Here is a 56,409-nt window from a genome sequence, read left to right on the forward strand (position 1 = left end):
TCATTACGCCAGCAGCTTATGACCGGGCTGCCCTCGGGCTATACTCCCGCTTATATTAACCAGCTCATGCTGCTTTACGCTGCGCGCGATATGAAACCGATGTGGGAAAATCGCGAGGCGGTACGTGCCTTCCAGCAGCAGCTGGCTGAAGTGGCGATTGCAGGTTTTCAGCCACAGTTCACGACCTGGGTTGAACTCCTGACCGACCCTGCCGTTACCGGACAGGCGCGTGACGTGGTGCTGTCTGATGCCATGATGGGCTACTTGCAGTTTGTGGCGGGGATTTCGGTGAACGGCAACCGCTGGTTATACAGCAGTAAACCGTACAAGCTGGCGACGCCCGCGCTGTCCGTCATTAATCAGTGGCAGCTGTCGCTGGACAACGGTGAACTGCCGCGCTTTATCGCAAGCCTTGCGCCCGCCCACCCGCAGTATGCCACGATGCATCAGTCGCTTCTTGAGCTGGTCGCGGATTCCCGCCCGTGGCCTCAGTTGCGTGGAACAGCAACGCTGCGTCCGGGACAATGGAGCAGCGATGTGCCTGCGATTCGCGAAATTATGAAACGGTCCGGCATGCTTGACAGCGGCCCTAAAATTGCGCTGCCCGGCGACGAGACGCAAAACGCAGTCGTCAGCCCGTCGGCGCCGGTAAAAGAGAAAACCGCCGTTGCGCTGAGCAATAAGCCCGCCGCTTACGATCGCGAGCTGGTCGCGGCAGTGAAGCAGTTCCAGGCCGCGCAGGGGCTGGGCGCCGACGGCGTGATTGGTCCATCGACTCGCGACTGGCTGAACGTCTCTCCGGCCCAGCGGGCAGGGGTGCTGGCGTTGAATATCCAGCGCTTGCGCTTGCTGCCGGGCACGTTATCCACCGGCATTATGGTCAACATTCCGGCGTACTCCCTGGTCTACTATCAGGACGGTAGCGAAGTGCTGGCGTCCCGCGTGATTGTGGGTCGACCTGACCGCAAAACGCCGATGATGAGCAGCGCGCTGAATAACGTGGTGGTTAACCCGCCGTGGAACGTGCCGCCGACGCTGGCGCGCAAAGATATCCTGCCTAAGGTCTGGAATGACCCGGGATATCTGGAGCGACATAACTATACGGTGATGCGTGGCTGGAACAGCAAAGAAGCGATTGACCCCTGGATGGTCGACTGGTCAACGATTACGCCTTCGAACCTGCCGTTCCGTTTCCAGCAGGCACCGGGTGCGCATAACTCGCTCGGACGTTACAAATTCAATATGCCAAGTTCGGACGCAATCTATCTGCATGATACCCCGAACCATAATCTGTTCCAGAAAGACGCACGCGCGCTCAGTTCTGGCTGCGTTCGCGTGAATAAGGCCTCCGAACTGGCGAATATGCTGTTGCAGGATGCAGGCTGGAACGATACGCGGATATCAGATGCCCTGAAGCAGGGGGATACGCGTTACGTCAATATCCGCCACAATATTCCGGTCAATCTTTACTATCTGACGGCGTTTGTGGGCGCGGACGGACGTACCCAGTATCGTACAGATATTTACAATTATGATCTGACAGCGCGATCCGGCGCACAAATCTTGCCAAAAGCGGAACAATTAATCAGGTAAATGAAGTAGTTCGGTAAAAATGATTGTCGTAAGTTATGGTGAACATGAGGCGATCTGGCTGCAAGCCGCGTATTCACTGGGATTGGGCGCCTTGACGTAGCAGGCTTTGCCAGTTATGGTGCCCTTCGTGCGCTAAGCATATTGACAATTTCTTTTACCTGTAGACCTGATTATCATGGACAAATTTGACGCTAATCGCCGCAAATTGCTGGCGTTAGGTGGCGTTGCGCTGGGCGCAGCAGCCATCCTTCCGACGCCAGCATTTGCCACCCTCTCGACACCTCGTCCGCGTATTTTAACGCTCAACAATCTGCATACTGGTGAGACGCTTAAAGCGGAATTTTTCGATGGCAGAGGCTATATTCAGGATGAATTAGCACGACTCAACCATTTTTTCCGTGATTTCCGCGCGAACAAAATCAAAGCCATCGACCCTGGATTATTCGATCAGCTTTACCGCTTGCAGGGACTGCTGGGGACCAAAAGGCCGGTGCAACTCATTTCTGGCTATCGCTCTCTGGATACCAACAATGAACTGCGCGCCCACAGCCGTGGGGTAGCGAAAAAAAGCTATCACACCAAAGGGCAGGCGATGGATTTCCATATTGAAGGCGTTTCGTTAGCCAATATTCGCAAAGCGGCGTTATCTATGCGCGCAGGTGGTGTAGGATACTACCCACGTAGCAACTTTGTGCATATTGATACCGGGCCGGTTCGGCACTGGTAATAACGAAACACAGGAGCAGTATGAACTATCGTATTATTCCGGTTACCGCGTTCTCACAGAACTGTTCATTGATCTGGTGTGAACAAACTAAACTGGCCGCGCTTGTTGATCCCGGTGGCGACGCTGAGACAATCAAGCAGGAAGTCGCTGCCAGCGGTGTAACGCTGATGCAGATTTTACTGACTCATGGCCATCTTGACCATGTGGGTGCAGCGGCTGAACTGGCTGAACACTACGGTGTGCCGATTATCGGCCCGGAAAAAGAAGATGAGTTCTGGCTTCAGGGGCTGCCTGCCCAAAGCCGCATGTTTGGTCTGGATGACTGTCAGCCACTGACACCGGACCGCTGGCTGAACGAAGGCGATCGCGTTAACGTAGGGAATGTAACTTTACAGGTGTTGCATTGCCCCGGGCATACGCCCGGCCATATTGTCTTCTTTGATGACGTGTCACGCCTGCTGATTTCCGGTGACGTGATTTTCAAAGGGGGCGTAGGACGCAGCGATTTCCCACGCGGCGATCACGGTCAGCTGATTCAGTCGATTAAGCAGAAGTTATTACCGTTAGGTGATGATGTGACGTTTATCCCTGGACACGGACCAATGTCAACGCTGGGCGATGAGCGGTTGCATAACCCGTTCCTTCAGGATGAAATGCCTGTCTGGTAAACCCTTTCAATAAAAAAGCCTGCGCGATGCAGGCTTTTTTTTATGGGTGCAGGTTACAGCACCGCGACAATGGCTTCGCACAGCGGCGCCATGTTGTCAGGCGTCATACCTGCAACGTTCACGCGGCCAGAGGCAACGGCATAGACGCCAAACTCTTCACGCAGGCGCAGCACCTGCTCTTTGGTCAGACCGCTGAAGGAGAACATGCCGTTCTGCTTGATGATGAAGCTGAAGTCACGGTCGGCGCCTTTCTCAGCCAGCGTGTTCACAAACAGCAGACGCATGCGTTGAATGCGCTGACGCATATCGTTCAGCTCTTGTTCCCAGATTGCGCGCAGCGCATCGTTGCTCAGGATCGTCGCAACTACAGACGCACCGTGTGCCGGTGGGTTGGAGTAGTTAGCGCGGATCACAGACTTCATCTGGCTGAATGCGCGATCGACAGTTTGATCGTCAGCGGCCACCAGCGTACAGGCGCCGACACGCTCGTTATACAGACCAAAGTTCTTGGAATAGGAGCTTGCGACAATCAGCTCCTGATGGACGGCGGCGAATGCGCGCAGACCTTCAGCATCTTCTTCCAGACCACGGGCAAAGCCCTGGTAAGCGAAGTCGAACAGCGGCAGCCAGCCTTTTTCAACGGACAGCTTAGCCAGCTGTTCCCACTGTTCAAGCGTAGGATCGATACCAGTTGGGTTATGGCAGCAGCCATGGAACAGCACCACATCGCCCGCCTGTGCTTCGCTCAGGCTGGCCAGCAAACCATCAAAGTCCAGCGCATGGTTTGCCGCGTCATAGTAGGCGTATTCACGGACTTCCAGACCCGCAGAATTAAACACGCTCTTGTGGTTCGGCCAGCTTGGATTGCTTACCCAGACACGCTTCACAGAGGTGTTTTTCGCCAGGAAATCTGCCGCCACGCGCAGTGCGCCGGTACCGCCTGGGGTCTGCGCCGTGCGGGCGCGTTTTTCGCTCACAATGGTGCTGCCTTTGCCGAACAGCAGCTCCTGGGTGCAGCGACCAAATTCAGGGATACCATCAATACCGAGGTAGTTTTTGGTGGTTTCGTTTTCCAGCAGATACTGCTCAGCTTTTTTGACGCTGGTCAGTACCGGAGTTTTGCCGGTTTCATCTTTATATACACCAATACCCAGGTTGATTTTGCCAGGGCGGTCGTCGGCACGAAACAGATCGGCCAGGCCCAGAATTGGGTCGGCAGGAGCGGCAGTAATGTTCTCAAACATGACGAAGTTCCATTGTGATTACAGAAGTGAAATCCGCTATCAGGTTAACGGTAGATTTACAAAATGCCAACCGTTTGCGACGAAAAGCGTGCGGCTTTTCAAAAGTCGCTATTATTTTCTCTCGGGAATAAAAAAACAGGGCCGAAGCCCTGTTCATTAAGCATATAGCAACGAGGTGTGCTGATTAGAACTGGTAAACCAGACCCAGAGCCACGATGTCGTCGTTGTTGATGCCCAGCTTGTTGTCGTCTTTCAGCTGGTTGATCTGATAGTCAACATAGGTAGACATGTTTTTGTTGAAGTAGTAGGTCGCACCGATATCAACGTAGTTGATGTAGTCTTCGTCACCGATACCTTCTACGTCTTTCGCTTTAGATTTGTAGTAAGCGATGGATGGACGCAGGCCGAAATCGAACTGGTACTGAGCGACAACAGAGAAGTCCTGAGACTTGTTAGCGAAACCACGGCTGCCCAGGCGCGCTGCGTTACGCATTTCGCCATAAATGGCTGCCAGGTAGATGTTGTTCGCGTCGTATTTCAGGCCGGTTGCCCACTGTTCAGCTTTGTCGCCTTCACCCCATTCCAGAGTCTGCTGGTTGTTGGTACGGTCAGCGGCGCCATAAGCACCGACAATGCCGAAGCCTTCGTAGTCATAGCTCAGAGAGGTCGCCCAGCCGTCGCCGTTGGAACGTAACGCGTCATCACGTTCATTTTTGCCCAGGTACTGAACACCAAAGTTCAGACCGTCAACCAGGCCGAAGAAGTTGCTGTTACGGTAAGTCGCCAGACCACCCGTACGGCCTGCGAAGAAGTTATCGCTCGCGCCGGTGTCGCCGCCGAACTCAGGCAGCATATCGGTGATGCCGATTGCGTCATAGACCAGACCGTAGTTACGACCGTAGTCGAAGGAGCCTGCGTCACCAAATTTCAGACCTGCGAATGCCAGACGGGTTTTGTTGCCGTTCTGCGCATCGCCGCCTTCAGAGTTGTTACCCTGGAAATTGTATTCCCACTGACCGTAGCCAGTCAGCTGATCGTTGATCTGAGTTTCACCTTTGAAGCCCAGACGCGCGTAAGTGTTGTCGCCATCGTTGCCCGCATAATCAGAGAAGTAATGCAGGCCAACTGCTTTCCCGTAAAGATCTAATTTGTTGCCGTCTTTGTTATAGATTTCAGCAGCGTTTGCTGCACCGGCTACCAGCAGGGCAGGGACTACCACTGCCAGGATATTGCGCTTCATCATTATTTATTACCCTCATTGGTTTTTTTATGACACTCGCCACTGCCGTCAATAAATTCTGTCAATAAATATTTCCGGAACTATTGATGAGAGTTAGGTGTCTTTATGTGTCTGACAGGCATCTTTCCATTCATAGAACCGTTTCGCTACACTGAAAGTGCTACAATCTTCAAGATTAAGTTACCAAAAGAAAATATGTGTAACTAAATATGTATTTTTGGGAACTTTGTGAAGCACCTCAAACTTCAGCGCGTTCTGGTGAATTAAACCTCCACTTTATTCTTATATATATGATTTCCTTATGTTTAATTTAGCTAAAGGCCTTTCGTATAAACAGAAGTTAAACGGCTCATTTTTTCTTATAATCGACAAAAGCCATCCAGATGGCTGTGAAAGTGGTTGTTTTTTGTGCTATTGCGTAAGGATTGTATTAAGCGCAATAAGAATAGGGTTATTTTTTTGTCTAAGGATATTTCGTGGAAACAAAACGTAACAGGTAGAGGGAATTGCGGGGTTGTGGTTTATAGACGCTTACTTTTGACTGACGAAAACTGACATTGCAGGATAAAATAATGGCCAGCATTTGCTGGCCATTAATGATTTGGTCGGTTAGAAACTTGCGTTACGCGGTGTACGTGGGAACGGAATCACATCACGTACGTTCTGAACACCTGTTACGTAAGCAATCAGACGTTCGAAGCCCAGGCCAAAGCCAGAGTGCGGAACGGTGCCGTAGCGACGGAGATCGCGATACCAGCTGTAGTCCGCCGGGTTCAGGCCCATCTCCTGCATACGCGCGTCCAGCACATCCAGGCGCTCTTCACGCTGGGAGCCACCGATGATCTCACCGATGCCCGGCGCCAGAACATCCATCGCGGCAACGGTTTTACCATCTTCGTTAAGGCGCATATAGAACGCCTTAATGTCTTTCGGATAGTTTTTCACCACAACCGGTGCTTTGAAGTGCTTCTCTGCCAGATAACGTTCATGCTCGGAGGAGAGATCCACGCCCCAGTAAACCGGGTTTTCGAATTTCTCACCGCATTTTTCCAGGATAGCGACCGCGTCGGTGTAATCCACCTGCGCGAAGTCTGCGGAGACGAAGCGTTCAAGACGGGCGATGGCGTCGTTATCGACACGCTCAGCGAAGAATTTCATGTCGTCTGCGCGCTCTTCGAGAACCGCTTTGAACACGTATTTCAGCATCGCTTCTGCCAGGCCTGCCACGTCATTCAGATCGGCAAAGGCGACTTCCGGCTCCAGCATCCAGAATTCCGCCAGGTGACGGCTGGTGTTAGAGTTTTCCGCACGGAAGGTTGGGCCGAAGGTGTAGATCTTAGACAGCGCACAGGCGTAGGTTTCGCCGTTGAGCTGGCCGGAAACCGTCAGGAAGGCTTCTTTACCAAAGAAGTCTTTGTCGTAATCGACTTTTCCTTCCGGCGTACGTGGCAGGTTTTCCATATCCAGCGTTGAAACGCGGAACATTTCACCTGCGCCTTCGGTATCGGATGCCGTGATCAGCGGAGTAGACACCCAGAAGTAACCCTGCTCGTCAAAGAAGCGATGCAGCGCCTGCGCCAGCGTATGACGCACGCGCGCCACTGCACCAATCAGGTTGGTGCGCGGACGCAGGTGCGCAACTTCACGCAGATATTCGATGCTGTGACGCTTTGCAGCCATCGGATAGGTGTCTGGATCTTCAACCCAGCCGGTCACTTCCACCGAGGTCGCCTGAATTTCGTAGCTCTGACCCTGGCCCGGAGAGGCCACCACAACACCGGTGACGATCACGGAACAGCCGGTTGTCAGGTGCAGAACGTCATCATTGTAATTGGGCAGAGAATTATTAATGACGGCCTGTACAGGATCAAAGCAGGAACCGTCATAGACGGCGAGGAAGGAGATGCCAGCTTTAGAATCTCGGCGAGTACGCACCCATCCGCGCACGGTGACCTCCTGGTCAACGGCGACACGGCCCTGGAGTACGTCGGCTACAGGCACAACGCTCATAATATTCTCTCTGTTAATAGTCGGAAAAAATAAACACTTGTCCGCCCTGATAGGGGGGATATCTATGTTACCTGCCATCCGCTATCAGACAAGTAAATTTCACCGTCTTAAGAGAAGAAATAAGAAATTAATAAGAGAAGGGGAGCCATGAAGGCTCCCCCGAAGCCGTTAGCTGGCTTTTTTAACCTGAGGCAGATCGAAGGCTTTACGTAATGCGCGGACAAACGCTTTGTCATGGCAGATGGTTTTGCCAGGGCTGTCGGAGAGCTTCGCGACCGGCTTACCGTTACATTCCACTAGCTTTATGACGATGTTCAGCGGTTTCACCTGGGGGATATCACAGGTTAAGCGCGTACCAATCCCGAAACTCAGGTTCACCCGCGATGAGAAGTGGCGATAAAGGTCGACGGCTTTCGCCAGGTCAAGGTTATCGGAGAAGACCAGCACCTTACTCATGGGATCGATACCCAGTTTTTCGTAATGGGCGATGGCTTTCTCACCCCATTCAACCGGGTCCCCGGAATCATGGCGCAAACCCTGGTAGCGTTCGGCAAACTCAGGGCCAAAGTCGCGCAGGAACGCGTCCATGGTAATGCAGTCGGTAAGGGCAATACCCAGCCGATCCGGGTATTCCTCAAGCCACGCGGCGAGGGCGGCTCGCTGGCTGTTGGCAAGGTCAGGGCTGATCTGCTGGTGCGCCTGGAACCATTCGTGCGCCTGGGTACCCATCGGCGTTAAATCAAGGCGACGCGCCAGATCGTAGTTACTGGTGCCAACGAACCACGTCTCCTGTTGCAGACGTCTGACAATGGCTTCCTGAACCTCGCGAGAGAAGCGGCGGCGCGTGCCAAAGTCCATCAGACGGAAGCGGGACATATCCAGCCCTTCTGTCAGTCTGGAAAACTCAACGAGTTTATTCTCCAGAGCGGCAACCGCCTGCGTTACACCGGTTTCAGGGGAGCGATAACGGTGGGCCAGCTCGCTGATCACGGCCAGAAGCGGCACTTCCCACATGATCACTTCGCGCCACGGGCCGGTCAGACGAATGTCCAGCTTGCCGTTATCATTGGTGACGGTGACCTGTTCCGGCTTATAGCGGAACTCACGCAGCCAGTTCAGATAGTCCGCTTTAAAGAAAGGCAGGCCTGAAAGCCACTGATATTCGTCATCGGTGAGCGCCAGATGCTGCATGGCATCGACCTGTTCACGAATGGAATCTGCGTAGATACCCAGCAAGTCGTCACCCCGGCAGCGAAATTCCGCCGCAACATGAACATCATGATAGTGGTGAAACACGGCTTGCTGCATATGCAGCTTGTACGCGTCGGTATCCAGCAACGTATGCAGAACCGGAGAAGCGAATTGAGTCATAGGTGCGCTGTAGCATCCTCTCACGGGAGCGTTTAGTACAATAAACAACTCCGGAGTATACCCTGTTTAGTGATTTATTGAACCCCGATCACAACATAAGCACACTTTATGGTCGAGCGCATTTCGTGCCCCGTGTTATAAAAATGTAGCAAAAACGGCGTTGTGCCTGAAAAGATGAACATTCTGCATAGCGCGTTTTACACAACCGGAATATATTGAATCGTTACTCGACAAACGATGCATAAGGTTTTCTATGACACAACAGCCACAAGCTAAATACCGCCACGACTACCGTGCGCCGGATTACCTGATAAGCGATATCGATCTGACCTTCGACCTGGATGCCACAAAAACCGTCGTGACGGCGGTAAGCCAGGTGACGCGCCAGAGCGCGACAGCCGTGCCGCTGCGTCTGGATGGTGAAGACCTGACGCTGGTTTCCCTGCATATTAATGATGAAGCCTGGTCAGACTATAAAGAAGAAGGCAACCAGCTGGTCATCGACAACCTGCCGGAACGCTTTACCCTGCGCATCGTGAATGAAATCAGCCCTGCCGCCAATACCGCGCTGGAAGGGCTTTACCAGTCAGGCGTAGCCCTGTGCACCCAATGTGAAGCCGAAGGGTTCCGCCACATTACCTGGTATCTGGATCGCCCGGACGTCCTGGCGCGCTTTACCACCAAAATTATTGCCGACAAAACGCTGTACCCGTACCTGCTTTCCAACGGCAACCGGATTGGTGAAGGGGAACTGGAGAATGGCCGTCACTGGGTACAGTGGCAGGATCCGTTCCCTAAACCCTGCTACCTGTTTGCGCTGGTGGCGGGCGATTTCGATGTTCTGCGCGACACCTTTAAAACGCGCTCTGGCCGTGAAGTCGCGCTGGAGCTGTTCGTGGACCGTGGCAACCTTGACCGCGCCCCGTGGGCAATGACCTCCCTCATCAACTCCATGAAGTGGGATGAAACGCGCTTTGGCCTCGAATATGACCTCGACATCTATATGATCGTTGCTGTCGATTTCTTCAATATGGGCGCGATGGAGAATAAAGGTCTTAACATCTTCAACTCCAAATACGTGCTGGCGCGTACCGATACCGCAACGGATAAAGATTACCTCGATATCGAACGCGTTATCGGCCACGAATATTTCCATAACTGGACCGGGAACCGCGTCACCTGCCGCGACTGGTTCCAGCTGAGCCTGAAAGAGGGCTTAACCGTCTTCCGCGATCAGGAGTTCAGCTCCGATCTGGGATCGCGGGCAGTGAACCGCATCAACAACGTGCGCACCATGCGTGGTCTGCAATTTGCAGAAGATGCCAGCCCAATGGCCCATCCGATCCGCCCGGATAAAGTCATTGAGATGAATAACTTCTACACCCTGACGGTGTACGAAAAAGGCGCTGAAATTATCCGCATGATCCACACCCTGCTGGGCGAAACGAATTTCCAGAAAGGGATGCAGCTTTACTTCGAGCGTCATGACGGCAGTGCGGCCACCTGCGACGATTTCGTCCAGGCGATGGAAGACGCCTCTAACGTGGATCTGTCTCATTTCCGCCGCTGGTACAGCCAGGCCGGTACGCCGATTGTGACGGTCAAAGACGACTACAACCCGGAAACTGAGCAGTACACGCTGACCATCAGCCAGCGCACACCGCCAACGGCGGAGCAGGAAGAGAAACATCCGCTGCACATTCCGTTCAGCGTTGAGCTGTACGACAACGAAGGCAACGTGATCCCGTTACAGAAGGGCGGTCACCCGGTGCATAACGTGCTGAATGTGACCCAGGCAGAGCAGACCTTTATTTTCGATAACGTCTATTTCCAGCCTGTTCCTGCCCTGCTGTGCGAGTTCTCCGCGCCGGTGAAACTCGAATACAAGTGGAGCGATCAGCAGCTGACGTTCCTGATGCGTCACGCGCGCAACGATTTCTCGCGCTGGGATGCGGCACAAAGCCTGCTGGCGACCTACATCAAGCTGAACGTCAACCGTTACCAGCAGGGCCAGCCGCTGACGCTGCCGGTTCATGTGGCAGACGCGTTCCGTGCCATCCTGCTGGATGAGAATATTGACCCGGCGCTGGCGGCTGAAATTTTGACGCTGCCGTCCGCGACTGAAATCGCCGAGCTGTTTGACATCATCGACCCCATTGCGATCGTCGCCGTGCGTGAAGCGCTGACCCGCACGCTGGCGACCGAGCTGGCGGACGAGTTCCTGGCGATTTACAACGCCAACAAGCTGGACGCGTATCGGGTGGAACATGCGGATATCGGTAAACGTTCCCTGCGCAATACCTGCCTGCGCTATCTGGCGTTTGGTGAGGCAGAGCTGGCGAACACGCTGGTCAGCAAGCAGTACCACGAAGCCGATAACATGACGGATGCGCTGGCTGCGCTGGCCGCAAGCGTTGCCGCCGAGCTGCCGTGCCGCGATGCGCTGATGCAGGAGTACGACGACAGGTGGCATCAGGATGGTCTGGTGATGGACAAGTGGTTCATTCTTCAGGCCACCAGCCCGGCAGCCGATGCGCTCAGCAACGTACGCAGCCTGCTGAAGCACCGTTCGTTCACCATGAGCAACCCGAACCGCGTCCGCTCCCTGATTGGCGCGTTTGCCAGCAGCAACCCGGCCGCGTTCCATGCTGAAGACGGCAGCGGTTATCAGTTCATGGTTGAAATGCTGACCGAGCTGAACAGCCGTAACCCGCAGGTGGCGTCTCGTCTGATTGAGCCGCTGATCCGCCTGAAACGCTACGATGCGCAGCGTCAGGCGAAAATGCGTGCCGCAATTGAGCAGCTGAAAGGGCTGGAAAATTTGTCTGGCGATCTGTACGAGAAGATTACAAAGGCGCTGGCCTGATGTAAAAAAGCCCGGTGGCGCTTCGCTTACCGGGCCTACGATTTGCCCTTGCGCCGTGCTCCCTGTTGAAGAGGGCCGGGGTGAGGGCATCAGGCATTAGCCTTTATCCGCTGAATCTCCGCTTCTCCACGTTTCATCACTCTATCCAGCACTTCCGCCTCCAGCTCCGCCAGTCTGGCCGATCCCACCCGGCGAGGACGTGGAATATCCACCGTCAGATCCAGACCAATTTTACCCTCTTCTATTAACAGCACCCTGTCTGCCATTGCCACAGCTTCGCTTACGTCATGCGTCACCAGCAGCACCGTAAAGCCGTGCGTCTGCCAGAGGGTTTCAATCAGATCCTGCATCTCGATCCGCGTCAGGGCATCAAGCGCGCCGAGCGGTTCATCAAGCAGCAGCAGGCCGGGACGATGAATCAGCGCGCGTGCCAGGGCCACGCGCTGCTTTTGTCCACCCGACAGGGCCGCAGGCCACTCTCCCGCACGATTCTCCAGCCCGACGGCGGCGAGTGCCTGCCGGGCGTCCTCCCGCCAGCTGCCCTTCAGGCCCAGCCCGACGTTATCCATCACCGTTTTCCACGGCAGCAGACGCGCGTCCTGAAACATCATGCGCGTATCATCCTGAATCGTGGACAGCGGCGTGGTGCCTGCCAGAATGTCACCACTGTTTGGCGCCTCCAGCCCGGCTAAAAGACGCAGCAGGGTACTCTTGCCGCCACCGCTGCGGCCAACAACGGCCACAAACTGTCCGGCAGGAATATGCAGATCCAGTGCATTCAGAATGGTGTTATCACCGTAGCGTTTGGTCACGCCGTTCAGCAGTAACGGTGTTCCCTGGTTCAGTCGTGCAGTATTCATGCTTTCGCCTCCTGAGCGGTGTAGGCCGGGTTCCAGCGCAGCCAGCTACGTTCCAGCCACTGGGCGCTGACGTCCGCAAGTTTGCCAAGCAGGGCATAAAGGATAATGGCAACCACCACCACGTCCGTTTGCAGGAACTCGCGGGCGTTCATCGCCAGATAACCAATGCCGGAGTTGGCCGAAATGGTTTCCGCCACGATCAGGGTTAGCCACATCAGGCCGAGCGCAAAACGCACCCCAACCATAATGGAGGGCAGGGCGCCCGGCAGGATCACATGGGTAAACAGGGCAAAACCTGACAGGCCATAGCTGCGGGCCATCTCAACCAGACCGCGATCGATATTGCGGATCCCATGCCAGGTATTGATATAAATCGGGAATAATGTTCCCAGCGCCACGAGGAAAATTTTGGCGCTCTCATCAATGCCGAACCACAGGATAACCAGCGGAATAAGCGCCAGATGCGGCACGTTACGCAGCATTTGAACGGAGGTATCCAGCAGCCGCTCACCCCAGCGGGACAGGCCGCTGATCAGCCCCAGCGTCAGGCCGATGCTCCCGCCAATCGAAAAGCCGATTACCGCGCGCCAGGAGCTGATGGCAAGATGTTGCCACAGCTCACCGCTGGCGCTTAGCGACCAGAACGCTTCCACAACGCCCTCCGGAGAGGGCAAAATACGGCTCGACAGCCAGCCAGTTGAAGACGCCAGTTGCCAGACGAGGACAATGCCGACGGACAGAAACCACGGTGCGGCGCGCAGCAGCCATTTTTGTGCGGTTGAAGACATGGTGGCTCCTTAACTTTGCGCGACTTTTCTCGGGATAAACGCATTCGCCACGGCTTCGCCCTGCAACTGAAGCTGACGTGGCTGCGGAATCTCCGGGATAGCGACATCCAGGTGCGGGAAGAGCAGTTCTCCCACCTTGTAGGCCTCCTCCAGATGCGGGTAGCCAGACAGGATAAAGCTGTCGATCCCCAGCGCCGCGTATTCATTAATGCGTGCCGCTACGGTTGGACCATCGCCGACCAGCGCCGTACCGGCGCCGCCGCGCACCAGACCCACCCCGGCCCACAGGTTCGGGCTGATCTCAAGATTTTCACGCTTGCCGTTGTGCAGGGAGGCCATTCGGTGTTGGCCCACGGAGTCGGTTTTGGCAAACGCCGCCTGTGCTTTGGCGATAGTGTCGTCGTCCAGATGAGCGATCAGACGGTCGGCGGCTTGCCAGGCCTCGTCGTTGGTTTCGCGTACGATCACGTGCAGGCGAATGCCGAAGCGCACCGTACGGCCATGTTCTGCGGCTTTGGCGCGTACCTGAGCAACTTTCTCTTTAACCAGCTCCGGTGGCTCGCCCCAGGTCAGATAGAGATCGACCTGCTCAGCCGCCAGCTCCTGCGCCACGTCCGACGATCCGCCGAAATAAAGGGGAGGGCGCGGCTGCTGTACCGGCGGGAAGTAGAGTTGCGCATCGCGAACGTGGATATGTTTTCCTTCGAAGGTGACGGTTTCCCCTTCCAGCAGACGTCGCCAGACGCGGGTGAACTCTGCGGAGGCTTCATAGCGCTCGGTATGATCGAGAAAAACGCCATCGCCCGCCAGCTCCTGCGGATCGCTGCCCGTCACCAGATTGAACAGCGCGCGGCCGTTGGAGAGCCTGTCCAGCGTTGCCGCCTGGCGTGCCGCGACGGTGGGCGACACCACGCTTGGGCGCAAGGCTACCAGGAATTTCAGGCGCTGGGTGACGGGGATCATCGACGCGGCAACCAGCCACGCGTCCTCACATGAACGGCCCGTCGGGATCAGCACCCCGGTAAAACCGATGCGGTCTGCCGCCTGGGCGATCTGCTGTAGATAGCCGTGATCGACCGGGCGGGCGCCTTCTTCTGTGCCAAGATAGTGTCCATCACCGTGGGTGGGTAAAAACCAGAAAAGATTCAGACTCATGATTTTTTTCCTTCAATGCCAGCGGGTTGCCAGATGCGTTCGCGAATATTCACCTGCTTTGGAACCAGGCGGTTTTGATAAAAGAGGTCTGCCGTTTGCTGCTGGAGGGCGGCAACGTGGGCGTCAACCGGCGCTATGGTGGTGGGAGGACGGTGGTCAAGATAGGTGGCGATCACCGGTTCAGGCAGGCCCATGGTTTTTGCCAGTAGCGTGATGCTCTGCTGACGCTGGCTTTGGGTCAGCGCATCGGCCTGAGAGAAGGTATCCAGCACCTGCTGAATAAATGCGCCATTTTTTTCAGCGTAAGGACGTGCCGCCAGGTAGAACGAACCGGTTTGTTTCAGGGTGGTGCCGTCTTTCAGCACCCGCACACCGCCCTGCAACAGTGCGGCGGAGTAGTACGGATCCCAGATAGCCCAGGCATCAACATTTTTTTGCTGAAACGCCGCGCGCGCATCGGCAGGCGTCAGGTAAACGGGCTGGATATCGGTGAATTTAAGGCCGGCCTCCTGCAACGCGCGCAGCAGCAGGTTATGCGAGCTGGAACCTTTCTGGAAAGCAACCTTATGACCTTTGAGATCGGCGACGCTTTTGATCTCGCTGTTTTCCGGCACCAAAATAACCTCTGCCTTCGGCTTGGCGGGTTCAACGCCAACGTAAACCAGATCCGCCCCGGCCGCCTGGGCAAAGATCGGCGGGATATCGCCGGTGCTGCCTAAATCAATACTCCCGACGTTCAGCGCCTCCAGCATCTGCGGTCCGGCAGGGAACTCGACCCATGAGAATTTGGTCTGCGGGAAACGTTTCTCCAGCAACGCATGGCTTTTCGCCAGCACCATGCTGACGCTGCCTTTCTGATAACCGATACGCAGGCTCTCCGGCGTTTTCTCCGCCGCCTGAGCCAGCGATGCCACTGCCAGCAGACCTGCCAGCCCGATACGGGTAACTGTTTTAAACATGCGCCACTCCTTGTGATTGATGAAATGCCGCCGCGTGGCGATCCCGACGATTAAGGGCGTGCCAGAAGGTTTCAAGCGCGCTGTCGAGGCGGGTTTGCAGATTCGGCGTGAAATGCGGTTTATGCTGGTAGTCGATTACCTGTGAGTCATCAGCGAAGACGCCATGCAGGATCTCCTGCGCTTTCAGCGCGTTCAGAACTGGCTTGAGGGCATAATCCACAGCCAGTAAATGGGCTACCGTACCGCCTGTGGCCAGCGGCAGGACGACCTTACCGTCCAGCGCGCGTTCGGGCAGCAGATCGAGCAGCGTTTTCAGTGCACCGGAAAAAGAGGCTTTATAAATTGGTGTCGCGACGACCAGCCCGTCAGCACGCTTAAGTTGTTCGATCAGGGTTTTCAGCGCCGGGCTGTCGAAACGTGCGTAGAGCAGATCTTCAGGCGCGAAATTGTGCAAATTCCAGTGACACACTTCGACATCCAGAGCATTAAGCTTTTCGCGAGCGTATTCCAGCAGTGCGCTGGATCGAGAGGGGAAGCGGGGGCTTCCGGCCAGGGTAATGACGCGCATGGTTGCTCCTTATAACTAATTGTTTGCTTTTATCTAACATTCATAACAATTTTCAGGAGTGTGACATTGCGTGGTTATTCCACTAAATGATTTATCCTCAGGATGAATGCAGAAAAAAGCATAAGAAGCGAACCGATAAGTAAACGATTGCGTTTTACATGGCTTTTTTTGCCACAGGTCAATTCCCTTTCCGGGCAGGATCGCACATAATCCCCTCCCGGTTTGCACACCGGGAATCCAGGAGAGTTCATGTACTACCCCTTCGTTCGTAAAGCCCTTTTCCAGCTCGATCCTGAGCGCGCTCATGAATTTACATTTCAGCAGTTACGTCGTATTACAGGAACGCCTCTGGCCGCGCTGGTGCGTCAAAACGTGCCGGAAAAACCTGTCCAATGCATGGGCCTGACGTTCAAAAATCCACTGGGCCTTGCGGCCGGTCTGGACAAAAATGGCGAATGCATTGATGCACTCGGTGCGATGGGCTTTGGCTCGATCGAAATCGGGACGGTGACGCCGCGTCCGCAGCCGGGAAATGACAAGCCACGTCTGTTCCGCCTGGTTGAAGCCGAGGGGCTGATCAACCGCATGGGCTTTAATAACCTTGGCGTCGATCATCTGGTTGAGAACGTTAAGAAAGCCCATTTTGATGGTGTGCTGGGTATTAATATTGGCAAAAATAAAGACACGCCAGTCGAGCAGGGTAAAGATGACTATCTGATTTGTATGGAAAAAGTCTATGCCTATGCCGGTTATATCGCGGTGAATATATCCTCGCCTAACACCCCAGGGCTGCGTTCATTACAATATGGCGAAGCGCTCGACGATCTTCTTGGCGCCATTAAAAATAAACAAACGGCACTACAGGCGATCCACCATAAATATGTTCCGGTCGCGGTTAAGATCGCCCCGGATCTTTCGGCAGAAGAATTGATCCAGGTTGCCGACAGTTTAGTTCGCCATAATATTGATGGTGTGATTGCGACCAATACAACGCTCGATCGCTCCCTCGTCCAGGGAATGAAAAACTGTGACGAAGCGGGTGGATTAAGTGGCCGTCCGGTACAATTAAAAAGCACCGAAATTATTCGCGCACTCTCCGCGGAATTAAAAGGCCAGCTGCCGATTATTGGCGTGGGTGGCATTGACTCCGTCATCGCTGCACGTGAGAAGATGGCGGCAGGGGCTTCACTGGTGCAAATTTATTCCGGCTTTATTTTTAAAGGGCCGCCATTGATTAAAGAAATTGTCACGCATATCTAATCTTTTCTCTTAATCAGACAACCAGGGCTTTATTTCCAGCCCTGGTTGTTTTATATTCCGTCATTGTTGCTTATTTAGACATTATAGTCTTTTATTACTAGTGTTATAAGCGAAGCGGCAAACAGGACATTTTTAGTACAGGACGTTTTGGGGACGGGAGAGAAACATGCGAATTAAACCTGACGATAACTGGCGCTGGTATTTTTGTGACGAGCATGACCGTATGATGCTCGACTTAGCCAATGGCATGTTGTTTCGCTCTCGTTTTGCGCGCCGAATGTTAACGCCAGACGCGTTTGCTCCCTCAGGCTTTTGCGTTGACGACGCTGCACTCTATTTCTCTTTTGAAGAAAAATGCCGCGACTTCAATCTCTCCAAAGAACAGCGCGCTGAACTGGTACTAAATGCGCTGGTGGCGATCCGTTTCCTGAAACCACAAATGCCGAAAAGCTGGCATTTCCTCGCGCACGGTATGAGCTGGACCCCGGCTATCGGCGATGCGGCCAGCGTCAATCTGAGCGATACCGAAGAAGAGGTGAATTTGCTGGTGGTTGAACCCGGTGAAAACGCTGCGCTCTGTTTGCTGGCCCAACCCGGCGTGACCATTGCCGGGCGAGTCATGCAGTTAGGTGATGCCATCAAAGTGATGAATGACAGGCTGAAGCCTCAGCTGCGCGTCGATTCCTTCAGCCTCGAACAGGCGGTTTAAGCTTCCAGCTGTACGGATGTTTTCGGTACACAGCTACAGCACAGGATCGTGCCGTCACTGCCAATCGCAGATTTCTTCAGGGCACTCACTTCACCATCGACCAGTTTAATGCGACAGCATCCGCAAATCCCCGCGCGACAGGAATAAGGTACGCGGATACCCGCCTGCTCCAGCTGTTCCAGTAGCACCTGCTGATTGTTACCACGAATAACTTTGCCTTCCCAGTGAATATCCACCGCGGAAGCGACGTTGGTGACAACGTCAACCATTTCTTCTTCCTGGCCTGCGCCGTACACTCTTGCAGGCCCGCGGGTAAGAATTTCGACCTCGTCGCCCACGCGGATTACGCCGCTGGAGCGGGGGATCAGGTTCTGGCCGAAGTCGACATCACCGTTATCCTGCGCGGTACGAAATGACTGCAAGGTTTTCAGCGGTTCGCCGGAAGGGTGTTTCTGGCCTTTCTCCGGGCTGACGGTGGTAAAAATACAGCGGCTGCACGGCTTCACGACATCAAAGATAACGCTGCCGATGCGGATCACTTTCCAGGTATCTTCATCCCAGGCATCCGCTCCGGTCACCACCAGATTCGGGCGAAACTGCTCCATCTGCACGCTGGCTTTGCAACGGGTTTGTAAATCACGCAGCGAGGCCTCGCTGGTCAGCAGGAAGGGAAAACCATCCGCAAAGGAGAGGGGAACCGCGTCGTGGCGTTTCACGCGACGAGTCAGCGCAGGCCCAACCCAGCGCAGCTGAACGTCACGTGAGAAAAAGCCGCTCAGCCACTGGTTAATGTTATCCGGCGCGATACGCGCGGTAAAATGATTGCCCCACACTTCCGTTGGCGCATCAACCGGCGCAAAATCAGCAAAGCGGATCACGACGCTTGAACCGTCTGGCGCGGTCAAATGCAATCCGTCATGAAGCGGGGAAGGCGTAAAGCGAACCATCTGCGGGAACTGACGTGCGGTGATGAACGTACCGTCAGGCTCGGTGATCATAAAAATACGATCGAAGGCGAATCCGCTCATATCGGCCAGCGCGTGCGTCACGCCGATACCGCGCATGGATTTCACCGGATGAATAAAAAGCCTGGATAACGTCGCCACTGCACACTCCCGCTAAATAAAATAAGCCTTCAACTTTATGACATACACGCCATATTAGCTATAATGCGCGACAATTTTCTATGAGTAAAAGTGACGATATGAATTCTCTGTTTGCCAGTACGGCCCGTGGGCTGGAAGAGCTGTTAAAAACTGAACTGGAAACCCTGGGCGCGAAAGAGTGCCAGGTGGTTCAGGGTGGTGTCCATTTTGAGGGCGACACGCGGCTTATTTACCAGAGCCTGATGTGGAGCCGTCTGGCGTCGCGCATCATGCTGCCGATGAAAGAGTGCAAGGTCTACAGCGATCTTGATCTCTACACCGGTGTACAGATGATCGACTGGACAGAGATCTTCACCCCGGACGCCACCTTTGCGGTGCATTTCAACGGCGTCAACGATGAGATCCGCAACAGCCAGTACGGTGCCCTGCGCGTCAAAGACGCCATTGTGGACTGCTTCACGCGTCGTAATAAAGAACGTCCGAACGTTGATCGTGAAAACCCGGATCTGCGTATCAACGTCTGGCTGAACGGCGATACTGCCAGTATTTCCCTGGATCTGAGCGGCGCAGGCCTGCATCTGCGCGGCTATCGCGATCGCACCGGCATGGCCCCAATCAAAGAGACACTGGCCGCCGCTATCGTGATGCGCTCCGGCTGGCAGCCGGGTACGCCGCTGCTCGATCCAATGTGCGGTTCCGGTACGCTGCTGATTGAAGCCGCGATGCTGGCCACCGACCGCGCGCCAGGGCTGCATCGTGGACAGTGGGGCTTCAAAGGCTGGGCGCAGCACGATGAAGCCCTCTGGAAAGAGGTCAAAGACGACGCGCAGACCCGTGCCCGTAAAGGGCTGGCGGAGTACACCTCTCACTTTTACGGTTCGGACAACGACCCACGGGTGATTGAACGCGCGCGCAGCAACGCCCGTCGTGCCGGTATCGGTGAGCTGGTGACCTTCGACGTCAAAGATGTGGCGAACCTGACCAATCCGCTGCCAAAAGGCCCGTACGGTACGGTGATCAGCAACCCGCCGTATGGTGAGCGTCTTGGCAGCGAGCCAGCGCTGATTGCGCTACACAGCCTGCTGGGCCGCAACATGAAAGCGCATTTCGGCGGCTGGAACCTCTCCCTGTTTAGCGCCTCGCCGGAGCTGCTGAGCTGCCTGCAATTACGTGCCGATCGCCAGTTCAAGGCGAAAAACGGCCCGCTGGACTGCGTGCAGAAAAACTACCATCTGGCAGAGATAGCAGCGGACAGCAAACCGTCTGGCCTGGCGGAAGATTATGCCAACCGTCTGCGCAAAAACCTGAAGAAATTTGAGAAGTGGGCGAAGCAGGAAGGCATCGAATGTTATCGCCTTTACGACGCTGACCTGCCGGAATACAACGTGGCGGTTGACCGCTATGCAGACTGGGTGGTGGTTCAGGAATACGCCCCGCCGAAAACCATTGATGCGCAAAAAGCGCGTCAGCGTATGCTGGATGTGATTGCGGCCACCATCGCCGTACTCGGCATTTCGCCAAACAAGCTGGTGCTGAAAACCCGTGAGCGTCAGAAAGGCAAAAACCAGTATCAGAAGATGGGCGAGAAGGGCGACTTCATCGAAGTGGGCGAATATAACGCGCGCCTGTGGGTTAACCTGACCGATTACCTTGATACCGGTTTGTTCCTCGATCACCGCATCGCCCGCCGCATGCTGGGACAGATGAGTAAGGGCAAAGACTTCCTGAACCTGTTCTCCTATACCGGCAGCGCCAGCGTTCATGCAGGGCTTGGCGGGGCGCGTAGCACCACCACGGTCGATATGTCCCGTACTTATCTGGAGTGGGCAGAGCGCAACCTGCGTCTTAACGGCTTAACCGGTCGTCAGCATCGCCTGTTACAGGCCGACGTGCTGGGCTGGCTGCGCGATACCGACGAGCAGTTTGATCTGATCTTTATCGATCCGCCGACCTTCTCTAACTCCAAGCGTATGGAGGATAGCTTTGACGTTCAACGCGATCACCTGCGCCTGATGACCGACCTGAAGCGTCTGCTGCGTAAAGGCGGCACCATTATGTTCTCGAATAACAAGCGCGGATTCCGCATGGATCACGACGGCCTGGCCGAACTGGGACTTAAAGCACAAGAAATCAGCCAAAAAACGCTGTCTCAGGACTTTGCCCGTAACCGTCAAATCCACAACTGCTGGCTGATCTCCGCGGTCTGAAAGGAAAAATAAATGTCTTTAATTAGTATGCACGGCGCGTGGCTCTCTTTCAGCGACTCACCGCTTCTCGATAATGCAGAGCTGCATATCGAAGATAACGAGCGCGTCTGTCTGGTCGGCCGTAACGGCGCAGGTAAATCGACGCTGATGAAAATCCTCAACCGTGAGCAGGGGCTGGACGACGGCCGTATTGTTTACGAGCAGGATCTGGTCGTCTCTCGTCTGCAACAGGATCCGCCGCGTAACGTTACCGGCAGCGTGTACGATTTTGTGGCCGAAGGGATTTCAGAGCAGGCGGAATACCTCAAGCGCTACCACGAGATTTCGCATCTGGTCATGACCGACCCGAGCGACAAAAATCTCAACGAACTGGCAAAAGTGCAGGAGATGCTCGATCACCACGGCCTGTGGCAGCTGGAAAACCGCATTAACGAAGTGCTGGCTCAGCTTGGCCTGGAAGCGGATATGGAGCTGTCGGCGCTCTCCGGCGGCTGGCTGCGTAAAGCCGCGCTGGGCCGTGCCCTGGTGAGCGGGCCCAGGGTACTGCTGCTGGACGAACCAACGAACCACCTGGATATCGAAGCGATTGACTGGCTGGAAGGGTTCCTGAAAACTTTCAATGGCACCATTATCTTCATCTCCCACGACCGTTCGTTCATCCGCAACATGGCCACGCGCATTGTCGACCTCGACCGCGGCAAGCTGGTGACCTATCCGGGCGATTACGATACCTATCTGCTGGAGAAAGAAGAGAACCTGCGCGTGGAAGAGCTGCAAAACGCCGAGTTCGACCGCAAGCTGGCGCAGGAAGAGGTATGGATCCGTCAGGGCATCAAGGCGCGTCGTACCCGTAATGAAGGCCGCGTTCGCGCCCTGAAGGCGATGCGCCGCGAACGTAGCGAACGCCGCGAAGTCTTGGGTAGCGCCAAAATGCAGGTGGAAGAGGCGTCCCGCTCGGGCAAAATTGTCTTCGAAATGGAGAACGTGAGTTATTCGGTTGACGGCAAAGTGCTGGTGAACGATTTCTCCGCACAGGTTCAGCGCGGCGACAAAATTGCGCTTATTGGTCCAAACGGCTGCGGCAAAACCACGCTGTTGAAACTGATGCTGGGCCAGTTGCAGGCCGACAGCGGTCGTATTCACTGTGGTACCAAGCTGGAAGTAGCGTACTTTGACCAGCATCGCGCAGAGCTGGATCCGGACCGTACGGTGATGGACAACCTCGCTGAGGGCAAACAGGAGGTAATGGTTAACGGCAAGCCGCGTCACGTGCTGGGCTACCTTCAGGACTTCCTGTTCCACCCAAAACGCGCCCTGACGCCTGTGCGCGCGCTGTCCGGCGGTGAGCGTAACCGTCTTTTACTGGCGCGCCTGTTCCTGAAACCCAGTAACTTACTGATTCTCGATGAACCGACGAACGATCTGGATGTCGAAACGCTGGAACTGCTGGAAGAGTTGATTGATGGCTATCAGGGAACCGTGATGCTGGTCAGCCACGATCGTCAATTTGTCGATAACACCGTGACCGAGTGCTGGATCTTCGAAGGCGAAGGACGCATCGGTCAATATGTGGGCGGCTATCATGACGCGCGTGGACAGCAATCGCAGTCGCTGGCGCAAAAACAGGCGAAGACCAAAAATGTCGCTGAACCTGTTGTTGTGAAAGCAGAAACTGTCAAAAAGTCTCCTGCTAAAATGAGCTATAACTTGCAGCGCGAGCTGGAAGGGCTGCCGCAGCGTCTGGAAGAGCTGGAAGCGGCACTGGAAGCACTGCAAATTCAGGTCGCTGATGCGTCATTCTTTACGCAGCCTCACGACTATACTCAGAAAGTATTGGCTGAACTCTCCCAGGCCGAGCAGGCGCTGGAAGAGGCATTTGAGCGCTGGGAGTACCTTGAGTCTCTGAAAAACGGCGCATAAACAGGGATAATCTATGTGTGACCAGCACCATGCCGATCGGCATATTTTATGCTCGCAATGCGATATGCTCGTGGCGTTGCCAGAGCTTGGTCACGGACATAAGGCTGCCTGCCCGCGCTGCGGAGCTACGCTGACGACCGAGTGGGACGCGCCAAGGCAGCGTCCTACGGCTTACGCACTGGCAGCCCTGTTCATGTTACTACTCTCCAATCTCTTCCCTTTCATCTCTATGAAAGTGGGCGGGATGGTAAGCCAGGTGGAGTTACTGGAAATTCCAGGCGTGATGTTCTCGGAAGATTACGCCAGCCTTGGCACCTTCTTTCTTCTGTTCGTGCAGATAGTCCCGGCTTTTTGCCTGGTCGTCATTCTGCTACTGGTCAATCGCGTCAGGATGCCCACCGCCCTTAAAATCAAACTCGCGCGGATCCTGTTCCAGCTGAAAAGCTGGGGGATGGCGGAAATTTTTCTGGCGGGTATCCTGGTCAGCTTCGTGAAGCTGATGGCCTACGGCGATGTGGGGATTGGCAGCAGCTTTATTCCGTGGTGTCTGTATTGCGTGCTGCAACTGCGCGCTTTCCAGTGCGTGGACCGACGCTGGACCTGGGACGATATTGCCCCGGCACCGACGCTCTCGCAGACGGTAAAGGTGGGCGTACCGGGTATCCGTCAGGGGCTTCGCTCCTGCTCCTGCTGCACCGCCGTGCTGCCCGCGGATGTCGAGGTGTGTCCGCGCTGTGAAACAAAAGGTCACGTCCGGCGCAAAAATAGCCTGCAATGGACCATGGCGCTGCTGGTGACCTCTGTCATGCTCTATCTGCCCGCCAATATCTTGCCGATCATGATCACCGATTTGCTCGGCGACAGAATGCCCTCGACCATACTGGCCGGGGTGATTTTGCTGTGGAGCGAGGGATCTTACCCTGTAGCAGGCGTCATATTCCTCGCCAGTATTATGGTTCCGACCTTAAAGATGATTGCCATTGCCTGGCTTTGCTGGGATGCAAAAGGGCACGGTAAGCGTGACAGTGAGCGCATGCATCTGATTTATGAGGTCGTGGAATTTGTTGGCCGCTGGTCGATGATTGACGTGTTCGTGATTGCGGTTCTCTCAGCGCTGGTGCGTATGGGTGGGCTGATGAGTATTTATCCCGCTATGGGAGCGCTGATGTTTGCTTTGGTCGTCATTATGACCATGTTTGCGGCCATGACCTTCGACCCTCGTTTATCGTGGGATCGTGAGCCCGATTCAAGCCATGAGGAAGAGTAAGAGCATGGAAAATAAGAGTGGAGAGGCTAAAGTGCAGAAGGTCAGAAACTGGTCGCCGGTGTGGATTTTCCCCATCGTGACCGCGCTGATCGGTGCATGGATCCTGTTTTATCATTACAGCCATCAGGGACCGGAAGTCACGCTAATTACCACCAATGCAGAGGGAATTGAGGGCGGAAAAACCACCATCAAGAGCCGCAGCGTGGATGTGGGTGTCGTGGAAAGCGCGACCCTGACGGATGATTTAACCCATGTTGAAATTAAGGCCCGCCTGAATGCTGGCATGGAAAAACTGCTCCATGAAGATTCCGTTTTTTGGGTGGTGAAACCGCAGGTCGGAAGAGAAGGGATCAGCGGCTTAGGGACGCTATTGTCAGGGGCTTACATTGAACTCCAGCCCGGCAATAAAGGCGCCCAGCCAGCAAACTATCAGTTGCTGGATTCACCGCCGCTTGCGCCACCGGATGCAAAAGGGATCCGCGTCATTCTGGACAGCAAAAAAGCGGGCCAGCTCTCGCCGGGCGATCCGGTGCTGTTCCGTGGGTATCGTGTCGGTTCGGTTGAAACGAGCACCTTCGATCCGCAAAAACGGACCATCAGCTATCAGCTATTTATCAATGCGCCTAATGACCGACTGGTGACCAGTAACGTTCGTTTCTGGAAAGACAGTGGGATCGCTGTGGATCTCACCTCTGCGGGGATGCGCGTTGAGATGGGTTCACTCACCACGCTGTTTGGTGGGGGCGTCAGTTTTGACGTGCCGGAAGGTATAGATCTGGGACAACCGGTGGCGGAAAAAACCGCCTTCAGACTGTTTGACGATCAAAAAAGCATTCAGGATGCGCTCTATACCGATCACATCGATTATCTGATGTTCTTTAAGGACTCTGTACGCGGCTTGCAGCCAGGAGCGCCAGTTGAGTTCCGCGGTATCCGTCTGGGTACAGTGGGGCAAGTGCCTTACTTTGTTCCGGGACTCAAGCAAATGCTTGATGATGATTATCGTATTCCGGTGCTGATACGCATTGAGCCTGAGCGTTTAATTAACCAGATTGGTGAGGATCAGGATATTGGGGAGCATATCAGCGACCTGATGAATCGCGGTCTGCGTGGCTCGCTGAAAACCGGCAACCTGGTGACAGGGGCGTTGTATGTCGATATGGACTTCTATCCAAAAGCGCCACCTATGACGGGAGTCCGTGAATTTGGCGGCTACAAAATCATTCCTACGGTCAGCAGTGGCCTGGCGCAGATCCAACAGCGTCTGATGGAAACGCTGGATAAGATCAACAATCTGCCGCTGAATCCAATGCTTGAGGCTGCGACGGGATCACTGCATCAGAGCCAGGCGACGATGCAACGTCTACAAACTACCCTGGATAATATCAACAAGATCACGGCCAACCAGTCCATGCAGCAACTGCCGCAGGATATGCAGAAAACGTTGCGTGAACTGAATCGCAGTATGCAGGGCTTCCAGCCGGGCTCAGCGGCCTACAACAAGATGGTGGCGGATATGCAACGTCTTGATCAGGTTTTACGCGAGCTACAGCCCGTTCTGAAAACGCTCAATGAAAAGAGCAACGCGCTGGTGTTTGAAGCGAAAGATAAAAAGGATCCTGAGCCTAAGAGGGCGAAACAATGAAAAAATGGCTAATCATCGCAGGCGCACTGGTATTAACGGCCTGTAGCTCTGGAAGCGATAACAAAAGCTACTACCAGCTGCCGTTAAGCGCGCAGTCGGGGGCGCAGAGCAGTGCCTCGCAGGGCAGCCGTCTGCTGTGGGTTGAGCAGGTTGCCGTGCCAGATTACCTGGCGGGCAACGGGGTGGTCTACCAGACCAGCGATGTGCAGTACGTAATCGCCAACAATAACCTGTGGGCCAGCCCGCTGGATCAGCAGCTACGCAATACGCTGGTGGCGAATCTGAGCAGCCAGCTCCCCGGTTGGGTCGTTGCCTCGCAGCCTCTGGGAAGCGATCAGGACACTCTGAATGTTAACGTGACGGGATTCCATGGCCGCTATGATGGTGCCGTTGTTATCAGCGGGGAGTGGCTGCTGAATCACCAGGGTCAGCTGATTAAGCGTCCTTTCCATCTTGAACTCAAGCAGCAGAAAGATGGCTATGACGAAATGGTGAAAGTACTTGCGCAGGGATGGGCACAGGAGTCGGCTACTATAGCAAGAGAGATTTCCCGCCTGCCATAAGTAAAATTCATCGACGAAAGCCGCACTCAGCTTCTTGCTGATTGCGGCTTTTTTTTCGTTTTACGTTCAGGTTGTTACTTGTCCCGCATCACACTTTTTGTACAAACGATCTTCCATGTAGCTCACAAATATGACACCCGTATGAATTTTGAACGTTGACGCTGACGCAGATTCGGGGTATTCGTTAACTGTGCTTGCACATATTGCAACCACTGTTTTCTTTCCACCAGACAAAAGAATGAGGGAAACGAGGCATGAAGAGACAGAAACGAGATCGCCTGGAAAGGGCTCATCAACGTGGTTATCAGGCTGGCATCGCCGGACGTTCTAAAGAAATGTGTCCCTATCAGGCCCTGAATCAAAGGTCCCAATGGCTAGGGGGCTGGCGAGAAGCCATCGGAGACAGGGCAGTACTTGCTTGATACCGTCTCTTTAAAAAGAAACCTCCGCAATGCGGAGGTTTCGCCTTTCTGGAAGGGGCTAAAAGCCGTTATCAGAAAGCGGAGGTATCCTGGAACAGACCCACTTTCAGGTCGTTCGCGGTATAGATCAGACGACCATCAACCAGCACTTCACCGTCCGCCAGGCCCATAATCAGACGGCGGTTAACGATGCGTTTGAAATGGATACGGTAGGTGACTTTCTTCGCGGTAGGCAGAACCTGACCGGTGAATTTCACTTCGCCTACGCCCAGCGCACGGCCTTTGCCTTCACCGCCAAGCCAGCCCAGATAGAAGCCAACCAGCTGCCACATAGCATCGAGGCCCAGGCAGCCAGGCATTACCGGATCGCCAATAAAGTGGCAACCGAAGAACCACAGGTCCGGGTTGATATCGAGTTCTGCTTCTACGTAACCCTTATCAAAGTTGCCGCCGGTTTCGGTCATTTTCACGACACGGTCCATCATCAGCATATTTGGGGCTGGTAACTGCGGGCCTTTCGCGCCAAACAGTTCACCGCGACCAGAGGCAAGAAGGTCTTCTTTAGTATAGGATTCGCGTTTATCTACCATGTTCTCAGTAAGCCTTATTTTAGTGAAGGACGCAGGATAGCTAACACGTGTACGCTGAACAAGTCCGATCAGTTCGCACTAAACCAACTTAACCAGCGTAACGGCCATGGATAACGATGACGAGCATCCTGCTGTGTCGCCTGAGCTATACGTTCCTGAATGGTCTGCATCAGGGTTGTCTGGCCTTCGCCGTCCCAGACCAGGTTTGTCAGTAAGGGTAGTGCATCCTCAACCCCTTCGATGGCCCAGACGGTGAATTGTTCCTGCTCTACCGCATCCAGAATCACCTGGCTCAGGCTCAAATGGCGAGCATTAGGTGCCGGAATTATCACGCCCTGTTTGCCGTTTAAACCGCGCTGCTGGCAGATTGCGAAGAAGCCTTCGATTTTCTCATTCAGTCCGCCCACCGGTTGGGCACGGCCAAACTGATCCACGGACCCGGTAATGGCAATATTCTGGTTAATCGGCACGTCTGCAAGCGCGCTGATCACGGCGCACAGCTCTGCCATTGAGGCGCTGTCGCCGTCGACTTCACTGTAGGACTGCTCAAAGGTCAACGAGGCAGAGAAGGGGATCTGCTGCTCGAGCTGAAGTTCAGACATCAGGAATGCCTGCATGATCATCATGCCTTTGGCATGAATGTTTCCGCCCAGTTCGGCCTTGCGTTCGATATCGGTAAATTCGCCGTCACCAATGTGTACGACACAGCTGATACGGGAAGGCTCACCAAAGGCGCGCGGGTGCCCGGGGAACTCGATGACGGACAAGGCATTGATTTGCCCGATACGTTCGCCTTCGGTCTCCACCAGAATCTGTTCAAGCAGAATTTCATCCTGCATACGGTCAGCAAGATAGCCTTCGCGCCATTCACGCTGGGCCAGCATCTGGCTCAGTTGCTCACCGTTGAACGTACCGTTGCCGCTGATAACGCCCACTTCACGCAGCTGTTTGCCGATCCAGAGCGGACAGAGCGGCAGGGTTTCCTGATCGCCGGTGTAGCGTACGGCCTCTCGGATTAAGCCCGGCCACGCATCCTCGGCAGGTGAGGGCAGCGCGAAACGTTCCGCCACGGCCATAACCCACTGACACCACTGCGCCATGTCATCGGCATCTGCAATCTGAATATTGTCTTCAAATTCGCTGTAAACCGCCTGCTCCGCGAGTTCTGGCTCCATTTCCTGGAAGTCAGCCAGGGATTCACGGTCACCCGTCAGCACGACGGTCAGCGACAGCGGCATAGACGGAATGGAAACAGGCAGAGGACGTGACTCGTCGAAGCCTACCCAGTCAAAACGTTGCTGCGTCACCACCGTTTTCAGGCGCATCCACAGCAGCGGCTGCGCAAGCAGTGTGCGAAGGGAGATGAGCAATACGCCGCCATTCGCGCGGTGTACCAGCCCGGGTTGCAGTGAAACATCGCCATTGAACTGACGAAGGCAGCCGAACAACTGTTCTGCTTCCACCCAGTTGGCGGTGATCACCTCGCCTTTTGCAGCGAACAGTCCATCTGCCTGCGTGGCAGGTTCGAATGTCACGTCGCGACCGGCAATATGATACTGACCACCAAAAACGGTATTCGTTTTTGGCTGCAACTGGCGCATGGCATCACCGAGAAGCGTCAGATACTCGGCTTCTTCCGGGGCTTTGAGCAGCATGAAAGGAGATGTAGCCCATGGGGATGACATCTGCTCCAGCGCGTAATGCAAACGCGGTTGTGTCTCGCTAAGTATGAATTTGTGTTCTTTTGTGAGGTCTGGCTGTGCAAACAGCTCCTGATAGCTCTCGGTATCCGGAACCAGGTCACGCCATGCAAGTTTCGTAATGGTCAAAGTTGATGTTTTTTAGTCAGAAGTAAAACCGTGGAGTATACCGTAAGCGGCGCACTCTGCCCAATCAGGATTCGGGTTTTCATCATGCGGATCGCCTGCGACGTTTCACAGGATATGATTTCTTTTCAGCAGATTGCCAAAAAACTGATATTCTGAACAGAGTTACACGGTAACACTGAGATCGCAATGAAATATCAACAACTGGAAAACCTCGAAAGCGGCTGGAAATGGAAGTACCTGGTCAAAAAGCACCGTGAAGGGGAGCTGATCACCTGCTACATCGAAGCCAGCGCGGCACAAGAAGCTGTGGATATGTTGCTGACCCTCGAAAACGAACCGGTACAGGTCAACGGCTGGATCGAGAAACACATTAATCCGGCCTTGTTAAACCGGATGAAGCAAACTATCCGAGCTCGTCGTAAACGGCATTTCAATGCCGAGCATCAGCACACCCGTAAGAAATCCATCGACCTGGAGTTCATGGTCTGGCAGCGTCTGGCCGGGCTTGCGCAACGGCGCGGGAAAACCCTGTCGGAAACGGTGGTGCAGCTGATTGAAGATGCCGAGCACAAAGAGAAGTATGCCAGCCAGATGTCGACGTTGAAAAACGATCTACAGGCACTGTTAGGTAAAAAATAAGCTTTTTACTTTTCTTCAGATAATAAAAAACCCCGCATGGCGGGGTTTTTTTATAAGACGATAACTTATGCCGCAGGCTGAGTTACAACGTCTTTGATACCTTTAACTTCGATCTCTACGCGACGATCTGGTGCCAGGCAGTCGATCAGTGCAGCGCGTGGTTTCACGTTGTCACAGGTAGAACCGGTAACTGGGTTAGATTCGCCCATACCACGTGGGGAGATCTTGTTAGCTGGGATACCTTTAGATACCAGGTAATCAACTACAGACTGAGCACGTTTCTCAGACAGACCCTGGTTGTAAGCGTCAGAACCGATACGGTCGGTGAAGCCCAGAACCACTACAGAACCGTCTTTAGGATCCAGGTTGCTCAGCTGGGTGTACAGCTGATCCAGTGCCTGCTGACCTTCTGGTTTCAGGGTAGCTTTGTTGAAGTTGAACAGAACGTCAGACTTCAGAGTGAAGTGCTTGGTCTGTACTTCTGGCGCTGGAGCCGGAGCTGGAGCTACGACTGGCGCATCTTCCTGCTGACCGAAACGGTAAGAAACACCAACGCTCAGCATGCCGTTGTCTGGACGAACACCAACGGTAGCACCGTCACCGATGTTGTTAACCCACTGGTATTCCAGACGGGTAGCGATGTCACGGGTCATTGCCCACTCAACGCCACCAGCGAATACTGGGGAAACACCAGTGTCGTGGTCGTCACCAGCGATGCTGTTGCTGGAGTCTGCACGCCATACCATGCCGCCCAGACGGGTGTACACGTCCAGATCGTCAGTTACTGGGTAACCCAGTTTAGCGGTCAGCTGTACGCCTTGAGCTTTGAAAGCGCCATTTACGTTGTCGCCTTTGTAAGGCATACGACCTAACCAGTCGTAACCCATTTCAAAGCCAACATACGGGTTAACCTGATAGCCACCGAACGCACCTGCACCCAGCTGGCTCTCGTGAGTAGGGCCATCGTTGTTCAGGCTGCTGTTGTACCAACCGGTGTCATGGAACTGAGACCAGCCCAGTTTACCACCTGCATACCAGGTATTATCTTTCGGAGCGGCCTGCGCTACGGTAGCGAAGCCAGCCAGTGCCACTGCAATCGCGATAGCTGTCTTTTTCATTTTTTGCGCCTCGTTATCATCCAAAATTTGCCATGAATATCTCCATCGGAGGAATCACGGTTAAATCCTTCACCGGGGGGCGTGGTCAAATATAAACCTACCGATATCTTCGGCTTAGGCCGAGCACCCCTGGCGATGTAAAGTCTACAACGTAGCTGAAAACTTACAAGTGTGAAGTCCGTCAGGCATATGAAAAAAAAAGTTCCGTATACCTAATATTTAACAATTTTTGAACGAATTTTGTGCAGTAAAATTAACGAGAACCGCGTCAGACAAGCCTTGCCGCAGTTTTGGCGCGTTGAACTTTTTTTGCATACTGCGGTCGAAAAAAATTCCAGGAAAACTCTTAAAATGACTCAATGGTACACATTTGAGTGAATTTTTAGCCCGGGATGTTGTCCTCTGCGATAGGAATCTCCACGAACTGGCCGCATGATGAAACCCATCGCGTTACCTTCTTCAGCCGCTTCAGTCAGACGCAAATGTTCCTCTTGCGACAGATCCTCAGGCAACCACCCAATCACGACGCTATAGTTCCCGGTACGTAATGCCCGGACCATCGACTCGACCGTATCGCAAGGGGAGAGTTGATTAATCTGCATCACCTTCGCTAACGGCAGGCCAGCCGACTGAACCCATTCGCGACTTAATTTTTGCTGTGGCGTCAGCCAGAGCTGCCAGCGAGACTGTTGCCCGAGCTGCTGCAAAAGCGGCAGGAGTAAGAGTTGTGTCAACAGCGGCTGGTCTTCACGGTAAACCACTTCACTGATAAGCCCTGTCGATTCACGCCCGATAGAATTCTGCGCAGCATTGCCTGCGGCAGAAGTAGAAGGTGTTAAGTGATTTGCATAGCCTGAAGTGTACATATTCATTCCAGCCCTGTAGTTACTGTATGGATATACAGTAACCCCTGTATGCATAAAGATCAACCTCATTTTCGGAAAGCGACTCGCAAATTTCATCCATTCCTGGTGAACCTGAAAAAATCATCTTGCCCAACGGCAATAAGTTGCCTATTTTCCTGCTAACGGATCCGTTAGTAAGAAATATCGTGGTTACTGTATGATTTTTAATGGAATTATCATGAAAAAGATATCTTATGATCGGATTTATCAATCTCAAGAATACCTCTCTCCGCTGGGCGAAATTCATCATCGCGCCCTGTTTGGCGGTTATACCCTGGCCGTGGATGAAGCGGTGTTCGCGATGGTGTCTGACGGTGAGCTTTACCTTCGCGCCTGTGAGCAAAGTGCAAAATACTGTGTAAAAAACGCCTCTTCTTTTCTGACCCTGATGAAACGAGGACGTCCTGTGCTGCTTAATTACTACCGTGTGGATGAAGGTCTGTGGCAAAACAGGGAAAAACTGCTTCAGCTCTCCTCGTTTGCGCTCGATGCCGCCAGGAAAGAGCGCTACCAGCGCCATCAGCGTAACCGGCTTAAAGATCTGCCGAACCTGACCTTTCAGATTGAGGTCCTGCTTATGGAGGCGGGCATTACTAATGAAGAGACGCTACGACAGTTGGGGGCGAAGACGAGCTGGCTGAAAATGCGCTCTAAGAATAAAGCGCTGAGTATCCGGGTATTGTTCGCGCTTGAAGGCGCGATTGAAGGGTTACATGAAGCGGCACTCCCGGCGGATATTCGCCGGGAGCTTACGGAGTGGTTTAATGCGCTGCCTGAGTCGCAGGGCCATCATTCCGCCAGGTAGCGATCTGCTGTCGCAGCCGACAAATTTCCGGCAGCAAAGCGATAAGCAGGCCAATTTGCTGAAGGACCAGCGGAGCTTTGTTGTCGGTGCCTGGATCAAGGTGTGCGATACGTTGCACCAGTTCATCCAGTGCCTGGTGAACCCGTGGCTCATCCGCAGGTTGATGATGAAGCGCATCATCAACGTAGCAAACGGCATCGTCCAGCAGTGCCAGGATGCCCGGATTCGTCAGTTTCTCTCGGTGGGCGCCAAGGGTAGAGATATAGCTGGTGAACGTGTGGTTCAGACACAGCAGGCGGAAGGCTGTCTCCCGGATTTCTGCCGTGGCGCGCGGCTCAGTTGACATATTCGAGACAACGGAAGCCAGCTCTGCGTCAGTGTTATGCGCATCGCGACGGGCAATCCGATAGGCCAGACGGTTATCGCGACCTTGATGGTACTGCTCAAGAATAGCGTCCAGATAGCGGCAGTTGGCGTTCATTGCTCTGTCGGACACGCGCGGTAAATTTCGGAAACGCCAGTCCGGCCAGATAAAGCTCACCGCCGCCCAGGCGATGGCGCAGCCGATAAGCGTGTCGATCACACGGGGGAGGGCCACTTCAAAGCCTTCACCCAGCAGATTGAAGCAGAGCAGAACCAGCAGCGTGATGAACATCGTGGCGTGGGCATACTGCACATTGCGGAAGGCGAAGAACAGTACCCCGGTAATCACAATTAGGATCAGTTGCCCTTCTACTGAAGGCACAAAATAGAGCACCGGCAGCCCGATGGCGACCCCGACTAACGTCCCGACAATACGCAGCGCGAGTCGATGGCGGGTAGCGTTATAGTTCGGCTGGCAGACGAACAGGCTGGTCAGCAGGATCCAGTAGCCGTGGTGCAATCCTGTTATCTGGATAAACGCGTAGCCAACGCACAGTACCAACGACATCCTTACCGCATGGCGAAAGAGGGCGGATTCCGGCGTAAAATGCCGGCTCAGGCGCAGCCATATATCGCTGAAACCGTTGAGACTGTCGTCGGCAAGCTGGTTGTCAGCGTCATTGCCCGGCATCGCCATCGCCTGTTCAGACTCAATGGTGGCGAGCTGAGCATCGATGGCTCTCAGGTTGTTGAGCAGGAATCCCAGGGCTTTGAACTGTTCCGGCGAAGTTCCACTGGCCTGAACGCGATCGAGCGCCGCATCCAGGTGGCTGAATGCGCGTTCAAAGCGAGGATCGTGCTGATAGGGCGTGCGCAGCAGTATTGAGCGCGCAAGTTGCTGGCAGGCTTGAGACTGCATCGACAGCAGACGCTGGAAACGGAACATCACGTCGCTGTAGCGGAATTTCTCGCGCAGGTCAGCGTATTGCACATGCGAGGAGCTGGCGCGCTCGTGAATATCCTGGGCAACAAAGTAGTAGTGCAGGGTGCGCCGGGTACCGCGCTGACCGCGATCGCCGCGCAGACGGGTGAGCAGAGACGCTTTGGTCTGATTCAGCGTGGCGACCAGTTGGCCATTTGCCAGCGCCAGATCGTACAGGGGCGCCTGGCTGTCCTCTTCGATATCCGGATCAAACAGCCGGGATTTCAGCTCCAGATAGTGGGCCAGCTGTTCGTAACTGCGGGCAATGTTGTCCTGTAAGGCACGAACCGGAAAAATAAGATGCCCGGTTAAGGTCAGCAGGTTATACCAGATAGCGCCCAATAGCAGCAGGACCGGTTGCTGATACCACTGATCGTAAAGAGAGACGCCCAGCATGGTGTAAATGGCAATCAGCAGGGCGCCAAACGCGATAGTGGCGTAGCGTTGCCCGAGGCCGCCGAGCAAAATGAAGCCGCTGGTGGACACCGTCAGCCCTAAGGCAAACAGCCAGGGCCACGGGAAAAGCAGCTCAACGGAGGCGGAAGCAATAAAGAAGCAGACCAGCGTGATGACCAGATTACGCAAACGACCGGCCAGGCGGTCGTCGAGATCCGCCAGCGCGCCGGCCACCACCCCAAGCGTGAGGGGGATGGTGAGCTTCACATCATTCAGCCACCACGGCAGAGCGACGGTGCCGCAGAGGGCGATAAATATCCTGACGTTATACAGCCAGTTACTGTTCCATGTATAGCGACGAAGCAGGGGGCTTAGCATGAGAGCGGCCAGTCCTTATTACTGAAAACGACGACGGGCATTGGCTTCACGCGCGGCTTGCGCCACTTCGACCGGAACAACTCGGCGTCCTACCGGCCACAGGGCGATGGTGGCAATTTTGAAATTAGCGAGGCCAACCGGAATGCCAATAATCGTAATGCACTGGGCGATACCGGCGAAGATATGCATCAGACACAGCCACCAGCCAAAGAAGATTAGCCATAAAATATTCAGCAGCGTGCCGCCGGTATTCATCAGGGCATTTTTTCTTTCCGGCTCCAGTTCATCCACGTGTATCGCTTCATTTCCATAAGGAACGAGGGACAGTTTGGTGATTTCCCAGCAGGAGCGCGTCAGCGGAAGGGTGAAGATAAGCACGATGCTCACCAGGGTGGCAAAAAGCCAGGAAAGGGTGGTGGCAAAACCGCCAAGGACAAAATTCAACACATTCAGAACGGTACGCATAAACCCTCATTTCCTTCGATATGATTAACGCCCGGTGATTGTAACGTTTTTTTGGGCTGGAGCACCTTAAAACTGGCAGTTAAACTGTCTGACAAATTATGACCTCGTGGATCCGGCAGGATATGGAACTGAAAGCAACTTCAATGGGCAAACGCCTGGCGCAGCACCCTTACGACAAGGTTGTGCTTCTTAATGCGGGAGTGAAAGTCTCCGGTGAACGCCACGAATACCTTATTCCGTTTAATCAGCTACTGGCCATTCACTGTAAACGAGGGCTGGTATGGGGGGAGCTGGAGTTCGTTCTGCCGGCAGAGAAAGTGGTGCGACTCCACGGGACCGAGTGGGCGGAAACCCAACGCTTCTACCATCATCTGAACATGCGCTGGCACCAGTGGAGCCAGGAGATGAGCGTGATTGCCGCACAGGTGCTGCATCAGGTGCTGGACGATATCGCGCTAAGCAATACGCAGCAGAAGTGGCTGACGCGCCAGCAAACCGCCGGGCTTCAGCAAAAAATCACCCAGGCGCTGACGGCATTGCCTTTACCGGTGGCGCGGCTTGAGGAATTTGATAACTGTCGCGATGCGTGGCGGAAGTGTCAGGCCTGGCTTAGCGATATCGAGAAAAGCCGTCTGGCGCATAACCAGGCCTGGACTGAGGCGATGCTTACGCAATATGCCGATTTCTTCAGTACGGTGGAATCATCGCCCCTCAATCTTGCCCAGGCGCGTGCAGTGGTGAATGGCGAGCACTCTTTACTGGTGCTGGCAGGCGCAGGGAGCGGCAAAACGTCGGTGCTGGTGGCGCGCGCGGGCTGGCTTCTGACAACGGGCGAGGCAGTTGCCGACCAGATTTTGCTGCTGGCTTTTGGTCGCAAGGCGGCGCAGGAGATGGATGAGCGCATTCAGGCGCGTTTGCATACCCAGGATATCTCGGCGCGCACGTTCCACTCCCTCGCTTTACACATTATTCAACAGGGCAGCAAAAAAGTCCCTGTTGTCAGCAAGCTGGAGAATGATGCTCAGGCTCGCCAGGCGCTGTTTATCAAGGTATGGCGTCAGCAGTGCAGTGAAAAAAAGGCGCAGGCGAAAGGTTGGCGTCAGTGGCTTGAAGAGGAACTCAACTGGGAGGTGCCGGAGGGCAGTTTCTGGCAGGATGAAAAGCTGGCGCGGCGGCTGGGCTCTCGTCTCGACCGGTGGGTAAGCCTGATGCGCATGCACGGCGGCTCTCAGGCGGAGATGATAGAAAGCGCACCGGAGTCGATCCGCGCCGTGTTTTCTAAGCGGGTTAAACTGATGGCGCCGATGCTGAAAGCGTGGAAAACCGCGCTGAAAGACGAAAACGCGGTCGATTTTTCCGGGCTAATCCATCAGGCCATTATCATTCTGGAGAAAGGGCGCTTCGTCAGCCCGTGGAAACACATTCTGGTGGATGAGTTTCAGGATATTTCGCCGCAGCGCGCTGCGCTGCTTTCGGCGCTGCGGGCGCAGAATAAACACACGTCGCTGTTTGCCGTGGGCGATGACTGGCAGGCTATCTACCGCTTCAGCGGGGCGCAACTTTCCCTCACGACGGCCTTCCATCACTATTTTGGGGAAGGCGATCGCAGCGATCTGGACACCACCTACCGCTTCAACTCGCGGATTGGTGAAATTGCCAACCGTTTTATTCAGCAGAACCCGCATCAGCTGTCGAAGCCGCTTAACAGCCTGACTTCGGGGGATAAAAAGGCCGTCACGCTGCTGGCGGACGATCAGCTGGAACCGCTGCTGGATAAACTGAGCGGCTATGCGAAACCGGATGAACGGATTCTGGTCCTGGCGCGTTATCACCACCTCAAGCCGACGGCGCTGGAAAAAGCGGCGACGCGCTGGCCAAAACTACAGCTCGATTTTATGACCATTCACGCCAGTAAAGGGCAGCAGGCCGACTACGTAATTGTGGTGGGGCTGAAAGAGGGGAGTGACGGATTCCCGGCACCGGCGCGGGAATCCGTGATGGAAGAGGCGTTATTACCTGTTCCGGAAGATTTCCCGGATGCAGAGGAGCGGCGCTTACTGTACGTGGCGATAACCCGCGCGCGCCATCGCGTGTGGCTCTTGTTCAACAAAGAGGAGCCGTCGGTGTTTGTCGATATTTTGAAAAGTATTGACGTGCCGGTGGCGAGAAAGCCGTAACGCGCCGGGCAAATTCTGTAGGCCCGGTAAGCGCAGCGCCACCGGGCAAAAAACTACTTCAGTCTCTCCGCAAGATAACGCTGATAATCCGGGATCAAAATCTCCACTGGATCGTTAAACTGCGGCGATTCAATGATGAAATCTGCCGTTGAAAGATTGGTGGCTACCGGAATGTTCCATACCGTCGCCAGACGCAGCAGCGCTTTAACGTCCGGATCATGCGGAACCGCGTTCAGCGGATCCCAGAAGAATATCAGAACGTCAATTTTACCTTCCGAAATCTGAGCGCCGACCTGCTGGTCACCCCCCATCGGGCCGCTCAGCATGGCATTCACTTCCAGACCGGTTTCGCGGTGGATCAGGTTGCCGGTTGTTCCCGTGGCAGAAAGGGCATGATGCTGTAAAAGAGGCTGATGGCGACGAACCCAGTTAAGCAGCATTTGTTTACAGTGATCGTGCGCAACCAGAGCAATGTGCTTGCGCGCCGGAAGTGTGCGTGTTGTCAGTTCCATAATCTTATCCGTGAGGTTACCTCGCTACACGATGACGGGAACTGACTGATGCTGCAAGAGAAAGGACGAAAAAATGTGGCTTACGACGAAGGTTGTCGTTTCGCCCATTGCAGAAAACGGGCGCGCGTGTCCGGATCGGCATTCTGGAACCAGAATTTGAGGCGTTGCTCAGTAAGGGTCTGCGACTGAGGAGGGAGTACATCCAGCTCCGATACGCCCGAAAGCAGGGTACTGTCATCCGCCATCATGGTGGCGAACTGGGGCAGGGAGGCGCGCCTGCTGGCTCTGTTATAGATCTCCGTGTCCGCTTCGTAATCTGTTCCTTTTGGCCTTTTTGTCAGCGCCAGGATATCCAGCTTTACCGGGATGGGCATAGAATCCCCGTCCACCAGCTCAATGCGCGGTGAGGCATCAAATGCCAGTGACTCTTTTTCTGTCTCAAGGTGCGGGAGACGAAAATTGACCTGGCTGATGCGTTGGGTATTAAAGCTGACCACCAGCGGAGGCGAAATGTACACCTGCTGTTCGTTGTCGGCGAGGCGAATCGTCTTTTCAACCCGAAAAACCACCTGATGCGGGCCATTATCCAGCTCGATGCTGTCTGCGCCCCGCAGCAGGGAGCTGGAGACTTTTTTTCCGTCCAGCACCAGCAGGTCAATGTCGGTTGAGAGTCTGAGGGTGGTTGCGAAAACACAAACCGGCATGATTAATGCAACCACAGCCCAGGCAATGCCGGTTTTCATAGCAGACTCCTGTAGACAAACTACCTGGTAAGAATGTATCAAAATTTTTCGATAAACACGTTTACTAACATATAGACATATTTTGCCGTTTTGCCCTCATACTTCTGTATGGGATGCGTGGTTGAGATGTCCGCTTTGACGTACACTTTGAGAAAAACCAGGAGGAACAGCATGAAAGAGAACGACATTGTCGAGATTCTGACGTCCACGCGCACTATCGCGCTGGTCGGCGCCAGCGATAAACCGGATCGCCCAAGCTATCGGGTCATGAAATACCTTCTGGACCAGGGATATCACGTGATCCCGGTCTCGCCGAAGGTGGCGGGGAAAACGCTGCTGGGTCAGCAGGGCTATGCGACGCTCGCGGACGTGCCGGAAAAGGTGGATATGGTGGACGTTTTCCGTAATTCAGAGGCGGCCTGGGGCGTGGCGCAGGAAGCGATCGCCATTGGCGCGAAAACGCTGTGGATGCAGCTGGGCGTGATTAATGAGCAGGCGGCCGTGCTGGCACGCGATGCCGGGCTGAAGGTGGTGATGGATCGCTGTCCGGCAATCGACATCCCCCGTCTGGGGCTGGCAAAATAAAAAAAGCCCGCTTGACGGGCTTTTTTACACCTTTAGTTACGCAGTCTTGGCGCCTGTAACTGTTTGCGGATGGTCTGAGCAAGCTCGTCCATAGTGGGTTGTTCCGGATGCTCATCCTGTAGTTCACCACTCAGCTGCGCTTCGGCAAGATAGGTATGGACAGGCTGACCATCGTCGCCCTCCATAACCACATGATACCAGGGCGCGGCGCGAAGCTCTGCGTCAACGGCCAGATCGTCTGCTGACGGTTCATCAAGGGAATACTCCGGGTCGATATCCACGACCACACCCAAATATCCAAGCAAGGTGTGGCGGACCTGCTGGCCGATACCGAATTTGCTGGCAATCATAGTCACCTCCCGGGAAACATTACATACACACTATGTGCGGGCAATATTTCTCTTTTCAAGTTACATGACGCGACAGGCAAACCCTTTCAGATACAGCCCTTCCGGGTAGGTAGCGATCACCGGGTGATCGGCGGCCTGACGGAACTGCTCTATAAATTGTACATCACGACCCGCATCTATTGCGGCATCGGCGATGATTTTTTGGAATAAATCTGTCGTCATCAGGCCAGAGCAGGAGAACGTCAGCAGCACGCCACCCGGGTTCAGCAGCTGGATCGCCAGCATGTTGATGTCTTTATAGCCACGGCAGGCGCCCATCAGCTGGCTTTTATTTTCTACGAACTTCGGCGGGTCCATCACGATAACGTCAAATTTCTCGCCCTGGTCGCGGTATTTACGCAGCAGTTTGAACACGTCGTCGCGCACAAACTCCGCTTTGCTCAGATCCAGCTTGTTCAGCTCAACGTTCTGTTTCGCCACATCCAGCGCTTCCTGTGAGGTGTCGACGCTCACAACCTGGGCACAGCCGCCCATCAGGGCAGAGACCGCAAAGCCGCCGGTATAGGAGAAGCAGTTCAGCACGCGCTTATCGGCAACGTACTGGCGCGTTGCCAGACGGCTGTCACGCTGGTCGAGGTAATAACCGGTCTTATGGCCGCCCTGGATATCCACCAGCAACTTCATGCCGTGCTCCTCGATAGGCAGCAGGGCAGGCGGCAGTTCGCCGGTGACCGGGCCCTGGGTCAGCTCCATGCCCTCTTTTTTACGTACCGCCACGTCGCTGCGGTCGTAAATGGCACATTCCGGGAACAGGGTTTGCAGGGCGCTAATTAGCGCAGCACGCTGGTATTCCGCCCCGGCGCTCAGCAGCTGCAACACCAGGAAATTGCCGAAGCGGTCAATGGTCACGCCCGGCAGCCCGTCGGATTCACCGGCAATCAGACGATAGCTGTCCAGCCCGTCACGCTTTGCCAGCCACTCGCGCCACTGCTGCGCCTGTTGCAGACGACGGACAAAGAAGTCGATATCGATGGCTTCTTCTTTATCGAACGTCCAGACGCGCGCGCGGATCTGAGATGCAGGCGAGTATGCGCCGCGTGCTAACCATTTCCCCTGATGGTCAACAATATCGATGGTTTCACCGAGGCTGGCTTTACCTTCCATGCGGGCAACCGCGCCGGAAAAGACCCAGGGATGGCGGCGCAGTAATGACTTCTCGCGCCCTTTGGCTAACACTAAACGTACACTCATAATTTGCTATTCTGTCGATTCCAATGAAATGGCCGCCATTTTCCCGACTTCAGCGAGGAAATGCAACGCGCCAGTCGGATAAGGAGAAGGATGATGTCAAATGTATGCACCATTGCCTGGGTCCATGGCCTTGTACAGGGCGTCGGATTCCGCTACAGCACCCAGCGCGAAGCCCTTCAGCTCGGACTGACGGGGTATGCGCGTAACATGGATGATGGCAGCGTGGAGGTTGTGGCCTGCGGTGAGGCGGATCGGGTAGAGAAGCTGGTGGCGTGGCTGAAAGCGGGCGGACCGCGCAGCGCGCGGGTTGATAAGGTGCTAACGGAACCGCATCAACCCGGCCGGGAATACGCTGACTTCAGTATTCGCTATTAAATGCATTTTACCGGCTTTGGCAGGCCGGCAATTTTTGTCGCCTGTTTAGCCGGGCCTTTCGGAAACAGGCGATACAGATAACGGCTGTTGCCTTTCTCTTCGCCAAATTTATTCGCCATGGCTTTGACCAGCATGCGGATAGCCGGAGAGGTGTTGAATTCGAGGTAGAATTCGCGCACAAAGCGCACCACTTCCCAGTGTTCCGGGGAGAGGGTAATTCCTTCGTTTTCCGCAATTTTCTCCGCCAGCGCTTCGCTCCACTGGCTGCTCTCTTTCAGATAACCGTCGTTATCGGTTTCGATCTCTTTGCCTTCAAAACTCAACATATTCATTCACGCGTTTGTCAAAAACCGCCTCAGTCTACCAAAAAAACAAAGCCCCGCATAAGCGGGGCTTTGTTCACAGCACGGTGAGTTAATCGCGGCTGGCGAAGCCCAGGATACTCAGCAGGCTGACAAAAATATTGTACAGCGACACATACAGGCTCACGGTGGCGCGGATATAGTTCGTCTCACCGCCGTGAATGATGTTGCTGGTTTCATACAGGATTGCGCCGGATGAAATCAGGATAAACACCGCGCTGATTGCCAGATGCAGAGCAGGCAATTGCAGGAAGATGTTCGCCAGCATACCGACCAGCACAATCACGATACCCGCCATCAGCATACCGCCGAGGAAGGACATGTCCTTACGGGTGGTCAGCACGTAGGCCGAGCAGCAGAAGAACACCAGCGCGGTACCGCCCAGCGCCATACCAATCACGTCGCCCATTCCGGCAGACAGATAGGCGTTCAGGATTGGCCCCAGGATGTAGCCCAGGAAGCCGGTGAAGGCGAAAGCGGAGAGAATACCCACCGGTTTATCCGCGGTTTTATAGGTCAGGAACATCAGACCATACATACCCACCAGCGTCAGGATCAGGCCCGGAGAAGGCAGCATCAGTACGGTGCTGGCCGTCGCGGTGATCGCCGAAAACGCCAGCGTCAGGCTGAGCATGAAATAGGTATTGCGAAGCACCTTATGGGTGCTGAGTAGCGATGTGCGGTCGCGTGAAGAAGTAATTATACGATCCATGAGTCACTCTCTTATGACAGATGTAATTAGCGCAAAGAATAGGAAACGGCGCGGCAGACGCAAAGTGGTTTTACCCATCTTTACTCAGCCCCTTAGGGATTATGCTGGTTTTTTATTCTGGTAAAGCCTTTGTACTCAGAATGAAGTGCGGTATGCAAGGCGTATTCAGATCAACCTCTTATAGGTCACTGAAAAATATTGCGTTATTTCCCTAAGGCCGCTAAGAGTTATTTCCGGATCGTCATAAAAACAGACAATAAGGCGAAGGAAATGAAACCACAAACACGCATGCACTTTACGCTCTCTTTGTTAACCGCAGGGGTCCTGTGCGCCAGCACGGCAACCTGGGCGGCTAACGTGCCGGCAGGAACCCAGCTGGCAGATAAGCAGGAACTGGTAAGGAACAACGGCAGTGAACCCGCCTCGCTCGACCCGCATAAAGTCGAAAGCGATGTCGAATTCAATATTATCAGCGATTTATTCGACGGGCTGGTCAGCGTCTCTCCGGCAGGTGAAATCCAGCCGCGCCTGGCGGAGAAATGGGAAAATAAAGATAACACCGTCTGGACTTTCCATCTGCGCCCGGGCATAACCTGGAGCGATGGCACCCCCATCACCGCGGAAGATATTGTCTGGAGCTGGCAGCGACTGGTCGACCCGAAAACCGTCTCTCCGTATGCCAGCTATCCCGGCAGTATGCGTATCGTCAACGGCACTGATATCGCAGAAGGCAAAAAAGCACCCGAGTCGCTGGGCGTGAAAGCCATCAATGACACCACGCTGGAAGTGACGCTCACCCAGCCAAATGCTGCTTTCCTGGCGATGCTGGCTCACCCGTCTCTGGTGCCGATAGATAAAGTCCTGGTAGGTCGTTTCGGTGATAAGTGGACCAAACCGGAGCACTTCGTCAGCAGCGGGGCCTATAAACTGTCACAGTGGGTGGTGAACGAACGCATTGTGGCGGTGCGAAACCCGAAATACTGGGATAACGCACATACCGTCATCAACAAGGTGACCTATCTGCCCATTTCCTCCGAAGCCGCTGACGTCAACCGCTACAAAGCGGGCGAAATCGACATCGCCTACACGGTGCCGATCAACCAGTTTGCTCAGCTGAAGAAAACGCTGGGGAACGAGCTGGACGTATCGCCGCAGCTTGCCACCTATTATTACGAATTCAACACCACCCGGCCGCCGTTCAGCGACGCCCGCGTGCGTAAGGCGCTGAATCTGGCGCTGGATAAAGATATTATCGCCGGGAAAGTTTTAGGGCAGGGGCAACGCCCGGCATGGCTCATCAGCCAGCCGGATATTGGCGGCGTCAAGTTACAGAACCCTGATTACGCTAGCTGGCCGATGGATAAACGCATTGCCGAGGCGAAAAAACTGCTGGCCGAAGCCGGATTTAACGACAGCCATCCGCTCAGCTTTAATCTCCTCTATAACACCTCGGAATCGCACCAGCGTATTGCGATTGCCGCCAGCTCGATGTGGAAGAAGAACCTCGGCGTAGAGGCGAAGCTGCAAAACCAGGAGTGGAAAACCATGCTTGATACCATGCACACCCATAACTTTGACGCGGTGCGCTACGCCTGGATTGCTGATTACGATGACGCCGCAACCTTCCTGAATAACTTCCGTACCGGTGACAGCCAAAACACCACTCAGTACAGCAATCCGGAATACGATCTGGCTCTGGTGAATGCGGCGAAGGCGAAAACGGCGGAGGAGCGCGGTAAGTTCTACCAGCAGGCAGAAGATCTGCTGGGGCGCGATGTGCCGGCGATCCCTGTCTATCACTACGTGCGCACGCACCTGGTGAAACCGTGGGTAGGGGGCTTCACGCCGGATAAGCTTGGCTACTACTACACCAAAGATATGTACATCAAAAAGCACTAACGATCCGCGGTGGATATTATGCTGGTAAAACGGCCAATCTGTTGTCTATTCAACCGATTAAACGCATTTTGGCTATTTTTAAAGCGAACGAATGCGCGCACCCTTTACAGCGCGCGGTGAGGTGTTTATAGTTCGCCTCACTTAGGAAGCGTGGCCGAGCGGTTGAAGGCACCGGTCTTGAAAACCGGCGACCCGAAAGGGTTCTAGAGTTCGAATCTCTACGCTTCCGCCAAATTCGAAACCCCTGCGATAGCAATATCGCAGGGGTTTTTGCTTTTGTTCTGGCTCTCCGCCATGTTACCCATGTTATAGCTTATCGTGATCCCGGCGTCGGCCTTACAGACCTGAGCTTTTACGCACCAGGTATCCGCGATGTTCGAGGGCGTCAGCACCGCTTCGGGCGCACCCGTGGCTGCGATCTGCCCGGCCTTCAGGAGGATCAGACGCTGGCAATAATTGGCCGCAAGATTGAGATCGTGCAGTGCAACCACCACCGTAAGCGGCAGCTGTGAAACGAGCCGCATCAGCTCCAGCTGGTGCTGAATGTCCAGGTGGTTTGTCGGTTCATCGAGCAACAGCACCTGCGGCTGCTGGGCCAGTGCGCGGGCTATCTGACTTCGCTGTCGTTCTCCGCCTGACAAAGAGTGCCATCGCCGCTGGCGTAAGCTGCATAACTGCATCAGGCCAATCGCCTGTTCAACCGCAGCCTCATCGTCGCGCGTGGTTCTCTGGAATGTTTTCCGGTAGGGCGTACGCCCCAGCCTGACAATATCCTCAACGGTCAGTTCCCCGTCGACCTCAGCATGTTGCGGGACAAACGCCATGTGCTGCGCCCGTATTTTCAGCGGCATCAAGCCAAGCGTTGTGCCATTAAGCGCAACACATTCGCTGTGTCTTGGAAACAGCCCGGCGAGGCAGCGCAGCAGCGTCGACTTGCCTGAGCCGTTTGGCCCTAACAGGCCGACAATCTGCCCGGATGGCAGGTCGAGATCGATATCCTTAAGCACCGTCTGCGCCTGTCGGGTTACGGTTAACCCGGCCACTGTTATATTCATGGATGCTCCTTTCGGTTTTGATAAAGCAACGCCACAAAGACGGGGGCGCCCACCAGCGCAGTCACCACCCCGATGGGCAGAACCTGGTGCACGATCAGTGTGCGTGAGACGATATCGGCAAGGATCATAAAGTGGGCGCCGATGAGAAACGTCAGCGGGATCGAGCGGCGATGGCCCGGCCCGCATAGCATGCGCGTCACATGGGGAATGACCAGCCCGACAAACCCCACTGCGCCTGTAGCGCTCACCAACGTGGCGGTGACAACGGCACAGGTCAGCAATAAAACAATACGCACGGCGGTAACCGGGATCCCCAGCGTGGTGGAGACCTCATCCCCGAAGGTGAAGGTGTCCAGCGCCCGGGAAAAGAGCAATACCACCAGTAAACCCGCAAGCGTAACGGCCAGCGCCAGCAGCACGTCAGGCCAGCGCACGCCGCTCAGACTCCCCATCAGCCAGAACATGACGCTACGAGACTGCTCGGCATTGGCGGACGTGCTGACGACGTACGCGGTCATGGCGTTGAAGAGCTGGGTGCCCGCAATACCGGCCAGCAAAATGCGCGAGGGGCTTTCACTCATCCCGTTTGTAATCACCATGATGAGCGCAAAGGCGGCGCAGGAGCCGACAAACGCACCGCTGCTCACGCCAATCACGCTTCCCCCCATGCCGAGAAGCATCACGCAGACGGCCCCCAGCGAGGCGCCCGCGGAAATCCCCAACAGATAAGGCTCAGCCAGAGGGTTACGCAGGATCGACTGTAACACCAGCCCGCACAGCGCCAGGCCACCGCCGCTGCACGCGGCCATCACTGCCCGGCTCATGCGATATTGCCAGACGATACCCTCCTCCGTTTGTGGCAACGCATAAGAGGTCAAACCCAGTCCGTTGAGGATCGCTTTCCCGGTACTGGCATACGACACCGGCATATCACCGATACTGGCGGCAAAAACCAGCATTAGCGGCAGCGCCATGACGCCTGCTGCCAGTAAACCTTGCTGGCGGCGGTCAAAAGCGAAATGACTCATTGTTCATCCCGGAAAGAAGCCAGCCGCTCGCTGATAAGCTCAACCGCATCGACGTTACGTAATGAAGGGTTTAACGACATCGCCGGCACCACAATAATGTGGTTGTTCCTGACCGCAGGCATGTTCTTCGTCACCGGGTCATTACGCAAGAATGCTTTTTTTACCTCAACGTCATCGGCAGGGTAGAGCCTGCGGGACATCCCGGCGATAACAATCACGTCCGGCTGCGACTGGGCAATATGTTCCCAGGTTACAGCCGGCCATTCGTCATGAGAGTCAATAATGTTCTTCAACCCCAGCGTGCGGCTGATCCAGCCAGGCGCGCCGTAATTCCCCGCCACCCAGGGATCGCCATTCAGACGGCTACTTGAGAACCAGAATACGACGCGAAGCGGTTTCGCTGAGACGCGCGCCTGGGCCTTTTTGATACGTTCCGTCAGCGTATGATTAAGCTGCTCACCTCGCGCGGAAACATCAAATATCGTCGCCAGATCTGTCACTTCCCGTGTGATTTCGGCCAGCGAAAACGGCGCGCTGCGTGCTCCGTCTGCGTTTGACTTTTCCGTCACCGCTTTATCCGTGCAGTCGGCAGGAGAGATCCACGTATTAATCCCCAGCGAGGCAAACTGCTCACGGGTGCCCACTTCTCCCTGCGGACCAATGTGCCAGTGATACTGCGCGAGAACGAGCTCAGGTTTCTGTCCCACCACGGCTTCAAATGAGGGGGAATTATCTGCAAGCCGAGGGATATTTTTCCCGGCATCTGCCAGCGGATCCGGGAGCTTGCCGAACCAGACCGACGTTGCGGCGATCTTTTTCTCCAGCCCCAGTGCGAGCAGTAATTCTGTTTCATGCTGTCCCACGGTCACGACGCGCTGAGGAGCCTGCGCAAAGGTCTGCTTTACGCCGCAATTTTCAATCGTGAGGGGCCATGAGGTTGCTGAGAAAGCGGCAGGCGCCGTGGAGAGCAATAAAGCCAGAAATAACCCTTTTTTAAGTAACATAGAACACAATCCCAAATTGTTATGTTATAACATAATACATATATTGTGATTGAGAGCAACACGCTCACCGTCGCTTGTTGCAGAAACGAAAGGCTGGACTATTCTCAACATACCCACCTGGCATTCGCGGGTTGCCTGAAAAACAACAAGATTTCTGATTTGGGGTAGTGAGGATGAAAAAGATCCTGCTCGCGTTTGCGTTCTGTTTTGCTTCCCTGAGCGCCTTCTCATCGTATGCCGCCGAGCCCCGCCAGGCGCCTTCTGAGCAGGAGCGCGCCCGGACGGTCTATATCTTTCATCAGCCGATCGTCATGCTTCAGGCGAAATTTGGCCTGACCACGCCGGAGGAGCGCGTTTTACGCATCCGCAACACCCTGCGCAATTTTACCGAGGCGGACGTGCGTGAGCCGCTCACTATCGTCCCCGTGACCCGCTATAACCAGCAGGGGCGGCTGATCGTGATGAACGGTAAGCCCGTGATGCTGCTGACGGAAGGGGATTTGGACGAAGGGGACGATCTCACCCTCGATCAGGCCGCGCAGCGCGTGCTGGCGCGCATGGAAGCGCAGAGAATGGCCCTGCGCGATCAATACGATACCGGTTGGCTGGCGCTGTCGACGGTAAAAGCTGCCGCTGGCCTGCTGGCGCTTTTGCTGCTCTGCTATGGCGCCTGGCGATCCTGGCGCTGGTTTCGACGCGTCTACCGTCTGCGTATTGTGGAGAATCGCAGCCGGGTGCCGCAAAGCTGGCGGCGGTACATTGGCGCCATTGAGATTCGGCTTTACGCCTTGCTGATGTTCCTGCTGGGTTTAATCGGCTTTTACGTCTGGCTGAGCTGGGCATTCAGTCTGTTTCCGTGGACGCGGGTGTGGGGCACGTCGCTGGGAGACTGGTCGCTTCGCGTGGTGCAGCAAATTGCCCTGGCGATTGTCTCGGCTTTGCCGGGGCTGACTATTGTTCTGATCATTTTCCTCATTACCGCTTTTATTCTGAAGCTTCTGAGGATGGTGCTGAATCAGGTGGAGGCTGGTCGTCTGCAACTTCCCGGCGTACATCCGGAAACCGTGGGGGCTACCCGTAAGCTCATTTCCGTCGCCGTCTGGCTATTTGCTCTCTCCGCTGCCTGGCCGTTTCTGCCCGGCGCAAACTCACTGGCGTTTAAAGGTATTAGCGTCTTCTTCGGCCTGATGTTAACGCTGGGTTCGGCAGGGGTGATGAACCATGCCATGAGCGGTCTGGTCCTGATTTACTCCCGCGCACTGCGTAAAGGCGATGTCATTCGGGTGGCGGATAACGAAGGTAAGGTCAGTGAAATAGGCATGCTGGCGACCAAAATTATTACCCGGGAAAATTATGTCGTTACCGTGCCCAATGCGGTGGTGGTGAGCGGTAAGATCACCAACCTTAGCGCGCTACAGCCCGATGGCAGCCTCAATCTGACGGTCAGCGTCACTATTGGTTATGACACCCCATGGCGTCAGGTGCATGCCATGCTGGAGCTGGCCGCGAAACGGGCAAAAGGGATTGATCTTTCTGAGCCGCCGCTGGTGCGCCAGTTAGGGTTAATGGACTGGTATATCGCCTACGAGTTGCAGGTTCGTCTGCTGCCCGACCAGTCCCTCGCGGTTGCCCGCAATGAACTGCATAGCCAGATACAGGATGTGTTTAACGAATTTAACGTGCAGATCATGTCTCCGAATTTTGTTATGCAGCCAGAGGGCAGCGTAATGGTTGCCAAAGAGAACTGGTATACCGCGCCCGCCAAACCCCCTCAGGGCGAAACCTGAGGCCCCGGTTTTCCCAAGGTAAGCCAAAAGATCACAGTTTCTGATCGACAATCGCCGATTTTATACGGGTCATCGCCAGAATGTTTTTTGAACGCATATTCAATTTCTCGAGGATCCTCACGCGGTAGGTGCTGGTCGTTTTTTGTGACAGTTGCAGCTTTTTCGCGATTTCATGATTTTCCATATGGAAAAGCTTTAGCACGTCATATTCGCGTCGGGTAAAGGAGTGTGTCCTGAGCGCCCGATAAAAACGCATCAGCTGCTGAAAAGGGTGAGCAGTAAAATGCATCGACGAATAGATAATATTATCAATTCTCACCGCGCTGTTGGCTTCTATCTCATGCATCAGGACAATGTAATCACGCTTGACTTTTTTGACCTGCTGAATGGTTTTATTGCGTAACTTATCCTGTTCAATCGCAATGATAAAATCCAGCTCGGGATCGACCTCATAAAGATGGTGAATATCCTCCTCATCGCGAATCAAATGGGTAGATGTCAGTGAGCTTGAGACACCGTGGCAAAGGTAATAGTTATCGCTGATAAAAATAAAATTCATAATTAATGGGCAGGGTATTAGATAAAATTCATTAAAAATCTAAGAGGCTTAATCTGTAGTATTTTCTGCCAGACAGCGGCGAGGTCGACGACCCCTGCCATCGACAGCAGAACCAGAATAATCAGCAGCGTAGATAGCGTTATCGCAAACATAAAACGCGTAATTTTTTTCTGCATTTTTTGCTGATGCGTTACCCGCTGGTCCTCTTTTTCATACTCGACCATGGTGGTAATAGCCTGGCCCTGCACGTAGTACACCTTACCCTCTTCGCTGAGATCGCCCGTGATCACGAGCGACTCAAGTAAGAGCGCGATTTTTCTGCTAAACGACTCATTTTTGATATGTTTATACCAAAGTGTGCCGTAAAGCATGGCGATCACTTCCCGCTGGGTAAAACCAGACGAAACGCGCGAAGGGCGCTGGTTGACGTAGTCGGTCACCAGCAGCCTGAGCAAGTTGTAACGGTCCCGGCTGATGGTTTCTGAATCAGATTTCAGGCCAGAAATACAGCGCCCTTTCAGACGAGCAAGGGCCGTTTTTAAGGTGATGATTTTCGTATAATGGTCAAAGGCAAACGGGATAATGCCTTTGTAAGCCTGAAACCCATTGCGCTTATAGTGAATCATTTCAGCCTGCATTTCGCTGATATCTTCCACGCTCATACTGACATCTTCGCTTTTATGCATCGGGCAGAGCACAACGTTGCTGCTTTCGTGCTTCTTCAGAATATAACGCGTATTGTCGACATCTTTTAAGTACACCAGAAAATAGTCATGCGGGTTGTTTTTTTGCGCACCGTTCTGGATCAGCCACGGCAGAAATTTACGCCAGAGAATAAGTCTGTAGTTATCGGTATCGAATAATTTCATGGAAAATCTCTTATCGCAGTGACCTGCGTGAATAGGGTCTTACAAGGGCATATTGAGGTGGCAATGTTGCACGGATAAGCTGCGGTGTATGAAAAAGAGTCTAGATCACAAACTTTCATTCTAATAAGTTTATGTGATGTAAAAATAAATGTTTACATTTTAGCCAGCCGATGACGAATAAGTGATCGGAGCGGAAGGGAATGAGGCAAGAAGCTCAACGTAATGCAATTTCCTGCTTTACATCATGCTCAGAGATGTTTATAGTGCGCCTCACTTTGGAAGCGTGGCCGAGCGGTTGAAGGCACCGGTCTTGAAAACCGGCGACCCGAAAGGGTTCTAGAGTTCGAATCTCTACGCTTCCGCCAAATTCGAAAACCCTGCGATAGCAATATCGCAGGGTTTTTTCGTTATTCCAGCCCCAGCGTATACTGTGCGATTTTGAAGTAGATAATGAGCCCGGTACCGTCGATCAGCGTGGCGATAAACGGCGCGGAAACGACCGCCGGGTCGATTTTGCAGCGTTTCAATACCATCGGGATCACCGATGAGACAATGGCGCTCCACAGCGTAATGCAGACCAGCGTCAGGCTGACGATAAGCGTGATTTCCATCCCAATGCCCATCATCCAGGCACGAACGCAGCCCGCCAGGCCCAGCGTGGCGGCAATCATTAACGAGGTGCTCATCTCTTTGCGCAGCACGCGACCCACGTCGCGAAGGTGGACTTCACCCAGCGCCATGGCGCGCACCAGCGTCGAGGTAATCTGCGTCCCGCTGTTTCCGCCGGTGCCAATCAGCAGCGGAATAAAGAACGCCAGCGCAATGGCGGATTCCAGCGCCTCTTCAAAATGCTGGATCACCGAGCTGGTATACGCTTCCGCGACAAACAGCAGCAGCAGCCAGACGGAGCGTTTCTTCCACAGGCTAAAGGCGCTGGTTTCCAGATAGGGCTTCTCCAGCGGCAGCGTTGCCCCCTGAAGCTGGGCATCTTCAGTAACGTCATCTTCCAGCAGATGGGCGATTTCACGCTCGGTAAGGCAGCCCACCAGCTTGCCGTGGGTCACCACCGGTACGACATCCGCACCTGCGTGCGCCAGCAACCCGGCGACATCAGCCCGCTCATCTTCCGGTTTAAGCTGGATAAAATCCGATATCATCAGCCCCTTAACGGGCTGTACGGTATCCGTGGCCTGCAATAATTTACGTACGGCCATCAAACCCGCGAGGCGACCGTTGTCTTCGATAAAAATATGTGACGGAATATCATCATCTTTTAATTTTTCAAAGAACTGCTCGCGTGCCAGAGCCACGCATAATGAAATATCAATAACGATAAAATCGGTATTCATATATTGCGCGATGGCGCTGTCGTTAAAAGCCAGATTTTGGTTGTGAATAGCGTAAGACATTGTAACTTCCCTTTGAATAATAAAATCTCTCAGGGGCGAGCAAGACAGGGCATGTCGGAAAGGAGATCCCCACGTCCTGGGTTCAGCACTGTACACCGTATCCCGTAAGGGAAGTTATACTGGCAAAGCCTTGATTCGACAGTGCCTGTTTTACCCTGTGCCGGTTCTCTCGAACCCACCAGAGCGATAACGTGTATTTGTACAGGAGCCTCGCCATAACGAGATCGTTGTAAAACGTGAGGGATAATACGCTTATTTAAAATGGCTGCTGAGGAATTTAAATAATGTTTAAGTATGGTTTAAATGAATATTATTGAATGAATGTTGACGTTTTATTTAACTATTTTCACTTCTAATGGGGAATTCTGATGTTACCGGGGAGAGTAAAATGGCATGGCTGGACACGCTGCTGGATCATTTTGCGCATTATCCAACGCATCTCTTCGCGTTGCTCGTTGTTATGGCACTGAGTAAATCAACGGTACTGATCTCTTCCGTGCTCCCGCCCGCATCGGTCATGCTGCTGGCGGGGATTGCCGTCAGCCAGTCGAGTATGCATCCGGCGCTGACGTGGCTGGCGGTGGTGATGGGCGCTACGGCAGGATCGGTGCTGAATTACCATATCGGTCAGCTGATGGGGCATACCCGGCGAGTGTCACGCTTCACGGCAAAACATGCCGGGAAGTTTTTGCGGGTACAGCACCAGCTGCATAAAAATGGCGTGCTGGTGTTGTTCACCTCGCGTTTCCTGGCGGTACTGCGCTATATCGTGCCGCTGGCGGCGGGCATGCTCAGGCTGAGCGCGATAAAGGTTTACGCCATCAGCCTGCTTTCAGCCTGCGCATGGGCGGCGCTGTATGTCGGTATCGTCACCAGCATCAGCCTCTGAATCAGCGAGTCACGTATTCATCAGTTTGAGAAATGCTTCCCGAAAAACCTGTCACGAATCTGTCACACTCAAAGCGACATTAAAAAAACGTGTGAGGAATTAGGGATGAGAAAAGCACTACTCGCAGTTGCCGTGGCAGGTACCCTTGCCGTGACCTTTGGCGCACAGGCGCAGGACACACCGGACGGCTATCAGCTGGAACAGGTACTCATCATGAGCCGCCACAACCTGCGTGCGCCGCTCGCCAATAACGGCAGCGTGCTGGAGCAGTCCACGCCGAAGCAGTGGCCGGAGTGGGACGTACCGGGTGGACAGCTCACCACCAAAGGGGGCGTACTGGAAGTGTATATGGGTCACTATATACGCGAGTGGCTGGCAGAGCAGGGGATGGTGAAGACGGGTGAATGCCCGCAAGCGGATACCGTCTATGCCTACGCCAACAGCCTCCAGCGCACCGTGGCGACCGCGCAGTTCTTTATCACCGGCGCGTTCCCGGGGTGCGATGTGCCTGTGCATCATCAGGAAAAAATGGGCACTATGGACCCCACCTTCAATCCGGTCATTACCGATAATTCCCCTGAGTTTCGTGAGAAAGCGCTGAAAGCGATGGAGACAGAACGGCAGAAAATGCAGCTGGATGAAAGCTACAAACTGCTGGAGCTGCTGACAAACTATAGCGACTCGCCGTCCTGCAAGGAGAAAAAAGTCTGTTCCCTGACGGAGGCGAAAGATACGTTCAGCGCCGATTATGAAAAAGAGCCGGGCGTCTCCGGGCCGCTGAAAGTGGGTAACTCGCTGGTGGATGCGTTCACCCTACAGTATTACGAAGGATTCCCGGCAGACCAGGTGGCATGGGGGGAAATCAAAACCGATCAGCAGTGGTGCGTGCTGTCGAAGCTGAAAAACGGCTACCAGGACTCGCTGTTTACCTCGACGGACGTGGCGCAGAACGTGGCTAAACCGTTGGTGAAGTACATTGATAAAGCGCTGGTGACCGAACAGGCCAAAGCGCCAAAAATTACCCTGCTGGTGGGGCACGACTCCAACATTGCCTCGCTGCTGACCGCGCTGGATTTCAGGCCGTATCAGCTGCACGACCAGCAGGAACGAACCCCGATTGGCGGTAAAATTGTCTTCCAGCGCTGGCATGACAAAAACACTAACCAGGAGCTGATGAAAATTGAGTATGTCTACCAGAGTTCTGAGCAGTTGCGTAATGCCAGCGTGCTGTCGCTGCAATCTCCTGCGCAGCGCGTGACGCTGGAGCTGAAGGGCTGTCCGGTAGATGGCAACGGCTTCTGTCCGATCGATAAATTCAATGCGGTGATGAACAACGCGGCGAAATAGAAGAAAACCCCCCGCGCGGGCGGGGGGAACATTCAGACGTTTTTACGTTCAATGGTTTGCTCGCCCCAGAACAGCGAGTCTTTGTCGGTTTTTTCGAAAGCGCGAACCAGCACTTCATCGTTGCCTTCTTCCCAAATCTGCTCAGCCAGCTTTTCGTCATACCTGGCGACTTCAAAGATGGCTTCTGCAATCTCCGGAGAGGTATTGCGTAAACTTGCCCATTCGCCCACGTGGTGAGCTTTGGATTCTTGAGTTGGCATACTTGTCCTCCTGTTGGGTTAGCCGTTCAGTTTTTTGGCAAGACCCGCGACGTATTCACCCTGATAGCGGGCGATCGAAAGTTCTTCATTGCTTGGCTGACGTGAACCATCCCCACCGGCAATGGTTGTCGCGCCATACGGTGTCCCGCCACGAACCTGGGAAACATCAAACAGTTCCTGCGCGCCGTAGCCAATCGGCACAATCACCATCCCATGATGTGCAAGGGTAGTCCAGGTTGAGGTGATCGTCTGCTCCTGGCCGCCGCCTGTGCCGGTAGAGCTGAACACGCTGGCCAGCTTGCCGTATAACGCGCCGGAGGCCCAGAGCCCGCCCGTCTGGTCGAGGAAGGTGCGCATCTGGCCGGACATATTGCCGAAGCGGGTCGGGGTGCCGAAGATAATGGCATCATAGTCCGCGAGCTCCTGCGGGGTGGCGACCTGGGCGTTTTGTGTTTTTCCCCCGGCTTTGGCGAAGGCTTCCGCCTGCATGGTTTCCGGTACGCGTTTAACCACAACCTCAACGCCGTCTACTCTGTTTGCGCCTTCTGCAACTGCGTGAGCCATGGTTTCAATGTGTCCATACATGGAATAATAGAGCACCAGAACTTTTGCCATTTTGCATCACTCCTCGTTGGTTTTTCTTACAGCGGATCGCTGCGTTACTTTAAAGATATGACATCACGGCCAGACTGCAAAAATGAACGGCATTTATTTGATATATAACAATATCTTTTCGTTATGTGCTTTGTAGCAAAATGAAACAACTTTAGCGGCTCTGATTTTTCAAAATATAAGAATGGCTTATGGATGACCTCCTCAATATTTCATACGAAAGGCTGAGATCATGTTGCAGAATATTACCTCTCGCTTGCCGGATAGCCGCATTACACTAAGCTTAGTTTCACGCGGCACAGATAAAGGCACTGTCCTTGAGCCGCGAGGTGAAAGAATCCTCTTTTACTGAATGCAATATGATGTCTAATGTTTCACACTCTGGAGGTTAGAGATGGCAAACCATCGTGGTGGTTCAGGTAATTTCGCTGAAGACCGTGAAAGAGCATCAGAAGCAGGTCGTAAAGGTGGCCAGTCTAGCGGGGGCAATTTTAAAAACGACCCTCAGCGCGCATCAGAGGCTGGCAAAAAAGGGGGTAAAAATAGCCACGGCAGCAACAAGTAGTACGCCGGGTTAACTCTCTGCCGCCGGGTTTCCCGGCGGTTTTTTTATGTCTGCTACATTGAACTGTAATCAAAGGCATCGCACACTACAGGATTGATTCTTCGTGCTGGTGTCCCATGTCCGTTTCCCGTTTTACTTTCTCCATTAAGCCTCAGGAAGCCATCCTGATTTTGATCACCATGTTCTGGGGCGGAACCTTTCTTGCCGTTCAGTACGCGGTCACGATGAGCGATCCGTTTTTCTTTGTAGGGCTGCGTTTTGCAACCGCGGCGGTTGCCGTGGCGCTTATTTCGCTGAAAACCCTGCGCGGGTTGACCCTGAGAGAGCTTAAAGCGGGTGTCGCTATTGGCGTGGCGATTGCCATGGGCTATAGCCTGCAAACGTGGGGGCTCCAGTCTATCTCCAGCAGTAAATCCGCCTTCATCACCGCCATGTACGTAC

53 protein-coding genes, 2 tRNA genes and 1 riboswitch (2 of these 56 cut by a window edge) are annotated in these 56,409 nt (G+C 54.3%); of the genes, 25 read left to right on the plus strand and 30 right to left on the minus strand.

All coding sequences use genetic code 11. The annotated features are described in order from the left end of the window. The 3 genes from ldtD to HWQ15_RS16020 form a co-directional block, all read left to right on the plus strand. Window positions 1-1,593 carry the 3' portion of a L,D-transpeptidase gene (ldtD, locus tag HWQ15_RS16010; protein ID WP_063216314.1) on the plus strand. 231 nt of this gene lie to the left of the window's left edge, so only the last 1,593 of its 1,824 coding nucleotides appear in the window; its start codon lies beyond the left edge, outside the window; its stop codon occupies window positions 1,591-1,593. Window positions 1,594-1,768: 175 nt separating this feature from the next. Beyond that, the gene (locus HWQ15_RS16015; protein WP_003858202.1) at window positions 1,769-2,320 is read left to right on the plus strand and encodes a YcbK family protein; all 552 of its coding nucleotides are present in this window, start codon (window positions 1,769-1,771) and stop codon (window positions 2,318-2,320) included. A 20-nt stretch (window positions 2,321-2,340) separates the two neighbouring features. Further along, window positions 2,341-2,988: an MBL fold metallo-hydrolase gene (locus HWQ15_RS16020; protein WP_023299733.1), complete on the plus strand. Its 648-nt coding sequence runs from the start codon at window positions 2,341-2,343 to the stop codon at window positions 2,986-2,988. A gap of 53 nt (window positions 2,989-3,041) precedes the next feature. Here HWQ15_RS16020 and HWQ15_RS16025 read toward each other — a convergent pair whose 3' ends face one another. From HWQ15_RS16025 to pncB, 4 genes are all read right to left on the minus strand, one after another. Beyond that, window positions 3,042-4,232, minus strand: coding sequence for an amino acid aminotransferase (locus HWQ15_RS16025; protein ID WP_023299734.1), 1,191 nt, complete (start codon window positions 4,230-4,232; stop codon window positions 3,042-3,044). Between the two features lie 184 nt (window positions 4,233-4,416). Beyond that, window positions 4,417-5,475, minus strand: coding sequence for a porin OmpF (gene ompF, locus HWQ15_RS16030; protein WP_063149033.1), 1,059 nt, complete (start codon window positions 5,473-5,475; stop codon window positions 4,417-4,419). A gap of 606 nt (window positions 5,476-6,081) precedes the next feature. Then, window positions 6,082-7,482, minus strand: a complete 1,401-nt coding sequence (gene asnS / locus HWQ15_RS16035; protein WP_003858191.1) for an asparagine--tRNA ligase — start codon at window positions 7,480-7,482, stop codon at window positions 6,082-6,084. 168 nt (window positions 7,483-7,650) lie between these two features. Next, a complete protein-coding gene (pncB, locus tag HWQ15_RS16040; protein ID WP_063149032.1) occupies window positions 7,651-8,853 on the minus strand; it encodes a nicotinate phosphoribosyltransferase in 1,203 nt (400 codons plus the stop codon). Window positions 8,854-9,106: 253 nt separating this feature from the next. On the opposite strand from pncB, the gene pepN reads away from it, so the two are divergent. Next, window positions 9,107-11,719 carry an aminopeptidase N gene (gene pepN, locus HWQ15_RS16045; RefSeq protein WP_063149031.1) on the plus strand — a complete coding sequence of 871 codons (2,613 nt, stop codon included), beginning with the start codon at window positions 9,107-9,109 and terminating at the stop codon, window positions 11,717-11,719. 89 nt (window positions 11,720-11,808) lie between these two features. Here the strand turns inward: pepN and ssuB are convergent, their stop codons facing one another. From ssuB to ssuE, 5 genes are read right to left on the minus strand one after another with little or no spacing between them, the layout of a single operon-like run. Then, entirely contained in the window at window positions 11,809-12,579 is a 771-nt protein-coding gene (gene ssuB, locus HWQ15_RS16050) for an aliphatic sulfonates ABC transporter ATP-binding protein (RefSeq protein WP_022647644.1), read from the minus strand. Further along, window positions 12,576-13,367 carry an aliphatic sulfonate ABC transporter permease SsuC gene (gene ssuC / locus HWQ15_RS16055; RefSeq protein ID WP_063149030.1) on the minus strand — a complete coding sequence of 264 codons (792 nt, stop codon included), beginning with the start codon at window positions 13,365-13,367 and terminating at the stop codon, window positions 12,576-12,578. Before ssuC ends, ssuB begins: the two co-directional genes overlap by 4 nt. A 9-nt stretch (window positions 13,368-13,376) precedes the next feature. Next, window positions 13,377-14,522: an FMNH2-dependent alkanesulfonate monooxygenase gene (gene ssuD, locus HWQ15_RS16060; RefSeq protein ID WP_038415787.1), complete on the minus strand. Its 1,146-nt coding sequence runs from the start codon at window positions 14,520-14,522 to the stop codon at window positions 13,377-13,379. Next, window positions 14,519-15,481, minus strand: a complete 963-nt coding sequence (locus tag HWQ15_RS16065) for a sulfonate ABC transporter substrate-binding protein (protein ID WP_022647646.1) — start codon at window positions 15,479-15,481, stop codon at window positions 14,519-14,521. Before HWQ15_RS16065 ends, ssuD begins: the two co-directional genes overlap by 4 nt. Then, on the minus strand, window positions 15,474-16,049 hold the full coding sequence (gene ssuE, locus HWQ15_RS16070) for an NADPH-dependent FMN reductase (protein ID WP_022647647.1): 576 nt from the start codon (window positions 16,047-16,049) through the stop codon (window positions 15,474-15,476). Before ssuE ends, HWQ15_RS16065 begins: the two co-directional genes overlap by 8 nt. 249 nt (window positions 16,050-16,298) lie before the next feature. Between ssuE and pyrD the strand changes: the two genes are divergently transcribed. Both pyrD and zapC read left to right on the plus strand, forming a co-directional pair. After that, complete coding sequence (gene pyrD / locus HWQ15_RS16075; RefSeq protein ID WP_023299739.1) at window positions 16,299-17,309, plus strand: quinone-dependent dihydroorotate dehydrogenase; 1,011 nt, start codon at window positions 16,299-16,301, stop codon at window positions 17,307-17,309. A gap of 166 nt (window positions 17,310-17,475) precedes the next feature. Further along, the gene (gene zapC, locus HWQ15_RS16080) at window positions 17,476-18,018 is read left to right on the plus strand and encodes a cell division protein ZapC (RefSeq protein WP_023299740.1); all 543 of its coding nucleotides are present in this window, start codon (window positions 17,476-17,478) and stop codon (window positions 18,016-18,018) included. On the opposite strand, the gene HWQ15_RS16085 is transcribed toward zapC, so the two are convergent. Then, complete coding sequence (locus HWQ15_RS16085; RefSeq protein ID WP_032624523.1) at window positions 18,015-19,124, minus strand: YcbX family protein; 1,110 nt, start codon at window positions 19,122-19,124, stop codon at window positions 18,015-18,017. The genes zapC and HWQ15_RS16085 overlap by 4 nt on opposite strands. Before the next feature lie 98 nt (window positions 19,125-19,222). On the opposite strand from HWQ15_RS16085, the gene rlmKL reads away from it, so the two are divergent. From rlmKL to rmf, 6 genes are all read left to right on the plus strand, one after another. Beyond that, the gene (gene rlmKL / locus HWQ15_RS16090) at window positions 19,223-21,331 is read left to right on the plus strand and encodes a bifunctional 23S rRNA (guanine(2069)-N(7))-methyltransferase RlmK/23S rRNA (guanine(2445)-N(2))-methyltransferase RlmL (RefSeq protein WP_063149050.1); all 2,109 of its coding nucleotides are present in this window, start codon (window positions 19,223-19,225) and stop codon (window positions 21,329-21,331) included. A 12-nt stretch (window positions 21,332-21,343) separates the two neighbouring features. After that, entirely contained in the window at window positions 21,344-23,251 is a 1,908-nt protein-coding gene (locus HWQ15_RS16095; RefSeq protein ID WP_058646077.1) for an ABC transporter ATP-binding protein, read from the plus strand. A gap of 13 nt (window positions 23,252-23,264) precedes the next feature. Beyond that, window positions 23,265-24,518: a membrane integrity-associated transporter subunit PqiA gene (gene pqiA, locus HWQ15_RS16100; protein WP_022647652.1), complete on the plus strand. Its 1,254-nt coding sequence runs from the start codon at window positions 23,265-23,267 to the stop codon at window positions 24,516-24,518. A gap of 4 nt (window positions 24,519-24,522) precedes the next feature. Beyond that, window positions 24,523-26,163 (plus strand): intermembrane transport protein PqiB, encoded by a 1,641-nt coding sequence (gene pqiB / locus HWQ15_RS16105; RefSeq protein WP_022647653.1) that lies wholly within the window; start codon window positions 24,523-24,525, stop codon window positions 26,161-26,163. After that, window positions 26,160-26,726 carry a membrane integrity-associated transporter subunit PqiC gene (gene pqiC / locus HWQ15_RS16110; RefSeq protein WP_022647654.1) on the plus strand — a complete coding sequence of 189 codons (567 nt, stop codon included), beginning with the start codon at window positions 26,160-26,162 and terminating at the stop codon, window positions 26,724-26,726. The genes pqiB and pqiC overlap by 4 nt, the downstream gene beginning before the upstream one ends. Window positions 26,727-26,980: 254 nt before the next feature. Continuing rightward, window positions 26,981-27,148, plus strand: coding sequence for a ribosome modulation factor (gene rmf, locus HWQ15_RS16115; protein ID WP_003858162.1), 168 nt, complete (start codon window positions 26,981-26,983; stop codon window positions 27,146-27,148). Between the two features lie 71 nt (window positions 27,149-27,219). Here rmf and fabA read toward each other — a convergent pair whose 3' ends face one another. Both fabA and HWQ15_RS16125 read right to left on the minus strand, forming a co-directional pair. Beyond that, window positions 27,220-27,738, minus strand: coding sequence for a bifunctional 3-hydroxydecanoyl-ACP dehydratase/trans-2-decenoyl-ACP isomerase (gene fabA / locus HWQ15_RS16120; RefSeq protein WP_000227926.1), 519 nt, complete (start codon window positions 27,736-27,738; stop codon window positions 27,220-27,222). A gap of 68 nt (window positions 27,739-27,806) precedes the next feature. Further along, window positions 27,807-29,567: a Lon protease family protein gene (locus HWQ15_RS16125; RefSeq protein ID WP_063149028.1), complete on the minus strand. Its 1,761-nt coding sequence runs from the start codon at window positions 29,565-29,567 to the stop codon at window positions 27,807-27,809. Window positions 29,568-29,753: 186 nt separating this feature from the next. On the opposite strand from HWQ15_RS16125, the gene matP reads away from it, so the two are divergent. Then, the gene (gene matP / locus HWQ15_RS16130) at window positions 29,754-30,206 is read left to right on the plus strand and encodes a macrodomain Ter protein MatP (protein WP_006809347.1); all 453 of its coding nucleotides are present in this window, start codon (window positions 29,754-29,756) and stop codon (window positions 30,204-30,206) included. A 65-nt stretch (window positions 30,207-30,271) separates the two neighbouring features. Here matP and ompA read toward each other — a convergent pair whose 3' ends face one another. Both ompA and sulA read right to left on the minus strand, forming a co-directional pair. Further along, window positions 30,272-31,324 (minus strand): porin OmpA, encoded by a 1,053-nt coding sequence (ompA, locus tag HWQ15_RS16135; protein WP_017694761.1) that lies wholly within the window; start codon window positions 31,322-31,324, stop codon window positions 30,272-30,274. 356 nt (window positions 31,325-31,680) lie between these two features. Then, window positions 31,681-32,190 (minus strand): SOS-induced cell division inhibitor SulA, encoded by a 510-nt coding sequence (gene sulA, locus HWQ15_RS16140; RefSeq protein ID WP_032610196.1) that lies wholly within the window; start codon window positions 32,188-32,190, stop codon window positions 31,681-31,683. Window positions 32,191-32,407: 217 nt separating this feature from the next. Between sulA and HWQ15_RS16145 the strand changes: the two genes are divergently transcribed. Then, window positions 32,408-33,034, plus strand: a complete 627-nt coding sequence (locus HWQ15_RS16145; protein ID WP_023299743.1) for a TfoX/Sxy family DNA transformation protein — start codon at window positions 32,408-32,410, stop codon at window positions 33,032-33,034. Here the strand turns inward: HWQ15_RS16145 and yccS are convergent. Next, on the minus strand, window positions 32,991-35,153 hold the full coding sequence (gene yccS, locus HWQ15_RS16150; RefSeq protein ID WP_023299744.1) for a YccS family putative transporter: 2,163 nt from the start codon (window positions 35,151-35,153) through the stop codon (window positions 32,991-32,993). The two genes, HWQ15_RS16145 and yccS, sit on opposite strands and share 44 nt — an antisense overlap. Before the next feature lie 18 nt (window positions 35,154-35,171). Next, window positions 35,172-35,618, minus strand: a complete 447-nt coding sequence (locus HWQ15_RS16155) for a YccF domain-containing protein (protein WP_023299745.1) — start codon at window positions 35,616-35,618, stop codon at window positions 35,172-35,174. A gap of 122 nt (window positions 35,619-35,740) precedes the next feature. Between HWQ15_RS16155 and helD the strand changes: the two genes are divergently transcribed. Further along, window positions 35,741-37,795: a DNA helicase IV gene (gene helD / locus HWQ15_RS16160; protein WP_063149027.1), complete on the plus strand. Its 2,055-nt coding sequence runs from the start codon at window positions 35,741-35,743 to the stop codon at window positions 37,793-37,795. Between the two features lie 53 nt (window positions 37,796-37,848). On the opposite strand, the gene mgsA is transcribed toward helD, so the two are convergent. Together mgsA and HWQ15_RS16170 are read right to left on the minus strand one after the other, a co-directional pair. After that, window positions 37,849-38,307, minus strand: coding sequence for a methylglyoxal synthase (gene mgsA / locus HWQ15_RS16165; protein WP_003858146.1), 459 nt, complete (start codon window positions 38,305-38,307; stop codon window positions 37,849-37,851). An 80-nt stretch (window positions 38,308-38,387) separates the two neighbouring features. After that, window positions 38,388-39,050, minus strand: coding sequence for a DUF2057 family protein (locus HWQ15_RS16170; RefSeq protein WP_023305822.1), 663 nt, complete (start codon window positions 39,048-39,050; stop codon window positions 38,388-38,390). A gap of 171 nt (window positions 39,051-39,221) precedes the next feature. Between HWQ15_RS16170 and HWQ15_RS16175 the strand changes: the two genes are divergently transcribed. Continuing rightward, entirely contained in the window at window positions 39,222-39,635 is a 414-nt protein-coding gene (locus tag HWQ15_RS16175; RefSeq protein ID WP_006809337.1) for a CoA-binding protein, read from the plus strand. A gap of 32 nt (window positions 39,636-39,667) precedes the next feature. Here HWQ15_RS16175 and hspQ read toward each other — a convergent pair whose 3' ends face one another. Together hspQ and rlmI are read right to left on the minus strand one after the other, a co-directional pair. Further along, a complete protein-coding gene (gene hspQ / locus HWQ15_RS16180; protein WP_003858136.1) occupies window positions 39,668-39,985 on the minus strand; it encodes a heat shock protein HspQ in 318 nt (105 codons plus the stop codon). 60 nt (window positions 39,986-40,045) lie between these two features. Continuing rightward, window positions 40,046-41,236 (minus strand): 23S rRNA (cytosine(1962)-C(5))-methyltransferase RlmI, encoded by a 1,191-nt coding sequence (rlmI, locus tag HWQ15_RS16185; protein ID WP_023299749.1) that lies wholly within the window; start codon window positions 41,234-41,236, stop codon window positions 40,046-40,048. A 93-nt stretch (window positions 41,237-41,329) separates the two neighbouring features. Here rlmI and yccX point away from each other — a divergent pair, with 93 nt between their 5' ends. Beyond that, window positions 41,330-41,611, plus strand: a complete 282-nt coding sequence (yccX, locus tag HWQ15_RS16190; protein ID WP_003858131.1) for an acylphosphatase — start codon at window positions 41,330-41,332, stop codon at window positions 41,609-41,611. On the opposite strand, the gene tusE is transcribed toward yccX, so the two are convergent. Further along, window positions 41,608-41,937, minus strand: a complete 330-nt coding sequence (tusE, locus tag HWQ15_RS16195; protein ID WP_003858129.1) for a sulfurtransferase TusE — start codon at window positions 41,935-41,937, stop codon at window positions 41,608-41,610. The two genes, yccX and tusE, sit on opposite strands and share 4 nt — an antisense overlap. Before the next feature lie 88 nt (window positions 41,938-42,025). Further along, complete coding sequence (gene yccA, locus HWQ15_RS16200) at window positions 42,026-42,685, minus strand: FtsH protease modulator YccA (RefSeq protein ID WP_003858127.1); 660 nt, start codon at window positions 42,683-42,685, stop codon at window positions 42,026-42,028. A 270-nt stretch (window positions 42,686-42,955) separates the two neighbouring features. On the opposite strand from yccA, the gene HWQ15_RS16205 reads away from it, so the two are divergent. Both HWQ15_RS16205 and HWQ15_RS16210 read left to right on the plus strand, forming a co-directional pair. Next, the gene (locus tag HWQ15_RS16205; protein ID WP_022647664.1) at window positions 42,956-44,584 is read left to right on the plus strand and encodes an ABC transporter substrate-binding protein; all 1,629 of its coding nucleotides are present in this window, start codon (window positions 42,956-42,958) and stop codon (window positions 44,582-44,584) included. Between the two features lie 144 nt (window positions 44,585-44,728). Beyond that, window positions 44,729-44,816, plus strand: a tRNA-Ser gene (locus HWQ15_RS16210). Here HWQ15_RS16210 and HWQ15_RS16215 read toward each other — a convergent pair. From HWQ15_RS16215 to HWQ15_RS16225, 3 genes are read right to left on the minus strand one after another with little or no spacing between them, the layout of a single operon-like run. After that, window positions 44,803-45,639, minus strand: a complete 837-nt coding sequence (locus HWQ15_RS16215; protein ID WP_226859875.1) for an ABC transporter ATP-binding protein — start codon at window positions 45,637-45,639, stop codon at window positions 44,803-44,805. The genes HWQ15_RS16210 and HWQ15_RS16215 overlap by 14 nt on opposite strands. Next, a complete protein-coding gene (locus HWQ15_RS16220; protein ID WP_063149026.1) occupies window positions 45,636-46,667 on the minus strand; it encodes an iron ABC transporter permease in 1,032 nt (343 codons plus the stop codon). The genes HWQ15_RS16215 and HWQ15_RS16220 overlap by 4 nt, the downstream gene beginning before the upstream one ends. Next, window positions 46,664-47,671 (minus strand): ABC transporter substrate-binding protein, encoded by a 1,008-nt coding sequence (locus HWQ15_RS16225; protein ID WP_038415794.1) that lies wholly within the window; start codon window positions 47,669-47,671, stop codon window positions 46,664-46,666. The genes HWQ15_RS16220 and HWQ15_RS16225 overlap by 4 nt, the downstream gene beginning before the upstream one ends. Before the next feature lie 173 nt (window positions 47,672-47,844). Between HWQ15_RS16225 and HWQ15_RS16230 the strand changes: the two genes are divergently transcribed. Then, complete coding sequence (locus tag HWQ15_RS16230; RefSeq protein WP_023299754.1) at window positions 47,845-49,458, plus strand: mechanosensitive ion channel family protein; 1,614 nt, start codon at window positions 47,845-47,847, stop codon at window positions 49,456-49,458. 31 nt (window positions 49,459-49,489) lie between these two features. On the opposite strand, the gene HWQ15_RS16235 is transcribed toward HWQ15_RS16230, so the two are convergent. Continuing rightward, window positions 49,490-50,017: a helix-turn-helix transcriptional regulator gene (locus HWQ15_RS16235; protein WP_023305829.1), complete on the minus strand. Its 528-nt coding sequence runs from the start codon at window positions 50,015-50,017 to the stop codon at window positions 49,490-49,492. Between the two features lie 17 nt (window positions 50,018-50,034). Then, on the minus strand, window positions 50,035-50,886 hold the full coding sequence (locus HWQ15_RS16240) for a hypothetical protein (RefSeq protein ID WP_051979819.1): 852 nt from the start codon (window positions 50,884-50,886) through the stop codon (window positions 50,035-50,037). 277 nt (window positions 50,887-51,163) lie between these two features. On the opposite strand from HWQ15_RS16240, the gene HWQ15_RS16245 reads away from it, so the two are divergent. Continuing rightward, window positions 51,164-51,251: transfer RNA gene (locus HWQ15_RS16245), tRNA-Ser, on the plus strand. Window positions 51,252-51,293: 42 nt separating this feature from the next. Here HWQ15_RS16245 and HWQ15_RS16250 read toward each other — a convergent pair. Continuing rightward, window positions 51,294-52,295: a magnesium transporter gene (locus HWQ15_RS16250; RefSeq protein ID WP_063149025.1), complete on the minus strand. Its 1,002-nt coding sequence runs from the start codon at window positions 52,293-52,295 to the stop codon at window positions 51,294-51,296. A gap of 60 nt (window positions 52,296-52,355) precedes the next feature. Next, window positions 52,356-52,525, minus strand: a riboswitch (M-box (ykoK) riboswitch). A 158-nt stretch (window positions 52,526-52,683) separates the two neighbouring features. Between HWQ15_RS16250 and HWQ15_RS16255 the strand changes: the two genes are divergently transcribed. Together HWQ15_RS16255 and agp are read left to right on the plus strand one after the other, a co-directional pair. Continuing rightward, window positions 52,684-53,184 carry a DedA family protein gene (locus HWQ15_RS16255; RefSeq protein WP_022647672.1) on the plus strand — a complete coding sequence of 167 codons (501 nt, stop codon included), beginning with the start codon at window positions 52,684-52,686 and terminating at the stop codon, window positions 53,182-53,184. A gap of 105 nt (window positions 53,185-53,289) precedes the next feature. Continuing rightward, window positions 53,290-54,531 carry a bifunctional glucose-1-phosphatase/inositol phosphatase gene (agp, locus tag HWQ15_RS16260; protein WP_063216023.1) on the plus strand — a complete coding sequence of 414 codons (1,242 nt, stop codon included), beginning with the start codon at window positions 53,290-53,292 and terminating at the stop codon, window positions 54,529-54,531. Window positions 54,532-54,563: 32 nt separating this feature from the next. Here agp and HWQ15_RS16265 read toward each other — a convergent pair whose 3' ends face one another. Beyond that, the gene (locus HWQ15_RS16265; protein WP_022647674.1) at window positions 54,564-54,791 is read right to left on the minus strand and encodes a YccJ family protein; all 228 of its coding nucleotides are present in this window, start codon (window positions 54,789-54,791) and stop codon (window positions 54,564-54,566) included. A gap of 18 nt (window positions 54,792-54,809) precedes the next feature. Further along, window positions 54,810-55,406 (minus strand): NAD(P)H:quinone oxidoreductase, encoded by a 597-nt coding sequence (gene wrbA / locus HWQ15_RS16270; protein WP_022647675.1) that lies wholly within the window; start codon window positions 55,404-55,406, stop codon window positions 54,810-54,812. 391 nt (window positions 55,407-55,797) lie between these two features. On the opposite strand from wrbA, the gene HWQ15_RS16275 reads away from it, so the two are divergent. Together HWQ15_RS16275 and HWQ15_RS16280 are read left to right on the plus strand one after the other, a co-directional pair. Further along, on the plus strand, window positions 55,798-55,968 hold the full coding sequence (locus HWQ15_RS16275) for a general stress protein (protein WP_001273664.1): 171 nt from the start codon (window positions 55,798-55,800) through the stop codon (window positions 55,966-55,968). Between the two features lie 116 nt (window positions 55,969-56,084). Beyond that, window positions 56,085-56,409, plus strand: the beginning of a protein-coding gene (locus HWQ15_RS16280; protein ID WP_063149023.1) for a DMT family transporter. The gene runs 596 nt beyond the window's last position; the window shows 325 of its 921 coding nt (coding positions 1-325); its start codon is at window positions 56,085-56,087; the stop codon falls past the right edge of the window.

The organism is Enterobacter sp. DSM 30060 (assembly GCF_013375955.1).
Taxonomy (GTDB): Bacteria; Pseudomonadota; Gammaproteobacteria; order Enterobacterales; family Enterobacteriaceae; genus Enterobacter; species Enterobacter intestinihominis.

What these genes read in the sequence shown, in the direction of transcription:
- matP (WP_006809347.1), top strand. Translation starts at nt 29,754, where the DNA reads ATGAAATATCAACAACTGGAAAACCTCGAAAGCGGCTGGAAATGGAAG.
- pepN (WP_063149031.1), top strand. Translation starts at nt 9,107, where the DNA reads ATGACACAACAGCCACAAGCTAAATACCGCCACGACTACCGTGCGCCG.
- HWQ15_RS16155 (WP_023299745.1), bottom strand. Translation starts at nt 35,618, where the DNA reads ATGCGTACCGTTCTGAATGTGTTGAATTTTGTCCTTGGCGGTTTTGCC.
- HWQ15_RS16215 (WP_226859875.1), bottom strand. Translation starts at nt 45,639, where the DNA reads ATGAATATAACAGTGGCCGGGTTAACCGTAACCCGACAGGCGCAGACG.
- mgsA (WP_003858146.1), bottom strand. Translation starts at nt 38,307, where the DNA reads ATGGAACTGACAACACGCACACTTCCGGCGCGCAAGCACATTGCTCTG.
- rlmKL (WP_063149050.1), top strand. Translation starts at nt 19,223, where the DNA reads ATGAATTCTCTGTTTGCCAGTACGGCCCGTGGGCTGGAAGAGCTGTTA.
- HWQ15_RS16265 (WP_022647674.1), bottom strand. Translation starts at nt 54,791, where the DNA reads ATGCCAACTCAAGAATCCAAAGCTCACCACGTGGGCGAATGGGCAAGT.
- tusE (WP_003858129.1), bottom strand. Translation starts at nt 41,937, where the DNA reads ATGTTGAGTTTTGAAGGCAAAGAGATCGAAACCGATAACGACGGTTAT.
- ssuC (WP_063149030.1), bottom strand. Translation starts at nt 13,367, where the DNA reads ATGTCTTCAACCGCACAAAAATGGCTGCTGCGCGCCGCACCGTGGTTT.
- pqiB (WP_022647653.1), top strand. Translation starts at nt 24,523, where the DNA reads ATGGAAAATAAGAGTGGAGAGGCTAAAGTGCAGAAGGTCAGAAACTGG.
- HWQ15_RS16255 (WP_022647672.1), top strand. Translation starts at nt 52,684, where the DNA reads ATGGCATGGCTGGACACGCTGCTGGATCATTTTGCGCATTATCCAACG.
- yccA (WP_003858127.1), bottom strand. Translation starts at nt 42,685, where the DNA reads ATGGATCGTATAATTACTTCTTCACGCGACCGCACATCGCTACTCAGC.
- fabA (WP_000227926.1), bottom strand. Translation starts at nt 27,738, where the DNA reads ATGGTAGATAAACGCGAATCCTATACTAAAGAAGACCTTCTTGCCTCT.
- yccS (WP_023299744.1), bottom strand. Translation starts at nt 35,153, where the DNA reads ATGCTAAGCCCCCTGCTTCGTCGCTATACATGGAACAGTAACTGGCTG.
- HWQ15_RS16250 (WP_063149025.1), bottom strand. Translation starts at nt 52,295, where the DNA reads ATGTCTTACGCTATTCACAACCAAAATCTGGCTTTTAACGACAGCGCC.
- HWQ15_RS16175 (WP_006809337.1), top strand. Translation starts at nt 39,222, where the DNA reads ATGAAAGAGAACGACATTGTCGAGATTCTGACGTCCACGCGCACTATC.
- helD (WP_063149027.1), top strand. Translation starts at nt 35,741, where the DNA reads ATGGAACTGAAAGCAACTTCAATGGGCAAACGCCTGGCGCAGCACCCT.
- pqiA (WP_022647652.1), top strand. Translation starts at nt 23,265, where the DNA reads ATGTGTGACCAGCACCATGCCGATCGGCATATTTTATGCTCGCAATGC.
- zapC (WP_023299740.1), top strand. Translation starts at nt 17,476, where the DNA reads ATGCGAATTAAACCTGACGATAACTGGCGCTGGTATTTTTGTGACGAG.
- HWQ15_RS16230 (WP_023299754.1), top strand. Translation starts at nt 47,845, where the DNA reads ATGAAAAAGATCCTGCTCGCGTTTGCGTTCTGTTTTGCTTCCCTGAGC.
- HWQ15_RS16205 (WP_022647664.1), top strand. Translation starts at nt 42,956, where the DNA reads ATGAAACCACAAACACGCATGCACTTTACGCTCTCTTTGTTAACCGCA.
- HWQ15_RS16015 (WP_003858202.1), top strand. Translation starts at nt 1,769, where the DNA reads ATGGACAAATTTGACGCTAATCGCCGCAAATTGCTGGCGTTAGGTGGC.
- HWQ15_RS16220 (WP_063149026.1), bottom strand. Translation starts at nt 46,667, where the DNA reads ATGAGTCATTTCGCTTTTGACCGCCGCCAGCAAGGTTTACTGGCAGCA.
- ssuD (WP_038415787.1), bottom strand. Translation starts at nt 14,522, where the DNA reads ATGAGTCTGAATCTTTTCTGGTTTTTACCCACCCACGGTGATGGACAC.
- ssuE (WP_022647647.1), bottom strand. Translation starts at nt 16,049, where the DNA reads ATGCGCGTCATTACCCTGGCCGGAAGCCCCCGCTTCCCCTCTCGATCC.
- pncB (WP_063149032.1), bottom strand. Translation starts at nt 8,853, where the DNA reads ATGACTCAATTCGCTTCTCCGGTTCTGCATACGTTGCTGGATACCGAC.
- HWQ15_RS16170 (WP_023305822.1), bottom strand. Translation starts at nt 39,050, where the DNA reads ATGAAAACCGGCATTGCCTGGGCTGTGGTTGCATTAATCATGCCGGTT.
- pqiC (WP_022647654.1), top strand. Translation starts at nt 26,160, where the DNA reads ATGAAAAAATGGCTAATCATCGCAGGCGCACTGGTATTAACGGCCTGT.
- HWQ15_RS16235 (WP_023305829.1), bottom strand. Translation starts at nt 50,017, where the DNA reads ATGAATTTTATTTTTATCAGCGATAACTATTACCTTTGCCACGGTGTC.
- HWQ15_RS16240 (WP_051979819.1), bottom strand. Translation starts at nt 50,886, where the DNA reads ATGAAATTATTCGATACCGATAACTACAGACTTATTCTCTGGCGTAAA.
- HWQ15_RS16065 (WP_022647646.1), bottom strand. Translation starts at nt 15,481, where the DNA reads ATGTTTAAAACAGTTACCCGTATCGGGCTGGCAGGTCTGCTGGCAGTG.
- sulA (WP_032610196.1), bottom strand. Translation starts at nt 32,190, where the DNA reads ATGTACACTTCAGGCTATGCAAATCACTTAACACCTTCTACTTCTGCC.
- HWQ15_RS16275 (WP_001273664.1), top strand. Translation starts at nt 55,798, where the DNA reads ATGGCAAACCATCGTGGTGGTTCAGGTAATTTCGCTGAAGACCGTGAA.
- rlmI (WP_023299749.1), bottom strand. Translation starts at nt 41,236, where the DNA reads ATGAGTGTACGTTTAGTGTTAGCCAAAGGGCGCGAGAAGTCATTACTG.
- HWQ15_RS16145 (WP_023299743.1), top strand. Translation starts at nt 32,408, where the DNA reads ATGAAAAAGATATCTTATGATCGGATTTATCAATCTCAAGAATACCTC.
- rmf (WP_003858162.1), top strand. Translation starts at nt 26,981, where the DNA reads ATGAAGAGACAGAAACGAGATCGCCTGGAAAGGGCTCATCAACGTGGT.
- ompF (WP_063149033.1), bottom strand. Translation starts at nt 5,475, where the DNA reads ATGATGAAGCGCAATATCCTGGCAGTGGTAGTCCCTGCCCTGCTGGTA.
- wrbA (WP_022647675.1), bottom strand. Translation starts at nt 55,406, where the DNA reads ATGGCAAAAGTTCTGGTGCTCTATTATTCCATGTATGGACACATTGAA.
- agp (WP_063216023.1), top strand. Translation starts at nt 53,290, where the DNA reads ATGAGAAAAGCACTACTCGCAGTTGCCGTGGCAGGTACCCTTGCCGTG.
- HWQ15_RS16095 (WP_058646077.1), top strand. Translation starts at nt 21,344, where the DNA reads ATGTCTTTAATTAGTATGCACGGCGCGTGGCTCTCTTTCAGCGACTCA.
- hspQ (WP_003858136.1), bottom strand. Translation starts at nt 39,985, where the DNA reads ATGATTGCCAGCAAATTCGGTATCGGCCAGCAGGTCCGCCACACCTTG.
- asnS (WP_003858191.1), bottom strand. Translation starts at nt 7,482, where the DNA reads ATGAGCGTTGTGCCTGTAGCCGACGTACTCCAGGGCCGTGTCGCCGTT.
- yccX (WP_003858131.1), top strand. Translation starts at nt 41,330, where the DNA reads ATGTCAAATGTATGCACCATTGCCTGGGTCCATGGCCTTGTACAGGGC.
- ssuB (WP_022647644.1), bottom strand. Translation starts at nt 12,579, where the DNA reads ATGAATACTGCACGACTGAACCAGGGAACACCGTTACTGCTGAACGGC.
- HWQ15_RS16020 (WP_023299733.1), top strand. Translation starts at nt 2,341, where the DNA reads ATGAACTATCGTATTATTCCGGTTACCGCGTTCTCACAGAACTGTTCA.
- ompA (WP_017694761.1), bottom strand. Translation starts at nt 31,324, where the DNA reads ATGAAAAAGACAGCTATCGCGATTGCAGTGGCACTGGCTGGCTTCGCT.
- pyrD (WP_023299739.1), top strand. Translation starts at nt 16,299, where the DNA reads ATGTACTACCCCTTCGTTCGTAAAGCCCTTTTCCAGCTCGATCCTGAG.
- HWQ15_RS16225 (WP_038415794.1), bottom strand. Translation starts at nt 47,671, where the DNA reads ATGTTACTTAAAAAAGGGTTATTTCTGGCTTTATTGCTCTCCACGGCG.
- HWQ15_RS16025 (WP_023299734.1), bottom strand. Translation starts at nt 4,232, where the DNA reads ATGTTTGAGAACATTACTGCCGCTCCTGCCGACCCAATTCTGGGCCTG.